The 56,196-nt window shown below is 71.5% G+C and carries 43 protein-coding genes and 1 pseudogene; 33 read left to right on the forward strand and 11 right to left on the reverse strand.

The window, feature by feature from the left end; genetic code table 11:
- Positions 1 to 121 precede the first annotated feature (121 nt).
- On the reverse strand, positions 122 to 910 hold the full coding sequence (locus tag ABZT17_RS30125; protein ID WP_356353306.1) for a phosphatase: 789 nt from the start codon (positions 908 to 910) through the stop codon (positions 122 to 124).
- 150 nt (positions 911 to 1,060) lie between these two features.
- Here ABZT17_RS30125 and ABZT17_RS30130 point away from each other — a divergent pair, with 150 nt between their 5' ends.
- Positions 1,061 to 1,648 (forward strand): hypothetical protein, encoded by a 588-nt coding sequence (locus tag ABZT17_RS30130; RefSeq protein WP_356353308.1) that lies wholly within the window; start codon positions 1,061 to 1,063, stop codon positions 1,646 to 1,648.
- 8 nt (positions 1,649 to 1,656) lie between these two features.
- Here ABZT17_RS30130 and ABZT17_RS30135 read toward each other — a convergent pair whose 3' ends face one another.
- Positions 1,657 to 3,270 carry a PucR family transcriptional regulator gene (locus ABZT17_RS30135; RefSeq protein ID WP_356353310.1) on the reverse strand — a complete coding sequence of 538 codons (1,614 nt, stop codon included), beginning with the start codon at positions 3,268 to 3,270 and terminating at the stop codon, positions 1,657 to 1,659.
- Positions 3,271 to 3,412: 142 nt separating this feature from the next.
- On the opposite strand from ABZT17_RS30135, the pseudogene ABZT17_RS30140 reads away from it, so the two are divergent.
- Positions 3,413 to 4,063: pseudogene (locus ABZT17_RS30140) on the forward strand (sodium:solute symporter); the annotation flags it as partial.
- A gap of 29 nt (positions 4,064 to 4,092) precedes the next feature.
- On the opposite strand, the gene ABZT17_RS30145 reads toward ABZT17_RS30140, so the two are convergent.
- The 5 genes from ABZT17_RS30145 to ABZT17_RS30165 form a co-directional block, all read right to left on the reverse strand.
- Positions 4,093 to 9,969, reverse strand: a complete 5,877-nt coding sequence (locus tag ABZT17_RS30145; protein WP_356353312.1) for an amino acid adenylation domain-containing protein — start codon at positions 9,967 to 9,969, stop codon at positions 4,093 to 4,095.
- On the reverse strand, positions 9,966 to 11,396 hold the full coding sequence (gene glyA / locus ABZT17_RS30150) for a serine hydroxymethyltransferase (protein WP_356353313.1): 1,431 nt from the start codon (positions 11,394 to 11,396) through the stop codon (positions 9,966 to 9,968). The genes ABZT17_RS30145 and glyA overlap by 4 nt, the downstream gene beginning before the upstream one ends.
- 117 nt (positions 11,397 to 11,513) lie before the next feature.
- The gene (locus ABZT17_RS30155) at positions 11,514 to 12,305 is read right to left on the reverse strand and encodes an ABC transporter permease (RefSeq protein ID WP_356353315.1); all 792 of its coding nucleotides are present in this window, start codon (positions 12,303 to 12,305) and stop codon (positions 11,514 to 11,516) included.
- Positions 12,302 to 13,309 carry an ATP-binding cassette domain-containing protein gene (locus ABZT17_RS30160; protein WP_356353318.1) on the reverse strand — a complete coding sequence of 336 codons (1,008 nt, stop codon included), beginning with the start codon at positions 13,307 to 13,309 and terminating at the stop codon, positions 12,302 to 12,304. The genes ABZT17_RS30155 and ABZT17_RS30160 overlap by 4 nt, the downstream gene beginning before the upstream one ends.
- Positions 13,310 to 13,493: 184 nt before the next feature.
- Positions 13,494 to 14,150, reverse strand: coding sequence for an FMN-binding negative transcriptional regulator (locus tag ABZT17_RS30165; protein ID WP_356353320.1), 657 nt, complete (start codon positions 14,148 to 14,150; stop codon positions 13,494 to 13,496).
- Positions 14,151 to 14,474: 324 nt separating this feature from the next.
- Here ABZT17_RS30165 and ABZT17_RS30170 point away from each other — a divergent pair, with 324 nt between their 5' ends.
- The 6 genes from ABZT17_RS30170 (at position 14,475) to ABZT17_RS30195 (ending at position 19,492) form a co-directional block, all read left to right on the forward strand.
- Positions 14,475 to 15,710, forward strand: a complete 1,236-nt coding sequence (locus ABZT17_RS30170; RefSeq protein WP_356353322.1) for an arginine deiminase — start codon at positions 14,475 to 14,477, stop codon at positions 15,708 to 15,710.
- Between the two features lie 86 nt (positions 15,711 to 15,796).
- Positions 15,797 to 16,639 carry a dimethylargininase gene (gene ddaH, locus ABZT17_RS30175; RefSeq protein WP_356353324.1) on the forward strand — a complete coding sequence of 281 codons (843 nt, stop codon included), beginning with the start codon at positions 15,797 to 15,799 and terminating at the stop codon, positions 16,637 to 16,639.
- A gap of 14 nt (positions 16,640 to 16,653) precedes the next feature.
- The gene (locus ABZT17_RS30180) at positions 16,654 to 17,979 is read left to right on the forward strand and encodes a SidA/IucD/PvdA family monooxygenase (protein ID WP_356353326.1); all 1,326 of its coding nucleotides are present in this window, start codon (positions 16,654 to 16,656) and stop codon (positions 17,977 to 17,979) included.
- 213 nt (positions 17,980 to 18,192) lie between these two features.
- Positions 18,193 to 18,411, forward strand: coding sequence for a hypothetical protein (locus ABZT17_RS30185; protein WP_266957259.1), 219 nt, complete (start codon positions 18,193 to 18,195; stop codon positions 18,409 to 18,411).
- Positions 18,412 to 18,484: 73 nt separating this feature from the next.
- A complete protein-coding gene (locus tag ABZT17_RS30190) occupies positions 18,485 to 18,739 on the forward strand; it encodes an acyl carrier protein (protein ID WP_356353328.1) in 255 nt (84 codons plus the stop codon).
- A 6-nt stretch (positions 18,740 to 18,745) separates the two neighbouring features.
- On the forward strand, positions 18,746 to 19,492 hold the full coding sequence (locus ABZT17_RS30195; RefSeq protein ID WP_356353331.1) for a response regulator transcription factor: 747 nt from the start codon (positions 18,746 to 18,748) through the stop codon (positions 19,490 to 19,492).
- Positions 19,493 to 19,505: 13 nt separating this feature from the next.
- On the opposite strand, the gene ABZT17_RS30200 is transcribed toward ABZT17_RS30195, so the two are convergent.
- Both ABZT17_RS30200 and ABZT17_RS30205 read right to left on the reverse strand, forming a co-directional pair.
- On the reverse strand, positions 19,506 to 19,787 hold the full coding sequence (locus ABZT17_RS30200; RefSeq protein WP_356353333.1) for a PqqD family protein: 282 nt from the start codon (positions 19,785 to 19,787) through the stop codon (positions 19,506 to 19,508).
- Positions 19,784 to 20,569: a hypothetical protein gene (locus ABZT17_RS30205; protein WP_356353335.1), complete on the reverse strand. Its 786-nt coding sequence runs from the start codon at positions 20,567 to 20,569 to the stop codon at positions 19,784 to 19,786. Before ABZT17_RS30205 ends, ABZT17_RS30200 begins: the two co-directional genes overlap by 4 nt.
- A gap of 298 nt (positions 20,570 to 20,867) precedes the next feature.
- Here ABZT17_RS30205 and asnB point away from each other — a divergent pair, with 298 nt between their 5' ends.
- From asnB to ABZT17_RS30220, 3 genes are read left to right on the forward strand one after another with little or no spacing between them, the layout of a single operon-like run.
- The gene (asnB, locus tag ABZT17_RS30210; RefSeq protein ID WP_356353337.1) at positions 20,868 to 23,033 is read left to right on the forward strand and encodes an asparagine synthase (glutamine-hydrolyzing); all 2,166 of its coding nucleotides are present in this window, start codon (positions 20,868 to 20,870) and stop codon (positions 23,031 to 23,033) included.
- Positions 23,030 to 24,130, forward strand: a complete 1,101-nt coding sequence (locus ABZT17_RS30215; protein ID WP_356353339.1) for a diiron oxygenase — start codon at positions 23,030 to 23,032, stop codon at positions 24,128 to 24,130. The genes asnB and ABZT17_RS30215 overlap by 4 nt, the downstream gene beginning before the upstream one ends.
- Positions 24,127 to 25,395 (forward strand): MFS transporter, encoded by a 1,269-nt coding sequence (locus ABZT17_RS30220; RefSeq protein WP_356353341.1) that lies wholly within the window; start codon positions 24,127 to 24,129, stop codon positions 25,393 to 25,395. Before ABZT17_RS30215 ends, ABZT17_RS30220 begins: the two co-directional genes overlap by 4 nt.
- Here ABZT17_RS30220 and ABZT17_RS30225 read toward each other — a convergent pair.
- Complete coding sequence (locus ABZT17_RS30225; protein WP_356353343.1) at positions 25,385 to 25,912, reverse strand: GNAT family N-acetyltransferase; 528 nt, start codon at positions 25,910 to 25,912, stop codon at positions 25,385 to 25,387. The two genes, ABZT17_RS30220 and ABZT17_RS30225, sit on opposite strands and share 11 nt — an antisense overlap.
- Before the next feature lie 154 nt (positions 25,913 to 26,066).
- Here ABZT17_RS30225 and ABZT17_RS30230 point away from each other — a divergent pair, with 154 nt between their 5' ends.
- A complete protein-coding gene (locus tag ABZT17_RS30230; protein ID WP_356353345.1) occupies positions 26,067 to 26,699 on the forward strand; it encodes an O-methyltransferase in 633 nt (210 codons plus the stop codon).
- Positions 26,700 to 26,745: 46 nt separating this feature from the next.
- On the opposite strand, the gene ABZT17_RS30235 is transcribed toward ABZT17_RS30230, so the two are convergent.
- A complete protein-coding gene (locus ABZT17_RS30235) occupies positions 26,746 to 28,512 on the reverse strand; it encodes an FAD-dependent monooxygenase (protein WP_356353347.1) in 1,767 nt (588 codons plus the stop codon).
- A 427-nt stretch (positions 28,513 to 28,939) separates the two neighbouring features.
- Between ABZT17_RS30235 and ABZT17_RS30240 the strand changes: the two genes are divergently transcribed.
- The 21 genes from ABZT17_RS30240 (at position 28,940) to ABZT17_RS30340 (ending at position 56,045) form a co-directional block, all read left to right on the forward strand.
- A complete protein-coding gene (locus ABZT17_RS30240) occupies positions 28,940 to 30,328 on the forward strand; it encodes an FAD-binding oxidoreductase (protein WP_356353349.1) in 1,389 nt (462 codons plus the stop codon).
- Positions 30,312 to 31,304 (forward strand): hypothetical protein, encoded by a 993-nt coding sequence (locus ABZT17_RS30245; RefSeq protein WP_356353351.1) that lies wholly within the window; start codon positions 30,312 to 30,314, stop codon positions 31,302 to 31,304. Before ABZT17_RS30240 ends, ABZT17_RS30245 begins: the two co-directional genes overlap by 17 nt.
- A gap of 83 nt (positions 31,305 to 31,387) precedes the next feature.
- Positions 31,388 to 32,548, forward strand: coding sequence for an acyl-CoA dehydrogenase family protein (locus ABZT17_RS30250; RefSeq protein WP_356353353.1), 1,161 nt, complete (start codon positions 31,388 to 31,390; stop codon positions 32,546 to 32,548).
- A 41-nt stretch (positions 32,549 to 32,589) separates the two neighbouring features.
- On the forward strand, positions 32,590 to 33,630 hold the full coding sequence (locus ABZT17_RS30255; protein ID WP_356353355.1) for a phosphotransferase: 1,041 nt from the start codon (positions 32,590 to 32,592) through the stop codon (positions 33,628 to 33,630).
- Positions 33,631 to 33,930: 300 nt separating this feature from the next.
- Positions 33,931 to 34,758 (forward strand): hypothetical protein, encoded by an 828-nt coding sequence (locus ABZT17_RS30260; protein WP_356353357.1) that lies wholly within the window; start codon positions 33,931 to 33,933, stop codon positions 34,756 to 34,758.
- A gap of 8 nt (positions 34,759 to 34,766) precedes the next feature.
- On the forward strand, positions 34,767 to 35,045 hold the full coding sequence (locus ABZT17_RS30265; protein WP_266957230.1) for a hypothetical protein: 279 nt from the start codon (positions 34,767 to 34,769) through the stop codon (positions 35,043 to 35,045).
- Positions 35,046 to 35,069: 24 nt separating this feature from the next.
- Positions 35,070 to 36,713, forward strand: coding sequence for a carbamoyltransferase N-terminal domain-containing protein (locus ABZT17_RS30270; RefSeq protein ID WP_356353359.1), 1,644 nt, complete (start codon positions 35,070 to 35,072; stop codon positions 36,711 to 36,713).
- A 21-nt stretch (positions 36,714 to 36,734) separates the two neighbouring features.
- Positions 36,735 to 37,793 (forward strand): pyruvate kinase, encoded by a 1,059-nt coding sequence (locus tag ABZT17_RS30275; protein WP_356353361.1) that lies wholly within the window; start codon positions 36,735 to 36,737, stop codon positions 37,791 to 37,793.
- A 23-nt stretch (positions 37,794 to 37,816) separates the two neighbouring features.
- Positions 37,817 to 38,890: a pyruvate kinase gene (locus tag ABZT17_RS30280; RefSeq protein WP_356353363.1), complete on the forward strand. Its 1,074-nt coding sequence runs from the start codon at positions 37,817 to 37,819 to the stop codon at positions 38,888 to 38,890.
- 2 nt (positions 38,891 to 38,892) lie between these two features.
- Positions 38,893 to 39,570 (forward strand): NUDIX hydrolase, encoded by a 678-nt coding sequence (locus ABZT17_RS30285; RefSeq protein ID WP_356353365.1) that lies wholly within the window; start codon positions 38,893 to 38,895, stop codon positions 39,568 to 39,570.
- The gene (locus tag ABZT17_RS30290) at positions 39,540 to 40,259 is read left to right on the forward strand and encodes a hypothetical protein (protein WP_356353367.1); all 720 of its coding nucleotides are present in this window, start codon (positions 39,540 to 39,542) and stop codon (positions 40,257 to 40,259) included. The genes ABZT17_RS30285 and ABZT17_RS30290 overlap by 31 nt, the downstream gene beginning before the upstream one ends.
- Positions 40,256 to 41,644: an NAD(P)-binding domain-containing protein gene (locus ABZT17_RS30295; protein ID WP_356353369.1), complete on the forward strand. Its 1,389-nt coding sequence runs from the start codon at positions 40,256 to 40,258 to the stop codon at positions 41,642 to 41,644. Before ABZT17_RS30290 ends, ABZT17_RS30295 begins: the two co-directional genes overlap by 4 nt.
- On the forward strand, positions 41,641 to 42,330 hold the full coding sequence (locus tag ABZT17_RS30300; RefSeq protein WP_356353371.1) for a hypothetical protein: 690 nt from the start codon (positions 41,641 to 41,643) through the stop codon (positions 42,328 to 42,330). Before ABZT17_RS30295 ends, ABZT17_RS30300 begins: the two co-directional genes overlap by 4 nt.
- Entirely contained in the window at positions 42,327 to 43,127 is an 801-nt protein-coding gene (locus ABZT17_RS30305) for an aldo/keto reductase (protein WP_356353373.1), read from the forward strand. The genes ABZT17_RS30300 and ABZT17_RS30305 overlap by 4 nt, the downstream gene beginning before the upstream one ends.
- Before the next feature lie 130 nt (positions 43,128 to 43,257).
- Positions 43,258 to 45,108: an ABC transporter ATP-binding protein gene (locus tag ABZT17_RS30310; protein ID WP_356353387.1), complete on the forward strand. Its 1,851-nt coding sequence runs from the start codon at positions 43,258 to 43,260 to the stop codon at positions 45,106 to 45,108.
- Between the two features lie 438 nt (positions 45,109 to 45,546).
- A complete protein-coding gene (locus tag ABZT17_RS30315; RefSeq protein WP_356353375.1) occupies positions 45,547 to 48,453 on the forward strand; it encodes a BTAD domain-containing putative transcriptional regulator in 2,907 nt (968 codons plus the stop codon).
- Between the two features lie 339 nt (positions 48,454 to 48,792).
- Positions 48,793 to 51,930, forward strand: a complete 3,138-nt coding sequence (locus tag ABZT17_RS30320) for a BTAD domain-containing putative transcriptional regulator (RefSeq protein ID WP_356353377.1) — start codon at positions 48,793 to 48,795, stop codon at positions 51,928 to 51,930.
- A 237-nt stretch (positions 51,931 to 52,167) separates the two neighbouring features.
- Entirely contained in the window at positions 52,168 to 52,749 is a 582-nt protein-coding gene (locus ABZT17_RS30325) for a hypothetical protein (RefSeq protein WP_356353379.1), read from the forward strand.
- 73 nt (positions 52,750 to 52,822) lie between these two features.
- A complete protein-coding gene (locus tag ABZT17_RS30330; protein ID WP_356353381.1) occupies positions 52,823 to 53,452 on the forward strand; it encodes a response regulator transcription factor in 630 nt (209 codons plus the stop codon).
- The gene (locus ABZT17_RS30335; protein WP_356353383.1) at positions 53,449 to 54,084 is read left to right on the forward strand and encodes a DUF4255 domain-containing protein; all 636 of its coding nucleotides are present in this window, start codon (positions 53,449 to 53,451) and stop codon (positions 54,082 to 54,084) included. The genes ABZT17_RS30330 and ABZT17_RS30335 overlap by 4 nt, the downstream gene beginning before the upstream one ends.
- Positions 54,081 to 56,045, forward strand: coding sequence for an ATP-binding protein (locus ABZT17_RS30340; protein ID WP_356353385.1), 1,965 nt, complete (start codon positions 54,081 to 54,083; stop codon positions 56,043 to 56,045). Before ABZT17_RS30335 ends, ABZT17_RS30340 begins: the two co-directional genes overlap by 4 nt.
- The last annotated feature ends 151 nt before the right edge of the window (positions 56,046 to 56,196 follow it).

Here is a 56,196-nt window from a genome sequence, read left to right on the forward strand (position 1 = left end):
TCGTCCGCCGCCCCAGCCTCCGCCCGCCGGTCCGAGCCTCCGCCCGCCGGTCCGAGCCTCCGCCCGCCGGTCCGAGCCTCCGCCCGCCGGCCCCAGCCTCCGGTCGGCGGGTCGCCGTCCGCTAGATCAGCCCCGCCTCCGTCAGCAGGTACGCCGTCATCGGGTCGTAGTACCGGGGGCTGACCACATGGTCGTCGAGCGGGACCGTCACCTGTACGGTCCCCTCGGCCTCGGCGAGGAACAGTGCCGGGTCGTTGGAGTCGGCGTATCCCACCGAGTCGACCCCGTGCTGTCCCGCGTAGCCGGCCCATCCGTGGTCGGCGACCACCAGGTCCGGCAGGGGACGGCCCTCGCGCTCCAGTCCGGTCAGGATGGCCTTCATCGGGTCTCCGGAGTGGGTGTGCCACAGGGAGGCGCCGTGCTCCAGGACGGCCACGTCCGCGAACTGCATGACATAGCCCTCCTCCGTCTGCAGCCCCTCCGGGATCACCACGATCTCGCAGCCGGCGGCCCGCAGCGCGACGGCCGTGGAGTGGTGCACCTCCAGCAGGCCGCCCGGGTGACCGGTCGCGAACAGCACTCGCTGCTGCCCCTCGGCGGCCTTGCGCAGCCGCCCGGCGAGCCGGTCCAGGGCGGCGACGGTCAGCTCCGGGTCGATGGTGTCCTGGCCGTAGCGGTACTCGGGATCGTCGTTGACACCCACCCGCTCCGCCATCACCGCGAGGACGTCCTGCTCGTCGCTCCAGCGGTCGCCGAGCTCCAGGCCGAGCCAGTAGTGGCGGTTGCCGTTCGCGAGCTGGCGGTAGTGCGAGAGGTTGTTCTCCCGCGGGGTGGCGACCTCGCCCGCGATGCGGGTCCGCACAAGGTGGTCGACGAGCTCGGTGCGGCTGGGAGTCCCGGGTATCGGCATGCGTCCCATTGTGAGGCAGACGACTGTGCGAATCCCTGGCGTCGCGCGCGCTGGGACGTGGGTCACGTACTCAGGTCCGTTGAGCAGCCGTACCCATTGCCGGGCGGCCGTCGCGTAATTCCCGGCGCGGCCGGTCGTCCGTGCCGGAAGATGCCGGATGTGGCAGACACGGAATCCAGCGAGGAACAGACGCCGGACGGGCTGCTGGGCTGGTGCCTGGTGGCCAACGTGGCGCGGGAGACCGCGCGCGGCGAGGGCGGTCTCGACATCCAGCGCGGTACGAAGCACTTCCCGGTGGGCGCCCTGCTGTGGATCCCGCCCATGCGCTGGGACCCCGGCTGGGGCCGCTGGCACGCGGTCGGGCGGCACAGGGGCAACGGGCGCCGGTACGTCAACATGGTCGTGCGCGCGGACGACCTGGAGAACTTCCGGGTCAAGGGGATCTACAGCGAGGCCCTCGTCCGCAGCCTGAACGGCCACGACCACGACCCGACCGCCCCGCGGACCCTGCGGAACCCGTGGACGCGCGAGCGGGCCCAGAGCTGGGCGGACGCCCGCAACGACCTCCGGGAGGGCATCGTCGTCGACGGCCGGCGTGTCCCGCGGGTCCACGTCCCGAACCCTCCGCCGGCCGAGCTCCAGGTGGGCGGCGAGATCCTGCACCTCGCCCACTACGGCCCCAGGGGACCCCACTACAGCCGTATGCCCCCGCCCGTGGAATGGGTCCCCGGGACCTGAGCGCGCCGCTATCGCCGCCGCAGCGCGAACCACAGCTCCATGCGTACGTCCGGGTCGTCGAGGTCGGTCTCCAGCAGCGCCGCGCACCGGGCGATCCGCTGCCGCACGGTGTTGCGGTGGACCGACAGGGCGACGGCCGTCCGGTCCCAACTGCCGTGCAGGGAGAGCCAGGTGCGCAGGGTCTCGGTGAGGGCCGGGGCGTCGGCGATCGGCGCGAGGACGGCACGGGCATGAGCCTCGGCCTCCTGCGTCGGCACCAGCTCCGCGAGCCCGCCCCGCTCCCCGTGCCGCACGAGCGCGACCCGCGTGGCCCGGGCCCGGGCCAGGGCGCGCGCGGCCTGGGTGTCCGCGGAGGACCAGGCGTCCGGCGACACCGGAGCACTCACCCCCAGCGTCCACCCCGCCTGCGGCCCCGGCTCACGACCGGCGGGCACCAGCACACGCACGACGTCCCCACCCAGATCGACCAGCGACGACCCCAGAACACCACCGAGCGCGAAACCGGCGACGGGGTCGACGACGGAGACGGAGGCCGACGCCGACCGACCGGCTCGCGCGGGTGAGGTGACCGGTGCGCCGGGGACGGAACGCGACTCGGCCGTCCCAGGACCCGCCCCGGTTCCGCCACCGTCCTCCTCGGTGCCCGCGCCCTCCGGGCCGTCCGGTCGCGCGTGTACCACCAGCCAGTGGTCGTCGTCGGCTCGTCCGGGCTCGGTGAGCAGGGCGGCCACCTCCACGGGTGCCGCGCCCAGCAGCAGGCGTACGAGCGCCGAGGATCTTGCCGCTCCCGTGCGGCTCTGGTGTTCGGCGGTGAGGAGGGAGAGGAGGACCGCGGCGACGGAGGCGATCGTGTGGTCGCCGGGTTCGCGGTGCGGGGAGGCGACGGCGAGGGTGAAGCCGCGGCCGGTGCCGAGGGCGTAGGCGGCGAGGTGGGTGCCGGCGGTGGTGTCCGTGGCGGAGGTGGGGGTGCCCGGGCCGGAGGGGCGCACGACCTCCGCGAGTTCGGACAGGGCCGAGCGGACACCGGGGGCCACAGGCTGTCCCGCGCCGGCGATCTCCGCGCCCTCCGGCCCGTACAGCGCGGCCCAGCCGCCCACCCGCTGCGCCAGCCGGCGCAGCACCGAGGGCACCGGATCCGGTCGTGAGGCCGCCGCCGCGAGGCTCTGCTGCGCCTCCGTCACCCGGCGCAGTTCCGCCATCCTGGCCTGCGCCATCAGCTGCCACAGCGCACGCGCCACGGCCGTGAAAGGGGTCTTCGGCGGCACCTCGACCAGCGGGAGCTCGTACGCGTCGCAGGCCGCCACCAGGGCCCGCGGGACCGTGTCGTGCACCGGCGCGAGACCGAAGCCGAGGGCCACCCCGCCCGCCGCCACGACCCGGGACACGTAGTCGTCGAAGTACGTCCCCGAACCGGCCGCCTCCGGGATGTGCACCCCCGCCGTCATCAGCAGCTCGCCGCCCTGCAGATACGGATACGGGTCGGACATCTCGGAGGCGTGCGCCCAGTGGACGACGAGACCGGGGTCGACCGGCCCGGCGATCTGCCGCAGGCCCAGGTCCTCACGGGCCAGGAGAGCCGCGAGGGGCACGGGAGGGGTGGGGGGAACCGCGGGGTCCGGCATGGTGTGCGTTCCCTCCATCACGTACGGCCCAAGTGGATGAAACGTACACTTCGCAGTCGCTTTCCGGCCACCTAGTGTCGGTGTCCGTCACCCGCCGGCGACTGTCGAGTGTCCCCGTGAAGTCCAGTGAAGGAGGCCTTCCATGGCCGTCGACTACACAGTGATCGTCGTCTATCTGGCCGGCATGCTCGCCATGGGCTGGTGGGGCATGCGCCGCGCCCGGTCGAAGAGCGACTTCCTGGTGGCCGGGCGCCGCCTCGGCCCCGTGATGTACTCCGGCACCATGGCCGCGATCGTCCTCGGCGGCGCGTCCACCATCGGCGGTGTCGGCCTGGGCTACCAGTACGGCCTCTCCGGCGCCTGGATGGTCTTCACCATCGGCCTGGGCCTGCTCGCCCTGTCCGTCTTCTTCTCCGCCCGTATCGCCCGCCTCAAGGTCTACACCGTCTCCGAGATGCTGGATCTGCGCTACGGCGGCCGGGCGGGAGTCATCTCGGGCGTCGTCATGTGGGCGTACACCCTCATGCTCGCGGTCACCTCGACCATCGCCTACGCCACCATCTTCGACGTCCTCTTCGACCTGAACCGGACCGTCGCGATCGTCCTCGGCGGCTCGATCGTCGTGGCGTACTCGACGCTCGGCGGCATGTGGTCGATCACCCTCACGGACATGGTGCAGTTCGTCGTCAAGACGATCGGTGTGCTGCTTCTGCTCCTGCCGATCGCCGTGGTGAAGGCGGGCGGCTTCTCCGAGATGAAGGCGAAGCTGCCGACCGGGTACTTCGACCCGCTGGCCGGGGCCGTGGGCCGGGCTGCGGGGGATCAGCCGGCCTTCTCGGAGACCTCCCGAAGGAGGGGGCGCAGGGAGTCGGCGGACGCCGCGAGGATCTCCTGGACCTGGTCGAGCTGTTCCCCGGTGAGGGAGCGGCCCCGGGCGGAGTCCTGGACCTGCTCGGCGAAGCGCTCCAGCATCCGCTTCAGCAGCCGCCCGGTCTCCTTGGCGTCCTTGTCCTTCGACCCGCCGCCCAGGTAACCGGTGCTCCGGCGCACGGACTTACGGATCCGCTCGTCGATGTCGGCCTGCACCGCGGCCTCCAGACCCTCGCCGGTCCACTGTTCCAGGGCCGCCGTGGTGAGCTCCTCCTTGAGCTGCGCCTTGATGTCCTTGGCCTGTTCTTTCGCCTGCTTGCGCATGAGGGGTACCTGCTCCTTCAGTTCGGTACGGATCTGACGGCCGAGAGTGGGACGTTTTCCGGCGGCCACGGGGGTGAGGTGCTCGGACAGCGCGGCGACGGTCGGGTGCTGGAACAGCGTGCGGATCGTGGTCTGAAGACCCAGCGTCCGGCGCATCCGGCCGAGGATGCGGGTGGCCTTGAGCGAGTTGCAGCCCAGGGCGAAGAGGTTGTCGTCGATGCCGACCTCGGCGACGCCGAGGACTTCCGCGATCACGTCGCAGACGGCCCGCTCCTGCTCGGTACGCGCCCCGCGGCGGCCGTCGTGGGACGGATCGGCGGCCGGCTCGGGCAGCGCGTCCCGGTCGATGGTGCCGTCCGCCGCGAGGGGCAGCTCGTCGAGCGCGGTGAACACGGCGGGGGCCAGATGGTCCGGCAGGTGCCGTGCCAGGAACTCGCCCAGCTCGGCGGGCCGTAGATCGCCGCCGCGCGCCGGCACGACGTAGGCGGCCAGTGAGGCCTCGCCGTCGGCCTCGCGCACGAGGGCCGTCGCCTGTGAGACGTCCGGGTGGGCCGCCAGCACGGCGGCGACCTCACCGGGAGCCACCCGGCGCCCTCGCACCCGCGGCAGGCGGGATTCCGGGTCGACGTACTCCAGTGTTCCGTCGGCGCACCAGCGCACCAGGTCCCCGGTGCGGTACAGCCGGCCGCCGAACGGGCCGCAGGGGTCAGCCACGAACCGCTCGGCCGTCAGGCCGGCCCGGCCGTGGTAGCCGCGCGCCACCTCGCCGGCGACGTACAACTCGCCCGTGACGCCGGTCGGTACGGGCCGCAGGGCGGAGTCCAGCACGCGGACCCGTACGCCCCCGAGCGGGGAGCCGAGCGGCCGCCGTGCACAGGTCGCGTCCGTCTCCCGCGGTGCGGTGAACGCGGTGGCGTGCACCGCCTCGGCCGGGCCGTGGGTGCCGACCACCCGCACGCCCGGTATCGCCTCGCGCAGCCGTCGTACGACCGAGCCGGGCAGTGTGTCCCCGGTGAGGACGACGCTGCCGACGTAGATCACGCCCGGGGAGCGGTCCAGCACCCGGCCGAGGAACGGGGCGACGGAGCTGATCACGTCACCGGTCCAGCCCCAGTCCCGTCCCAGGGAGCCGAGGTCGGTCGGGATCCTGACCGACGCGCCGGAGCACAGCCCGCCCAGGATCTCCAGGACCATCGCGTCGTCGTGCGGTGACGCCGCGAGCAGTCGCGTCCCGTCGGACAACTCCGCCTCGGCCGCGAAGCGCAGCGCCGCGTGGGCCAGCGCGTGGTGGCCGAGGGCCACGAGCGGGCCGTCGTCGCGCGCCGGACGGCGCAGCCAGGCGAGGTCGCGCGGGTCCAGGGGCCCGGCACGGTCCTCGTCGGTCGGGTCGGCCTCGTCCGCCGGCGCCGCGGGTCCGGTGCCGAGTGTGTCGACGTCGGCCCGCGTGACGACCTCGGCCGTCTCGGCGGGGACGGGCCCGCCCGGCTCGGCCAGGACGAACGCGGCGCCGGACTTCAGGGTCCCCAGCAGCGCGACCGCCAGCTGGACCGAGCGCGGCACGGCGAGGCCGACCACGGTCTCGGGGCCGACGCCCCGCCGGATGAGCCGGTGCGCGACGCGGTTGGCCCAGGTGTTGAGCTCCCGGTAGGTCAGGGGCACCCCGTTCGCGCACACCGCCTCCGCGTCCGGTGTCGCGGCGGCCTGCCGTTCGACCAGCACCGACAGGGCGGCGGCGGTCCGGCCGAGAGCGGTCCGCTCGCGCTCGGGCGCGATCAGCACGTCGACCGTGCCGACGGTCCGACCGGGGTCGTCCGTCAGCTGGCGCAGCACGGCGTGCAGTCGGGCGGCGATGGTCCGCACGGCGTCGGCGGTGAGGACGTTGCGGTGGTACTGCAGGGTCAGGGACAACTCGCCGTCGGTGTGGACGATCAGTGCCAGCGGGTAGTTGGCGGCGCCCTCGGCGTGCGTCCCGGTGACCTCGATGCCCGCCGCGGCGCCGGCGTCGGCGAGGCCGGCGCGGTCGGACGGGTACGACTGGAACGCCACCAGTGTGTCGAACAGGGCGTCCACGCCCAGATCCTGGTGGATCTCGGCGAGCCCGTAGTGGTGGTGGTCCAGCAGCTCGAACTGCCGTTCCTGCAGGCGGATCAGCAGGTCGGCGATTCCTTCGCCGGGCGTGAGGCGGACCCGTACCGGGAGGGTGTTGATGAACAGCCCCACCATCGACTCCACGCCGGGCAGGGTCGCCGGGCGGCCGGAGACGGTCGCGCCGAACACCACGTCCGTGCGTCCGGTGAGCGCGCCGAGCAGCACCGCCCAGGCCCCCTGCACCAGCGTGTTGACCGTGACGCCCAGCTCCGCCGCGCGCCGCAGCAGCCGGCGTGTCTCGTCGTCGGACAGGCTGACGTGTTCCTCGGCGGCGCCCAGGACCTCGCCGCGAGGAGCGCGCGGCGCGAGGAGTGTCGGCTCGTCGACACCGGCGAGCTCCTCCTTCCAAGCCCGCGCCGCCCCCTCGCGGTCCTGCCGTGACAGCCAGGACAGGAAGTCGCGGAAGTCGCGGACCGCGGGCAGTGAGGTGGCGTCGCCCCCGGAGGCGTACAGGCGCAGCAGGTCCTGCAGCAGGATCGGCTCGGACCAGCCGTCGAGCAGCACATGATGGGTGGTCAGGACCAGCTCGTGGTGGCCCGGTCCGCACCGCAGCAGGGTCAGGCGCAGCAGGGGCGGACGGGCGAGGTCGAAGTGCGTGGCGTAGTCCTCGGCGAGGAACCGCCGGCGCGCCTCCTCGCGCCCGGTCTCGGAGAGCGTGCTCAAGTCCATCTCCCGCCAGGGCAGTTCGACGTCGTCGACGACGAGCTGCAGCAGGTTGTCGTCGCCGTCCTCGACGAAGGCCACGCGCAGGTTGGCGTACCGGTCGAGCAGGGCCTGCCCGGCCGCTCGCATCCGGGCGGCGTCGACCTCGCCGGCCAGGCGGATCACGGTCTGCATCTGGTAGGCGTCGTACCCGTCGGCGCTGAGCGTCGACTCGAAGAGGATGCCGGACTGCAGGGAGGTCAGCGGCCACACGTCCGAGAGCGTCGGGTAGCGCTCCCGGAACTCCCCGAACCGTGCGGAGCCGGCGTCGGTCAGCGGAGCGGAGGCGGCGGTGTCCGCGGTGTGCTCCCGGTCTGTCGCGACCAGGGCGAGTGCGGCCACGGTGCGGCACTGCAGGATCTGCCGCGGAGTCACCTCCAGACCGCGGGCGCGGGCCCGGGTGGCGACCTTGATCGCCTTGGTGCTGTCGCCGCCCTCGCGCAGGAAGTCGTCGTCGACACCGGTCCGATGCACACCGAGCACCTCGGCGAAGGCGCCGGCCAGGATCTCCTCCCGCGGCGAGGACGGTGCCCGGTAGGGGGCGGAGGCGAAGACAGGCTCCGGCAGGTGCAGACGGTCCAGCTTGCCGTTCGGGGTGAGCGGCAGCCGGTCGAGGAACACCACGGCGGCGGGCACCATGTACGCGGGCAGCCGGTCGGCCGCGAGGGCCAGCAGGGGATCGGTGCCGACGGCGTTCTCGGCCACCACATAGGCGATCAGACGGTCGGAGCGGGCGACGACCACGCACTGCCGTACGTCCGGGTGGGAGCGCAACACGGCCTCGATCTCGCCGAGTTCGACCCGCAGGCCGTGGATCTTGACCTGGAAGTCCTTGCGGCCGATCAGCTCGATCATGCCGTCGGGGCCGAACCGTGCGACGTCGCCCGTGCGGTACAGGCGCTCGTCCGTCACCACACCCTCGTAACTCCAGTCGAGGAACCGCTCGGCGGTGCGCTGCGGCTGGTCCAGATAGCCGCGGGCCAGACCCGTGCCCGCCAGGTACAGCTCGCCCGGCACTCCCTGCGGCACCGGCTGCAGGGCGTCGTCGAGGATGTACGTGCGCTGGTTCGCCATGGGGCGGCCGTACGGGATGCTGGTCCACTCCGGGTCGGTCTTCTCCACCTCGTACAGGGTCGAGTGGATGGAGGACTCGGTGGCCCCGCCCATCACGACGAACCGCAGTCCGGGCGCGAGGGCCTGGATCCGGTCGGGCAGTGTGACCGGGACCCAGTCGCCGCCGAGCAGCGCCAGGCGCAGCCGCGGCAGTGGCTCGGCGCCGGTCTGCTCCAGGTGGTCGGCGAGCAGGTTCAGCAGCGCCGGTGCCGAGTTCCACACGGTGACGTCCTCGGCGACCAGGAGGCGGGCCCAGTGCTCGGGGTCCTTCGCGCGTGCGGCGTCGGGCACGACCACGGTGCCGCCGGCGATGGTCAGGCCCAGGAACTCGTACACCGACATGTCGAAGCTGGGCGAGGACAGCGCGAGCACCGAGTCGCCCGGGCCCACGCCGTAGCGGGTGTTGAGGTCGGCGATGTTGTTCAGGACGCCCCGGTGGCGCAGCGCGATCGGCTTGGGCGCACCCGTCGAACCCGAGGTGTGGATGATGTAGCAGAGGTGGTCGGGGGTGGCGACGCGGCCCGGGTTGTGGGCGGGCCGCCGGTCCAGGGCGTCGGCGTCCTGGTCGAGCAGGACCAGCGGCGGGCCCTGTTCGCCGCTCGCGGGCAGGTTTCCGGCCAGCTCCGTGCGGCTGATCATGACGGTGCAGGACGTGCCCGCCACCATGGCCGCGATGCGCTGCGCCGGGTAGTCCGGGTCGAGCGGCACATAGGCGCCGCCCGCCTTGAGCACGGCCAGTTCCGCGATCAGCAGCTGCGCCGAGCGGTCCAGGCACAGGCCGACCCGCGCGTCCGGGCCCACGCCCAGGGAGCGCAGATGGTGGGCGAGGCGGTTGGCCGCCGCATTGACCTGGCTGTACGTCAGTTTCGTGGCCCCCTGGACGACGGCGACCGCGTCGGGCTCGGCGTCCGTACGGGACTCGAAGGCCTCGTGCAGGCAGCCCTGGGCCGGCAGCTCCGTCTCGGTGCGGTTCCACTCCACGAGGGTGCGGTGCAGCTCCTCGTCGGTGAGCAGCCGCAGCCGGCCCACGGTGTGTTCGGGGTGGCGCAGTCCGTCCACCAGAAGCGTGCGGTAGTGGCCGAGCAGCCGCAGTGCGGTGGAGCGCTCGAACAGCTCGGCGTCGTAGTGGAGTTCCGCCTTCCGGTCGTGTACGACCAGGTGGAGCTCGAAGGGGGCGCCCTCCAGGGCCGGGGCCGCCCCGGCCGTGAAGCCGGTGGGGCGCTCTCCGGTCGCAGCCGCGGTGGTGCCGTGCGCGGCCAGGTCCCGCAGCGTCGACTCGCCGGTGACCTGGAAGCGGAGCTCGGCGCCCGTGGTGGCGAGGGCGATCCGGTCCTGGCCGGTGTAGCGGTGGAGCACCGCCGCGAAGGCGGCGGCCAGGACGGGTTCCCGCACCGACCGGGAGTCGAGGTCGGTGCTCTCCACGGCCGAGCACCGGGGGGCCGTGCTGGGGCGGCGCGGCCGGTCCGTCGGCACGAGCGCCGGGGGCCAGGGCGGAGTGCCCGGCGTGTGCCGGGTCTCGGAGACAGGGCGGTGGTCGGTCATGTTCCGACTCCGATCAGGGAAACCGGGACACGGCCGGCGGTGTCGGTGGGCAGGGGATGACGGGAGCACAGCCACTGGACCTCGGCACGGACCTGGGCGACCAGCGCCGGGTCGATCCGGTACTCGGTGTCCGACTGCGCGGTGGTCCCGGCGAGGACGGTGTGCAGCAGCTGGGCGCAGACGCGCATCTGAGCGGGGTCCATCCCGCGCTGCGCCAGGATGTTGGTGCCCAGCCGCAGACCGCTGGTGACCAGGGGCGGCTTGGTGTCGCCGGGGATGCGGTTGCGGTTGGCGAGGATGCCGCACTCCTCGAGGGCGCGCTCGGCGACCACACCGCTCAGGCCGAAGTCCGTGACGTCGATGAGGACCATGTGGTTGTCGGTGCCGCCGGTCAGGATCCGGTGGCCGAGGACGGAGAGCTCCTGGGCCAGGGCACGGGCGTTGTGCACGATCAGCCGCGCCGTCTCCTGGAAGGCGGGCTCGGCGGCCGCGGCGAAGGCGCGGGCCTTGGCGGCGATGGACGCCGGGCTGGGCGTGCCCTGCGACTGCGGGAAGACCGCGCGCTGCATGAGCCGGTCCAGCGGGGTGCGGCCGTCGGGACCGGGCGTCTTGTACTCGCGCCCGCTGAGGATCAGTCCGCCGCGGGGACCGCCCAGTTGCTTGTACGTGCTGGTGGTCGTGATGTGTGCGACATCCACGGGGCTGGGGTGCCGGCCCGCGGCCACCAGGCCGGCGATGTGCGAGATGTCCGCGAGCAGATAGGCCCCGGCGATGTCGGCGATGGCCCGGAACCGGGCGAAGTCGATCAGCCGGGGGTAGGCGCTGGCTCCCGCGATCAGTACCCGCGGCCGGTGCTCCAGGACCAGATCCGTCAGTCGCGCGTAGTCGATGCGGCCGCTCTCGTCGAGGCCGTAGGAGACCGCGTGGTAGTGGCGCCCGGTCACCGAGGCGGGAGAGCCGTGGGTGAGGTGGCCGCCGGCGTCCAGGTCGAGGCCGAGCAGGGTGTCACCCGGGCGCATCAGCGCCGCGAGGACCGCGAGGTTGGCCGAGGAGCAGGAGTGCGGCTGCACATTGGCGTACCGGGCGCCGAACAGGCGCTTGGCCCGTTCCACCGCCAGGTTCTCGACCGCGTCGAACTGCTGGGACCCCGGATGGTACCGGGCGCCCGGATAGCCCTCGGCGGTCACGTTGGAGAGTGCGGATCCGCCGACGGCGAGGACGGACGGATCCGCGATGCTCGCCGACGCGATCATGGCGAGCGTCGAGTTCTGCTGGGTGACCTCGGCGTCGAGGAGCCCGGCGAGCTCGGGATCCGTGTGGTGCAGGGAGACCATGCCGGCCCGGAGCAGCTCTGCCTGCTCGCCGGTCCGGGAGAGGCCGCCCCGCAGCGTCGTGGGTGCCTGGGCAGCAACGGACTGCCGTGTCATCGCATTACCTCATCTCGTGCTCATGCCTCGGAGAATGGGAGTGCACGGTGCTTCAGGTCTGTGGGGGGCGGGAGCGATCCGGAAGCCGGGGGAAGGGGAGTGCCCTCGCGAGGGGCTTCAGTGGGTGCGGTCCTTGTTGAAGTGCTTCAGGGACCAGGTGAAGCCGAGGACGGTGACGCCGGCGCACCAGGCGGCGGCGATGTACCCGCTGTCGCCGATCGCGGTGCCGAACAGCAGACCGCGGAGGGTCTCGATCACCGGCGTGAAGGGCTGGTACTCGGCGAAGTACCGCAGACCGGTCGGCATGGTGTCGGTGGGGACGATGCCGGAGCCCACGAAGGGGAGCAGGATCAGGGGAAACGGGGCGTTGGAGGCGGCGTCGAGGGTCTTGGAGGCCAGGCCGACGCCGACGCCGAGCCAGGTCAGGGCGAAGCTGAGGGCGGTGAGCAGCCCGAGGGCGGCGAGCCATTCGAGCGCGGTGGCGTTCGCACGGAAGCCCATGAGGAAGCCGACGGCGAGGACGGCGGCCATGGAGGCCAGGGTCTGGGCGACGCTGGAGCCGGCGCGGGCGATGAGGATGGCCGGACGGAAGATGGCCATCGTCTTGAACCGGGCGATGATGCCCTCGGTCATGTCGATGCTGGTGGAGACGGCGGTGCCGATCATGCCGGTGGCGGCGGTCATGACGATCAGCCCGGGCAGGACGTAGTCGACGTAGTCGTCGTTGCCGCTCGGCAGGGCGGCGACGCCCTTGCCCAGCACGTTGCCGAACACCTCGACGAACAGCAGCAGGAACAGCACGGGGATGCCGATGACGGAGAGCGTGGTGGTCGGGTAGCGCAGCTGGTTCCTGAGGTTGCGCCGCAGCAGGGTGACGGAGTCGGTGACCGCGTAGCCGACGGTGCTCATGCCAGGACCTTCTTCCGGTCGGCGGGGAGGGGCCCGGCGGAGGTCGTGTCCCGGCCGGTGAGGGCGAGGAAGACGTCGTCCAGATCGGGCGTCCTCAGGGCCAGCTCGTCCACGGTGGCCACGTCCAGGCGGTCCAGGACGAGCTGTACGGAGGCGGCGCTGCCGTCGTTGGGCACGCGCAGGGTGAGGGCGTCGTCGTCACGGGTGAGCGGGAGGCCGGCCAGCGCGCGCTCGGCGGCGGCCAGGGTGTGCTCGGTGGTGAACCGCAGGTCGATGCTGCTGCCGGGGACGCGCCGCTTGAGCTCCTCGGGGGTGCCCTGGGCGACCAGGCGGCCGCCGTCGAGGACGGCGATCCGGTCGGCGAGCTGGTCGGCCTCCTCCAGGTACTGCGTGGTCAGGAGGATGGTGACGCCGTCGGCGACCAGGTCCCGGATCAGGTCCCACATGGCGCGGCGCACCCGGGGGTCCAGGCCGGTGGTGGGCTCGTCCAGGAAGATCACCCGGGGGGCGCCGACCAGGGTCATCGCCAGATCCAGGCGTCGCTTCATACCGCCCGAGAAGGTGACCACCGGCTTCCGGCCGGCCCCGGCCAGGTCGAACTGTTCCAGCAGCCGCTCGCACCGCTCCCGCGCGACCTTGCGGTCCAGGTGCCACAGGCGGCCCATCAGCGCCAGGTTCTCGGCCGCGTTCAGGAACGGGTCGACCGCCGAGAACTGCCCGGTCACCCCGATGCTCGCCCGCACCCCGTCGGGATCCGCGGCCAGGTCGTGCCCCAGGACCGTCACCTCTCCGGAATCCGCCTGGGTCAGGGTGGACAGGATCTTCACCGTGGTGGTCTTGCCCGCCCCGTTGGGACCGAGCAGCGAGAACACCGAACCCTCGGGGATGAACAGATCCACCCCGTCGAGCACTTGATGCTCCCCGTACGCCTTGCGCAGTCCCCTGGCCGTGATGGCCGCGCCCGTCCTGGGGCCCTGGGACGTCCTGGCCCGGCCAGCCGTCATAACTTCCTCCTGGAAATGAGGGTCTTCTGTCAGCTCGTATTGCGAAGGGAAGTCGTGACCGGCCGCCTGGGCGGCGGAGTTCCTGTTCGCGAAATGCGGCGCACTGCCTTGCGCAGCGCTATCGAAAGGTATTTGGCGGTGACCCGGGAGAATTCACGGACCGCCAGGTCCAGATGAACGGGAATCATGGCAACTGCTCCATCAGGTCGGCGGTCGCGCGGTGGCGGCCGCATGCGCTTTCACGGAAGGACCGTCGGACCCGGTCCCGGATGTCCGGGGTCTTCTCCTGGCTGAGCTTGAACATCGCGTCGGCACTGGAGACGGTGAACCGGAAGGCGCCGACGGCCGGCATGATCTCGCGGAAGTAACCGATGGACTCGGTCATGCCCCAGCCCGTGCCGAACCGGTCCTCGAAGGCCCGCACGGTGGAGGTCACCACCCGCAACGTGTCCTCGTCCGGGATGCCCTCGTCGAGCTTCTCGATCGTGCCGTGTGCGTGCACCGCGGTGAAGTTCCAGGTCGGCGCCGCCGGCGAGACCTCGTACAGCGTCGGCGACACATAGGCGTGCGGCCCGGTGAAGGCCAGCAGCACGGTGGCACCGGGCTTGAGCGCGGCCCAGTGCGGGTTCGCCCTGTTTATGTGCCCGAGCAGCGTGGTGCCCGCCAGCCCGGCGGCCGGCTCGCCGGCCGTCCGCGACGGATCCGGAATCACGGGCAGGTGTGTGGCGAACGGGCCCTCGGCCTCCGTGCCGTTGCTCACCATCATCGCCAGCGGATTGCGGCGGATCAGTTCGAGCATCCAGGAGGCGTCTGGTTCGCGGTACAGCGGAGGAACGAACATCGGGTACCGCCCTTTCGGCTTCGGCGTGGGTGTGTTTCTCGGTGGGTGAGTCCTGTTCGGTGTGCCGAGAAAACTAGCCACGCGTTCTTTCGAAGCGTTATCGATCGGGCTTCGGCAGACGGATGTGCGGGGTGTCCCATCTGCGGGTCGTCCGGAACCGGACGTGCGATATGTGCGTGGCCGATACTCGGCGGCGCCCGGCACCATGAGCCGGAAACCGGCCGCGGGCTCTGGCTGAAAAAGGTTCGATAACGAAAGGGAAACCCGCGCGAATAACGTCGTTCGCCGAGTGGTCACTGCCCCGGATCGAGGTCAGGAGAGAGCATGTTCCATGTGAATTCTGAGGTCGGCGAGCTGAAACAGGTCATTCTGCACGAGCCCGGACTGGACCTCGATCGGCTGACTCCGAGCAACAAGGACGCGCTGCTCTTCGACGACGTCGTCTGGACCTCCCGGGCGCAGGACGAGCACCGCCTCTTCCAGCAGCTCTTCCGTGACCGGGGAGTGACGGTCCATCTGCTGCACAGCCTGCTCGCCGAGACGGTCAAGCACGAGGAGGCCGTGGCCTTCGTACTCGACCGCGTCCTGGACGAACGGCAGCCCCATCTGGGCGCCACGCTGGCCGATACGACCCGCCGGCTGCTCGCCGCGATGGGGCCGGAGGACCTGGCCACTCACCTGCTCGGCGGACTGACCAAGCGCGAGCTGACCGTGGCGCTGGGGGAGGGCCGCACCGGCGCCCGGTCCCTCGGACTCGACCTGCTGGCCGACGGCGACTTCGTCCTTGCGCCGCTGCCCAACTCGCTGTTCACCCGCGACACGAGCTGCTGGGTGTACGACGGCGTCTCGGTCAACCCGATGCGCAAGGCCGGCCGCAGGCGCGAGACGGTCAACTATGAGGCGATCTACCGGTTCCACCCGATGTTCGCGGACAGCGGCGCCAAGCGCTGGATCGACGGCGAAGCCATGGCACCCGCCGCGATCGAGGGAGGCGACGTGGAGGTCATCGGCAACGGCACCGTCCTGGTCGGCCTGGGCGAGCGCACCACCCCGGCCGCCGTGGAGATCCTGGCCCGTCGGCTGTTCGACGCGGGTTCCGCCCGGCAGGTGATCGCCGTGCAGCTGCCCAAGGCCCGCGCCTTCATGCATCTGGACACCGTGATGACCATGGTGGACAGGGATGCCTTCACCCTCTTCAGCGGCCTCGACCGCCGCACGTTGAGGTCCTGGACGCTCAGGCCCGCGGTCCATCAGGAGCTCGTCGTCACCGAGAACGACGACTTCTTCGCCGAGATCGGTGTCGCGCTCGGCCTGGACGCGGTGCGGGTCCTGCAGAGCGAACAGGACACCAGCGCGGCCGAGCGCGAGCAGTGGAACGACGGCTGCAACCTCCTGGCCGTCGCCCCCGGCACGGTCATCGCCTACGAGGTCAACGAGAACAGCAACCGGATGCTCGAGGAGAACGGCGTCGAAGTGCTGCGCATCAGGGGCGACCAGCTCGGCCGGGGCCGCGGAGGCCCGCGATGCATGAGCTGCCCCATCGAGCGCGCCGCCGCCTGACCCGGCGACCGACCCATCCGTCCACCGGTCCATCCGTCCACCGGTCCACCCGACCGCCTGCTTCACAGACAGAGAGGGATCCTCCGTTGTTCACCACCGCGCTGCCGGCCGTACGCCAGGCCACCCGTCGGCACTACCTCATGTGCCGTCCCACCCACTTCGACGTCACGTACGAGATCAACCCCTGGATGAACGCCGGAAAGCCCGTCGACACCGACCTGGCGATCGAGCAGTGGGACGGCCTGAGAAGGCTGTACCTGGAGTACGGCCACGCCGTCGACCTCATCGAGCCCGTCGAGGGCCTCCCGGACATGGTCTTCTCCGCCAACGGGGCGACCGTTGTCGACGACCGCGTGCTGGTGGCCAGGTTCCGCCATGCCGAACGGGCCGCCGAGGCGGCCGCCCACCGGGAGTGGTTCGCCTCCCGCGGCTACCGCGACATCCACACCGCCACCCATGTCAACGAGGCGGAGGGCGACTACATGGTGGTGGGCCGCACCGTCCTGGCCGGGACGGGGTTCCGCACCGACCCGAGGGCCCACGCCGAGCTGCGGGAGGCCCTCGGCTGCGAGGTGGTCACCCTCACCCTGACCGACCCGCGCTTCTACCACCTGGACACGGCGCTCGCCGTGCTCTCCGACACCGAGGTCGTGTACTACCCGGGAGCCTTCTCCGCGGACAGCCTCGCCACGCTGCGCGAGCTATACCCCGACGCGGTCGTCGCGGAGGAGGCCGACGCGCTGGCGTTCGGGCTCAACGCGGTCTCCGACGGGCTGCATGTGTTCCTGCCCGACACCGCCACCGGACTCGCCGCGCAGCTGCGCCGGCGCGGGTTCGAGCCGATCGGCGTCGATCTGTCCGAACTGCTCAAGGCGGGCGGCAGCGTGAAGTGCTGCACGTTGGAGATCCGCCACCAAGCCCGACACTGACGGGGAGACCAACCATGAGTACTCGCGAAAGTCACACCTACGATGTGGTTGGCGTCGGATTCGGCCCGTCCAATCTGTCGCTCGCCATCTCCCTGGAGGAGCATCACGCCAATGTGCTGACCGACCCGGTCACCTCCGCCTTCTTCGAACGCCAGCCGAAATTCGGCTGGCACCGGAACATGCTGCTGCCGTCCGCGACCATGCAGATCTCCTTCCTGAAGGACCTGGTCACCTTCCGGAATCCGGCCTCGCGGTTCAGCTTCGTCTCGTTCCTGCACGCGCAGAACCGGCTCGCGCAGTTCGTCAACCGCAAGAACTTCTTCCCGACGCGCCAGGAGTTCCACCAGTACCTGGAGTGGGCGGAGTCGCATCTGACCAACCAGGTCAGCTACAACTCGGCCGTGCTCGCCGTACGCCGGCCGCCGGGGGCCGCGCCCGGTGCCGTCGACCACGTACAGCTCGAGATCGGCGACACCGTGCGCGGCACCACCCGCACGGTGAACGCCCGCAACATCGTCGTCTCGACGGGCCTGCGACCACGCATGCCCGACGGCGTGGCGCGCGACGAACGGGTCTGGCACAGCTCGGAGTTCCTGACCAGGTACGGCCTGGCGAACCCCGCACAGCTGAAGAGCGTGGCCGTGGTCGGCGCCGGCCAGAGCGCGGTGGAGATCACCAAGTTCCTCCACGCGCGGCTGCCGCACGCCCAGGTGCACGCGGTCTTCCCGTCGTACGGATACTCCGTCGCGGACGACACGGCCTTCGCGAACCAGATCTTCGACGCCGAGGCGGTCGACGACTACTACTTCGGCGAGGACGACACGCGCGAGGCGTTCTGGCGCTACCACCGCAACACCAACTACGGGGTGGTGGACGCCGACGACATCGGGGAGCTCTACCAGATCGCCTACGACGAGGAGGTGTCCGGCGCCCGGCGGATGCACTTCCACAACCTGACAAAGGTGACCTCCGTGACGAGGGACGGGCACCTCGCACGCATACAGCTGCGCCGGCTGGACGGTGCGGAGCGGGAACTCGGCGTCGACGCGGTCGTCTTCGCCACCGGCTACGACCCGATGGACCCGACGGACCTGCTCGGTGACCTGGACCGGCACTGCCTGCGCGACGAGTCGGGCCGGCACCGCGTGACCCGCGACTACCGGCTGATCACCACACCGGAGCTGTCCTGCGGCATCTACCTCCAGGGCGCCACCGAGCACACGCACGGTCTGACGTCGTCGCTCCTGTCGAACATCGCGGTGCGCAGCGGTGAAATAGTCGACGCCATCATCAAGGAACGCGCGGAACGCAGAATGGTGAACGCCGCTGCCGCGGCCTAATCACCGGCACACCCCGACCCGTGAGCCCCTGGGATTCGTCCCCGGGGCCCCCGGGCGTGCTCGGAACAGGAAATGCGAGCCGAATGCGGGAGGAAGGCGGCGAGCCGAACACGGAGGTTTTCCTCCATGGTGCGCCCGTCCGCAGCCGCGTAACTTCATTGGCACCGTGCATATTTCGAAAGGGCCGGCAGGGCCCAGAGGGAGGGCGGCACAATGGAATCCACGGCAGACGCGATGGTCGCCGGCGCGGTGATGCTGAGCGCGACGGCGCTGCTCGCCACGGGACTCGTGTGGGTCTCGGCGAACTGGACCCGGGAACGCGGCGCCGCCGAGCGTGCCGCAGCGCAGCGGCAGCGGGAGCTGCACTCCGAAGTGGCCGAGCTGGGCCGCCGGGTGGGGGCGCTGCAGCGGCTTCTGGAGGGCGTGGACTGACGCACCGATACTCCTTCGATAAGACCGTTCTCTAGCGTCGTGCCCACAGGACATTCCAGTGGAGGCGACGCACATGACCGGTGGCGTGGAGTACGGGTACGAGCGGAAGCTGGCGGCCCTGTGGGCCGACGCGCTCGGCGTTCCGGTCGAGCGGATCCGACGAGGCGACAACTTCTTCGAGATCGGCGGGACTTCACGGGCCGCGGCCCGGCTGGTGGTGGCGCTGGAGCGCCGCCTGTCCGTCGCCGAGTTCGCCCGCACCCCCACCCTGGCCCAGATGGCCGACCTCCTTGAGCGGCGTGGCCCGGACGCCGGGAAGAGGAAGTGATCCGCCATGCGTCTCGTCATCGCCGAGGGCTCCGCGATCCTCAGGGCCGGGCTGGCACACGTGCTCGGCGCCCAGGGCCACAAACTCGCCGCGGCCGTGCACGACGTCCGGGTGCTGCCGGCGCTGGTGGCCATGCACCGCCCGGACGTGCTGATCACCAATGTCCGACTCGCGCCCACCTGGAGCGACGAGGGCGTGGACGCCGCCCTGGACATGCGGCGCCGGCAGCCGGGAACCGGCGTCCTGCTCTTCTCGGCGGCCCCCGAACCCGAGCATGCCGCCCGTCTGTTCGCGGGTGACGGGGCGGGTCTCGCGTATCTGCTCCAGGACCGCATGACCGACTCCGACGAGTTGCTGGACACGCTCACCCGGATCGCGGAGGGCGGCACGGTCGTCGACCCCCGGATGGTCCGGGCGCTCGCGGTGGGTACGACCCGCACGAGCCGCGAGGAGCGGAACGCCAGGCGCGGGGGAGGGCTCGACGTGCTCAGCGAACGGGAGTCCGAAGTCCTGGCGCTGATGGCGCAGGGCCGCACCAACAGCGCCATAGCCGAGCAACTCGTCGTCTCCCGGGGCACCGTGGAGAAACGGGTCGCGGCGGTCTTCGACAAGCTCGACATCCCGGGCAGCCCGAGCGACAACCGACGGGTGCTCGCCGTGCTGCGCTACCTCTCGGACCGTCAGGCGCCCGTGCCCGTCCCCGGAGTCGGGCAACCGGAGCCCAGGCGACGCCATTTGACGAGCGTGGCCTGAGACCCCGTACCGGCTACCACTCGATGACGTTCCTGGCGGTCAGGTCGGCCAGGAACGCCGTCACATCGGCGAGGGCCTCCTCCTCGTCGATGCCGTACTCGTCGACCAGCACCCGAGCGACGTCACCGACGCTGCGGGTGCCGTCGGCGTTCGCGTAGACGAGTGCCGCCGAACCGTCGAGCAGCAGGGCCTGGTCGGCGAAGCCGAGCAGCAGGTCCTCGCCCGAACGCCGGACACGGATGCCGAGCACACGACGGGGCACGTCGCCGGCGGCGATGGTCGGGGCGTCGGTCACGGCGTCTCCACTCGCAGGGAGATGTCCTGGCACAGGCCGAGGACCTCCCTGATCCAGGGTTTGGGGTCGGCGGCGTCGTAGCTCCGCATGGTCTCCAGGGACCAGTACCGCTCGAAGGTGAGGAACTCGGGCGCCACCGCACGCAGTCGGGTGGGCCGCCACTTGGGCATGTGACTGCCGAACTCGCCGTGGCTCTCCAGCAGTGCGTCGACGGCGTGGCCGAGGGCCCGGCGCGCGGAGATGGTCGCGCTCTCCTGATTCCCGTCCTCCAGCTGCCCCAGCGCGTCCTCGACGGCGTCGTCCGCGAGATTCAGCGACCGCATGACGAGGAAGGACTTGAAGGCGGAGTCCGCGAGGCGCTTCCCGCAGACCTCCACCCAGTCCTCTCCCAGCAGCGTCAGACAGTTGGCCATGCGCCCCAGCGAGACCTCCTCGCGGGGCGTCAGCGCCTCTCCGGCCAGATCGCGCTCGTACGCCTCCCAGGAGACCTTGGCGAGCAGTTGGTCGATCTGGCTGTCGAGCCAGTACGTCACCTCCCAGCGCCGGCCGTCCTCGTGGAACGTCTCGCTCTGCACGCCGGGCGGATCCAGGGGCATCGGGATCGGCCTGCTGGTGGGGGTGTCCCGGGCGCGGGTGGAGATGACGTACACGTCGTTGTCACTGCGCGCGTTGTTCCATCCCCGGGCGGCCGATCCCACGACCAGTGCCGCCAGACAGTCCTGAGGTATCAATTCCCTTCGGCGCAGTGGCTCAAGCCATTCCTCGGTGCTGATCTGCTGCATTTTCGGCCTCTCCCGATTCGTCAATGAGGGGCGCAGTCGGCGAAGTCCGATCGATAACGGATCGAAAAGTCGGGGGACTAGTTTTATCAACACAACCGGTGCTCACCGGAAGGCCCACCAAGCGGAGGAGTTCCCCATGAAGAAGTACATCAAGCCGTCTGCGGAGAGCGTCAAGCAGAGCTCGGTCCTGAAGAGGATGACCTGATTCTACCTGTGGGTGGGCGATTCCTTCGAGGGATCGCCCACCCACATTTTTTTTCGGCGTTCCCCGAACGCGCCGACAGGCTGAGGAGATTCGATGTGCGGCATTGCGTGCGTAGCCCGGCTCGACGGCCGGGAGCTGGGGCCGGAGACGGACTCCGTGCTCCATGAGATGGCGGAGATCCTGGACCACCGAGGCCCCGACGACCGGGAGCTGATGCGTGACGGGCCCGTCGGCATGGCTTTCACCCGGCTTTCCCTCGTGGACCCGGCGGGCGGCGGCCAGCCGCTGGTCAGCGACGACGGCTCCCTGGTGCTCATCGCCAACGGCGAGGTGTACAACCACAGGGAACTGGCCGCCGCCCTGCCGAGCGGTGTCCGTCTCCGGACGGGATCGGACTGCGAGGTGCTGCTCCACCTCTACCGGCAGCGCGGACTGGACTTCCTGCGTGACGTGCGCGGCATGTTCGGTGTCATTCTGTGGGACCGGGCCAACGGTCAACTGATCCTCGCCCGGGACCGATTCGGTGTCAAACCCCTCTACTACCAGCGCGACGGCCGGCGCATCGTGCTGTCCTCGGAGATCAAGGGCCTGTTCGCCGACCCGGCCACTCCCCGGGGCTTCGACTGGGCGCGCTCCCTGTCGGTGGCCGTGCTGCCGGCCTCGCCGCGTTTCGCGGAGCCCGACATGTGCACGTGGTTCGAGGGCGTCGAGAGCGTCCCGGCCGCCACGGTCCTGCGCATCGACCTGCGCGACGGCCGGACCACCGAGCACCACTACTGGGAGCTCCCCGCCGAACAGGACGAGGACGCCGACGCGGAGACCCTGACCGGCCGCTACGGTGAACTGCTCGAGGCCTCGGTGGCGGAATGCGCCACCGCCGACACGGAACTCGGACTGTTCCTGTCCGGCGGGATCGACTCCGGCGCGGTCCTGGCGCTCGCGGCTCCGCGCCTCGACCCCCTGCACACCTTCACCGCCCTGACCGGCGGTACCCACGACAACGGCGACGCCGAGAACGCCCAGTGGATCGCGCGCGAGCTCGGTGTGCCCAACCACCAGGTGGTGTTCCCGCGCGACCACGCGCCGTCGCCCGAGGAATGGCTGCGGCTGCTGTGGCTCACCGAGACACCGCTGTGCGGCCCCGAGGCCTACTACAAGCACGAGTTGCACCGGTTCGCGCGACGGGAGCGGCCGGAACTGCGCGGGATGCTGCTGGGCGCGGCCAGTGACGAGTTCAACGGCGGCTACTCGCGCGACCTTCTCGGCCAGGGCGACTGGCAGTCCTTCCTGGACGGACTGGCCTACCTCGACCGCGAGACCCGGCTGGAGCGCAATCCCGGGCTGGCCCGCTGGTGGACCGGCGGCGAGTCGCTGCTCGCGCTGTCCGCGCTGCACGGGGGGAGCGAGCGCCGGGGCGAGGACGTGTACCGGGCGTATGTCGAGTCCGAGTACCGCAAGGTGCAGCAGTACAACGTGTGGCACGAGGACCGGACGGCCGCCGGGAGCGGCATCGAGGCCCGGGTGCCCTTCCTCGACCACCGGCTGGTCGAACTCGTCGCGAGCGTTCCGGACCGGCTGCGGTCACGTCTGCTGTGGGACAAGCGCATCCTGCGCGACGCCATGACCTCGCGCATGCCCGAAAGGATCGCCCAGCGGCCCAAGGGCCCCTTCTTCTACGGCGTGGGTACGCGGCACGCGTACCGCATGCTCGTCCGTCTGCTGCGCGCGGACGACCACCATCTCGTGGAACGCGCGCTCTCGGCCCCGGGTGCGGACGTCTTCCTCGACGCGGACGCCGTACGGCGGCAGTTGGCCGCCCTGGGCGACGGCGACACGGACTCCCCGCAGGTCGAGATCCTGCTGCGGGTCGTCAACACGGGGCTGCTGGCCGAGATGGCGGCGAAACCGCCCCGGCTCGACGACCTCTCGACGGGGCCGGCCCTGTCCTCGCTGGGCGGCCCGGTGGCGGAGGCCGGCGAACTGTTCGCCCTGCGAACCGACTTCGACCCCGACGGTGTCCTGCGGCTCTCCGACGACGCCGACCTGCTCACCGACGACGCCGGCACCTGGTTCCTGCTGCGGGAAGGGCAGATCGAGTACGTCTTCGAGGGCGATTCGCCCATCCTGCGGATCCTGCGCGGGCTTCGCGGAGCACCCTCGCTGGAGGGCGCCCTCCGCACCGCCGATGCCGAACTGGACGAGGTCCGCGCCGAGTTGGACGAGCTGCTGGGCCAGGGACTGCTCGGGTGGGCGTCATGAGCGGGGCGAGCCGCGCGGCACAGCCGGCCCGGGGCGCGAACGTGTCGCGGCTGCCGGCCGCGCCGGGCGGCCCGTACCAGCGACTGGCCCGCGAACAACTGGTGCCGGGCACGGCCGCGGCCAGGCCGGTGCTGAGCACCTACGCCAGCCGCTTCGGCCGCTGGGACGACCTGGCCGGGGTGCGCCGCAAGCCGCAGCGCCGTCCGGTGGACCCGGCCGACCTGTACTTCCCGCCCGAGCTGCATCCCGTGGTGTCCCATCCCCTCGTCGTCGCGCGGGGGCCGGCCACCGTGCGCACCCTGCTCCTGCACCGCTTGTACGACTACCTCGACTTCACCACCGAACTGGAGAACCTCGCGGTCATCCCGGTGGCGGCGAAGATCGCCCGGGGCGCCTCCGGTCTCCTCCTGCCACGGCAGATGCAGGCCGACGCCTTCAAGATCGTCACCGACGAGGCATGGCACGCGCAGTTCTCCTACGACTTCACGCAGGAGCTCGAACGCGTCACCGGTGTGCCCGGGGGAGGCGGCGGCGTTCCCGCGTTCGTACGGCGTCTGGACGAGATCGCCGCCCAACTGCCCCAGGAAATCGCGGGGTTGGAGGCCCTGGTCTTCTCGATCGTCAGCGAGACCCTGATCTCCGGCATCCTGTCGGAGCTCCCGCGGGACGAGCGGCTGCCCCGCCCCGTACGGGACCTGGTCCGCGACCACGCCGAGGACGAGGGGCGCCATCATGTCTACTTCCGGTCGGTGCTCAGGCATCTGTGGCCGGCGCTGACCCTCCGCGAGCGGCGCGCCGTCGGACCGCATGTGCCGGCGATCATCCAGGCGTTCCTCACCCCTGACCACACGCAGGTGGCGAACCGGCTCGCGGCCGTCGGACTCTCGGACGAGGAGATCGTCCAGGTCGTCACCGAGTCCTGGCCGGAGCCCGAACTGACGGCCGCCATCGCGCAGTCGGCGGCTCCCGCCGTCCGGTACTTCACCGAGGTGGGGGCCCTCGACGACGGCCGCACGCACTACGCCTTCACGGAAGCCGGGCTGCTCGCGGGTGACGCGGAGCCGGGCACCGACCCCATGGGAGGGACACGGTTGTGACTGCTGTGATCACCGGGCGGCCGACGCCGTCGTCCACCTCGTTCTGGCGTTACTGGACGGCGACGACCGTGAGCGGGTTCGGCTCGGCCGTCACCCTGGTCGCCCTGCCGCTGGTGGCCGTGACCGTGCTCCACGCGTCGGCCGCCCAGGTCGGCCTGCTCGCCGCCGCCGGGCAGGCCGGGTGGCTGATCCTCGGGCTGCCCGCGGGCGTCATCGTCCAGCGCTTTCCCCTGCGCGCGCTCCAGGTGGCCACCGACCTCATACGTCTTCTCGCGCTGGCCTCCATCCCCCTCGCATGGTGGCTGGGACACCTGGCCTACGCGCACCTCGTGGTGGCGGCCCTGACCGTCGGGCTCGCGACGGTCGTCTTCGACGTCGGCAACGCCACCTTCCTGCCGGCCGTCGTCGACAAGAAGGACCTGATCGCCCGCAACGGTCTGATGTCGGGCACCCTCGCCGTGACCCAGACGGGCGGCCCCTCCCTCGGGGGCCTGCTGGTCCAGCTGTCGGGGCCGGTGGGAGCTCTGTGCGTCGACGCCGTGAGCTATCTCGTGTCGGCTCTGACCCTGCGCACCCTGCCCGAGTCGCCACGTCCCACCAGGGCCTCGCCCGCCCGGGCGGGGTTCGCCCGGCAGATCCGCGACGGGTGGGAGTTCGTCGTCCGGCACCCCGTGCTGAGGCCGTGCATGTGGTGGGCGACCGCCACGAACTTCGTGTGCGGCGCTCTGGTGGCGCTCACGCCCACCTATCTGGTCCGCGAGGCGCACCTGACGCCCTTCACGGTGGGGCTTCTGATCGCCGCCGACGGGATCGGCGCACTGGCCGGCTCCTTCGCCGCGGCACGGCTGGCGGCCCGGTTCGGCACCGCGCGCGTCCTGGTCCTCGCCTCCCTGACCGGCGCCGTGCTGGCCCTGGCCATGCCGCTGACGGTGGGGCTCGGCAGCGCCTTCTTCTTCGTGGTCGGCAACGCCGGTTTCAACGGCGGTGTCGTGATCGGAAGCATCGTGACCCGGACGCATCGTCAGACGGAGTCACCGCCCCGGCTGCTGGCCCGGGTGATGGCGACCGTGCGCTTCGTCTCGTGGGGGGCGTCCCCCGTGGGCGCGGTCACCGGCAGCCTCGTGGCGGCGACCGCGGGACTGCGTCCGGCGCTCTGGCTGGTGTGCGCGTGCGCCTTCGTCGGGCCGGCCGTTCTCCTGACGAGCCGGGTCGGCGAGCGAAGGGATCTGACTCGGGAAACGGCCGTCGGAAGTCTCAAAGCGTGATCCAGTAACGGCGTTTCACACCGATCGGGGTGGTGCGGACGTCCTCCAGAACGCCTCCGTTCGCCTCTATCGTGCGGGCGGAGGCGGTGTTGCCGTCGTCGCAGGTCAACAGGACCCGCTCCAGGCCCTGTCGGCGCGCCTCGGGCAGGATCGCGCCGAGGGCCCAGGTGGCGTGGCCCCGCCGGCGGGCCGAAGGGCGGACGCTGTAGCCGATGTTGCCGCCGCCCTCCAGCAGGAAGGCGTTCAGATAGTGCCGTACGTCGATCGCGCCCAGGTAGGTGGCGTCCTCGACGATCCACAGGTGCGTCGCGTGCACGCTGCCCTCCGGCATGGGCAGCGACCGGTCCGACTGCGCCCGCAGGCGCTCGACCCACTCCTCGAAGCCCGACGCGGTGTCGAGATCCGGTCCCGCCAGCCGCAGTCCGGAGCCGTCCTGATGAGCGTCCGGGCCCCACTCCTGGCGGGCCTGGGTCCAGGAGGTCCTCAAACGCGTGGTGGGCTCTATGAGTTGGAGCATGCCGGGAGATTAACATTCGGTTTCTGTCGGCAAGAAGGCCGCTTTTCCTGCGAACTCTTGATCTGGTCCCGCGGAATATGACATGACTGTGTCGTCGCGACGCCCGAAATCAATTCGAGAGAGGCCCACAGCCATGAGGCAAAGCACTCTTCTGATGCCGGCAGAGCTTCACGCGTACATGATGGCGCACAGCACCGCACCCGACGCGATCCAGGAGCGCCTGGCCGAGCGGACCAAGGAGTTCGCGGACGTCGCCCACTGGCAGACCGCTCCGGAACAGAGCCCTTTCCTGACGCTGTTGGTCCAGACGCTGGGCGTGCAGAACGCGGTCGAGGTCGGCACGTTCACCGGTATGTCGGCGCTTGCGATAGCCCGTGGCCTGCGGCCCGGCGGCAGGCTGCTGGCCTGCGACGTCGACGACACCTGGACCCCCCTCGCCCGGGAGGCGTGGCAGGCCGCCGGGGTCGAGGACCGAATCGAACTGCGTATCGCGCCGGCGATCGAGACGTTGCGCTCCCTGCCGAACACCGATCGGATCGATTTCTCTTTCGTGGACGCGGAGAAGACCGGGTACTGGGACTACTTCAGTGAACTCGTCGTCCGTACCCGGCCCGGCGGCCTCCTGGTATTCGACAACGTCTTCCGCAAGGGGCGGGTACTCAGTCCCTCCAGCGAGGTCGACGACGCCATCGTCGATTTCAACGACAGGCTCGCCAAGGACGACCGCGTCGATGTCGTCATGCTGCCGATCGCCGACGGAATGACCATCGCGCGCCGCAGGCCGTGACGCCCTGCCGCCCGGCCCCGCCCTCCCGGCGCGGGGCCGGACGACGTCATCGGTGCAGTACCGCCCCGAGCGCCTCGCGGAGACCGGCGATCGCCTCGGCGGCATCGTCCACGGGTGCCGACCGGCGCCAGGCGATGACGCAGTCGGGGCGGACCAGCAGACAACCGAGCTCGTCGAGGCCCTCGGCCACCCGCTGCCAGGAGCCGTAGACGTCACGGGCGCCGTCCTCGTCGATCCGGACCACCTTCAACGGGATGCCGAACTCGGCCGCGCACACCCGCGCGGCCTCGGACCAGAGCTGTCCGGCCAGTCCCGTCACCACGGTGAAGCCCCCGCCGCCGACCAGGTCCAGGGTGGAGAGACGATGCCCCCCGGTGTCGACGAGCCAGGCGTGGGGGAGTTTGGCCCCCGGCCGGGTGGACGGCTGCGCGTACAGGTCGCGGTCGCGGCGCCATTCCTCGGCGGGGCCTTCGTCGGGCACCACCGCCGATGAGACGTAACGCTGGTTCATCTCCACGCCGTGGGCGCTGAACTCGAAGTGTTTGAGCTGTACGGCCTCGGCCAGTTCCCGTCTGCGCCGGGCGCCCTCGGCGGTCGGCAGCCGGCTGCGGCGCACACCGGCCGCGGCGTCGCCGGCCAGCAGGCCGTCGCCGAGCCCCAGCGCCTCGAAGAGGGGGACGAACTCGCCCGTGCTGCGATTGGCCCGGGTGACGACCTGCTCCCCGACCGGGGCCCGTTCGGCGCTGTAGGTCTCCAGGAGCGCCGGACCGGCCTGGCCGCGCAGGACGTGGGCGAGTTTCCACGCCAGGTTGTAGGAGTCCTGGACCGAGGTGTTCGAGCCGAGGCCGTTGGACGGCGGGTGCCGGTGCACCGCGTCACCGGCGCAGAAGACCCGGCCGGCCGAATAGGCCTTCGCGTACATGTCGTTGACGGTCCACAGCGAGGTCGACTCGATCCGGACGTCGATGTCCCGGTCGCCGAGGAGACCGGTCACGACGCGCCTGGCCTCCGCGTGGTCGAGGACGGGTTCCGGGCCGTCGATGTCGTATCCCCACACCGCCATCCACTTGTTCCACGGCCTGACCATGCGCAGGGCGCCCATGCCGATGCCGCCGATTCCCTCGCCGGGGCGGACCACCCAGTACAGGACGCCGGGCCGGTGCTGCACATAGCGGGTGAGGTCGGCCTCGAAGACGATGTTCATGCTGCCCCCCTTGCCCTCCTCGCCGACGAAGGGGAGGCCGATCTGATCCGCGACCCGGCTGCGTCCGCCGTCCGCGCCGATCAGGTAGCGGGCGCGCAGGGTGAACTCGTCCCCGCGCAGCCGGTCGCGCAGCAGCGCGGTGACGCCCTCGGAGTCCTGCTCCAGGGCGAGGAACTCGGTGTCGAAGCGGACCGTCGCGCCGCGCCGGGCGGCGTTGCCGATCAGCACGGGCTCCAGGTAGGGCTGCGGCAGATCGAGCATCGGGCACGGGCTCGCCCCGGCGTACTCCGTCAGCCGCTCGTCCTCCGTGCCCCAGGTGCGGATGCGGGCTATCTCCTCACCGGCGAGGCTGGTGCAGAAGACGTTCTCACCCATCAGGCGTTGCGGGGTGCCCACCGACAGCGCCTCGTCCTCGACGCCGAGGTCCCGCAGCACCTCCATGGTCCGCTGATTGGTGATGTGGGCGCGGGGACTGTCGGCCACCCAGCCGTGCTTGCCGATGACCACGGTGCGTACGCCGTAGGTGGCCAGCGCCAGCGCGGCGGCGCCGCCGGCCGGGCCGCCGCCCACGACCAGGACGTCCGTGTCGAAATCGCCCTCACTTCGCATGCGCTACTCCCGTCGAAACATCGAAATTTCGAAACATCGCAAAACAGCGTCGGCGTCATTCCCCGCACATGTATTTCCGCGTGTACGACCCCGGAAATGGTCGAGCTCTCGGCGCGGGCCCAGCGTGGCAGCGGGCGCCGGGAGCAGGCAACCTGCCAGGAGCGGGGGCTCGCCGGTGTCCCGTCGACAGGACATTCAGTTCCGCATTCACCTGCCAGCCGCTATGTTCGAGAGCGGTCGGAACTCGCTGCAGAAATACAGAAGGACGTTCCCATGCCACTTTTCATACCTCGGAATGGACGCTGAGATCATGCGCGTTCACTCCTCACTCATTCCGCGCGGATTGAACGAAGATGTTCTGGCGAGATGCCTGTCTGCGGCCGGGCCGGACCGGTGCCGTGTGGTCACCCCGCGGCAGCGCGACAAAATGGCGGGCAGCGGTGCATTCCGTGACCGAGGCGCCCATGCCGTCCTTTCACCCACTTCCGTCGAAGAGGTCCGCTCGCTGCTCCGGGACCTCGCCGCGGACGACCGCGGGCCGGGCGCCCTCCGGGTGCAGCCCTGCAGCACAGGGCTCAACTGGGGCTTCGGCGCGGACCAGCCGGTCGAGGACGGTGCCGTCCTGATGGAACTGCGGGGCCTCGCGGCCATCCGCGAACTGGACCTGGACAACGGCATCGCGGTCGTCGAACCCGGCGTCAGCCAGGGCATGCTGGCCGAGCGGCTCAAGGGCAGCCCCTACCTGCTCAACGTCACCGCCTCGTCCTCCCACACCAGCGTCGTGGGCAACGCGCTGGACCGCGGTGTCGGGCTGCACCGGCAGCGCACCGACGACATCCTGGGGCTCGAAGTGGTCCTGGCCGACGGCACAGTGGTGCACGTCGGCCGCTGGCCCGGGCCCCGCCTCGCACCGGCCCCCTACGCCCATCAGGTCGGTCCCGGCCTCGCGGAACTGTTCGTCCAGTCGGGCCTGGGAGTGGTCACCGCGGCGGCCGTACGCCTGATGCCCCGCCCCGAGACCTTCCGCGTGGTGCGGCTGGCCTTCGCCGCCACCGCCCTCCCGGAGGCGGTCCGGTTCCTCGCCGGGGCGCGGGCGGACCGGCTGGCGTCCGGAGTGATCAAGGTCTTCAGCTCGCAGGCGGCCGTCGCCTACGGCGGGACGTCCGACGCCGGCTACTTCGCCTACCTGTACATCGGCGGCGCCGCGCGCACGGTCGACTGCGCGGTCGACGTCCTCACCGAACGGGCCGCCCGCGCCGGGGTGTTCGCACCGCCCCGCGTCCACGGCCCCGACGACCACGGGGCGACGATCGCCGAACACGCCACCCTGCGCGCCTACGCCGGTGATCCGACCGCCAACGACGCCATGGTCGAGGACATCTTCCGGGTTCCCGTCCGGGAGACCGAACTGAGGGGAACGGCGGGCTGGCTGTTCTTCACCCCCGTTCTCCCGCTGAACGGCGCGGCGCCGGCCAGGGCGGCCGAGCTGCTGACCTCGGCGGTCGGGCAGCTGGGCGCCGGGATGGTCGTCGGCCACACCTTCAACGTGATGCCCGGGGGCTGGGTCGACATGGTCGTCTCCATCCGTTTCCCCCGGGACACCGCCACCTCACGGCGTGCCCAGGCGCTCCTGGACGTACTCCACGACCGGTTCGCGGGAGCCGGTTTCCTGCCGTACCGCCTCGACATCGACCACGCGGACGCAGCCGCCAAGCTGCGTGACGAACCGGAGTTGGAGGACCTGCTCGCCCGGCTCAAGGACCTCCTCGACCCCCACCACCTGATATCCGGGGGACGCTATGCAGCTCACCGATGACTTCCCCCGTCACCTCGTCACCACCGCCGACCTGTCCACCACGCACGTCGAGCGACTGCTCGCCGAGGCCGCACGGCTGCGCGAGACGCCCCCGAAGCGCGCGCAGACCCTCCTGGACGGCGCGATCGTCGCCACCCTGTTCTTCCAGCCCAGCACCCGTACCAGGCTCGGTTTCGAGGCGGCGGCGCTGCGCCTGGGCGCCCGAGTGACGGGCTTCGCCGACCCGAGCACCTCGCGTTCCGTCGACTACATCGGCGAGAGCCTCGAAGACACGGCGAGGGTCGTCTCCGAACTCAGCGACGCCCTGGTGCTGCGTCACTACGTCACCGGAGCCGCCCACAGGGCCGCGCAGGCCGCCGTCTGCCCCGTCGTCAACGGCGGTGACGGCTCCAACGAACATCCCACGCAGGCGCTCAGCGACATCTGGACCATGACGCGCCGGCTGGGCGGTCTGGACGGGGCCGTCGTCGGCCTCGTCGGTGACCCCGGCACCCGGGTGCTGCGCTCGCTGGTGCACCTGCTCACGCGCGTTCCGGTGAAGCTGCTGCTGTTCCTGGTTCCGCCCGCGGCACCCCTGATCATGGCGGGCATCGACGCCGTCACGCACACCACCCTGCCGGCCGACCTGGTGGCGGTCCTGGAGGAGTCCGGCACGGCGTACGAGTTCCGCTCCGACGTCACCGAACTGCTCGCCGAGGCCGACGTCGTCGAGATGATGCCGATCGACGTCCCGTCCCTGGAGACCCGGCCGTCCGCGCTGAGTTCACACGTGTACGTGACCCCGGAGCCCTACCGCATCACCGCTGCCAAGATCCGGGCGGTCGGATCCAGGGCGCTGATCCTGCACCCGGGGCCGCGCAAGGACGAACTCCACCCGGATGTGGAGGGAACGCCGGGCGGCCTGTACTTCGAACAGGTCAAGGACTCCCTGTACCTGCGGATGGCCGTACTCACACAGTTGGTGACGCGCAGGTGAGAACTTCGAGGACGGATGTGACCGGTCCCGCGCCGGCCCGAGCAGCCGTAGAACCAGAAGCAGCCGTAGAACCAGAAGCAGCCGTGGACGCCGGGACGATCGGCTTCGACGAGATCCTGCGCCGGGTGCGGGCCCTGGCGCCGCGGATCACCGCGCGCTCCGAGGAGATCGAGAACGCCCGCCGGCTGCCCCGCGACCTGGTGGAGGATCTCCGCCGGTGCGGCGTCTTCCGGGCGACGATGCCCGGTGCGTGGGGCGGGCCCGAGCTGACGTCGATGGAGCAGATCGAACTCATCGAGGCGGTGTCGGCCGCCGACGCCGCCGTCGGCTGGTGCGTCATGATCGGAATGGACTCGGGCATCTACGCCGGGCACCTGACCCCCGACGCGGCCGCGGAACTCTACCCCCGGCTCGACCTCGTCACCGCCGGGTGGATCGCCCCGGCCGGAGCGGCCCACGAGACGACCGGCGGCTACCTCGTGGACGGGCACTGGCGGTTCGGCAGCGGTTGCACCCACGCGGACGTCATCGCGGGCGGCTGCACCGTCCACCGCGACGGCAGGCCGCTGCTGGACCGGGCCGGGAAACCGGTCACCAGGATCGTGCTGGCGCCGTCCGCCTCCTACGCCGTCGAGGACACCTGGCACACCACCGGCCTCGCGGGTACGGGCAGTTGTGACTACCGGGCCGGGCAGCTCTTCGTCCCCGCCGAGCACACGTTCTCCTTCGACGAGCCCAGGCGTGACGAACCGATGTACCGGCGCTCGGACACCGTCGTCAGGAAGATGCCGGGTGTTCCGCTCGGTCTGGCCCGCTCCGCCATCGACCACGTCCACGGCCTCGTCGACAGTCGATTCGAGGGACCCGGCGTGCCGTGGCGGTCCTCCCGCCATGTCCAGGCCGTCCTGGCCGAGTGCGAGATGCGGCTCACCGTGGCCCGCTCCGCCGTCCACGCGAGTGTCGAAGCCGTGTGGGAGCGCCTCGTCGCCGGCGGACAACCGACGCGGAAGGAGCGAGCCGACGCCGCCCTGGCCCGCTACCACGCCTTCCGTAGCGCCCGCACCATCGCCCACACGCTCTACGACCTCGTGGGCGGAGACGCCACGCACCGTTCGAGGACGCCCCTGGACCGCGCGGTCCGGGACAGCACCACGGCGTGCCAGCACGTCGTGGGCCAGCACCGCGTCCTCGAATGGAGCGGCCGGCTCCTCCTCGGCGACGAACCAGGAGTTGCGTTCGTCTGAACCGCAGCCGACCTCACGCGCCTCACGAACGGAGGAAACCCGTGTCCCAGGACCGCAGACTGGCAGCGATCGGGCACGTCCTGCACCCAGGCGTGCCACCCCTCGTCGAGCCCTTCCCCGAAACACCCACGGCGTGGGCCCAGGCCCATGCCTTGAGCTGGCCGGACCTCCCGGACCGCTGCGTGGTGCGGCTCATCGACGCCGGCGCCTTCGAAGGCGCGGCGGTGCGCACCGAGTTCCGTGCCGCCCGGCTGCTCGGCGAGGAGGGCATAGGCCCGGCCGTCCGGCACGCCGACGCCGAGCTGGGCGTGCTGGTGATGGACCCGGTGGACGGCCACCCGGTGCGTCCGGCCGCCCGGTGGCAGGCGCTGTCCGTGGCGGACCTGCTGGCCCGGCTGCACTCCCTCGACTGGGACGACCCCGCCAAGCTGTACGCCGACAAGCGCCGGGCCGCCAACGACAGCGTGCTGCGGTCAACGGAACGATTCCCCACGCTCGCCCTCTTCGGTGAGGCACTACGCGCCTTCGACGCGCTCCGCGCCGGCCTGCGCGGCCTCGCCGTCCCGAAGGCCCTGTGCCACAACGACCTCAATCCCGGCAACATGCTCTTCGACGGACGGCGCGGCTGGCTGATCGACTTCGACCACGTCGGCCTCGGCGACCCCCTCTTCGACGTGGCCACGGCCATCGACTCGCTCGGCCTCGGGCCGAAGGAGACCGACGCCTTCCTGGTGCGCTACTTCGGCCGTCCGGTCACCAGGGACGAGGCGGCACGGCTCGAACTGCTGGGCTGTCTGGCCCTGTTGCGCTACGGACTGAGCGCGCTCTCCCTCGTCCCGGAGGAACTCCTGCCCGGCCTCGTGTCGTGGACCCCCGACGACGTCGGCAGGGCGTGGGTGTTCGAGCGGTCCGCACACGAGCCTCTGGGACGATCCGTCTTCCGCCTCGGCCTGGGCTTCGCCACGGCCGGGCTCGCCCGGCTGCGCAGGGAACCGGCCGCCCGCGCCCTGCGCACGCTCGGCATCGGGACGGATGTCACGGCGCGGCGTGAGCCGGCGCGGGTGGGGGGTGGCCATGCGTAGCGGTGATCGCAGGGCGTCGGCCCGGTATGTCGTTGCGGTGGGGTCGTCTCGGTTGCGGACGGCGTCGGCGGCCCGCGCCCTGCGCGCGCTCGGCTTCGGGACGGATGTCACGGCGTGGCGTGAGCCGGCACGGGTGGGGGGTGGCCATGCGTAACGGTGATCGCAGGGCGTCGGCCCGGTATGTCGTTGCGGAGGGGTCGTCTCGGTTGCGGACGGCGTCGGCGGCCCGCGCCCTGCGCGCGCTCGGCTTCGGGACGGATGTCACGGCGCGGCGTGAGCCGGCACGGGTGGGGGGTGGCCATGCGTAACGATGACCCCAAGACGCTCGCCCGGCACATCGTTCCCCTGGTGCGGCCCTCGGACGTGCTGTTCGCGGTCGGCCCCGCCTTCGACGGACGCGATCCCTGGGCGGCGCCCCAACTGCTGCTCATCGGTCCGGGGCAGCCCCCGCGGGGTGTGACGGCCACGGTCGGCGCCATGCGGTGGGGCACCTACAGCGTCGCCGGAAGCGACCCGGTCAGGCTGGGGTTCTGGACCAGCCAGGAACTCTCCGCGATCGCCGAGACCGTCGAGCACCTCGCCCTGGCCGCCCGGGTGCCCGCCGTACGGGCGCACTTCCCCCGCCTCGACACCGGCACCCGCAAGCTGCTGCACGACCTGCGCCGGGGAGAGGTGCTGGCCGGCGCCTCGGAGGCCGCCCTCTGGCGGGAGCGGCTGGGACTCGACCAACTGCACGTGTACGTCGCCGCGATCCATCTGCGGCGCTTCGCCGCCCGACGCCGTCAGGCCGAGGGCCTGCTGGACGACGGGGACGTCGAGGACGCCGGGTGGATGCTGAGCGAGTGCGGGGCCGAGCTCCTCGCCGCCCTGCTCGCCACGACCGGCGAGACCAATCCGCGGCGCCACTGGCATCCGCGGCTGCTGCGCCTGCACGAGAAGACCGTCGGCGCGGACGAGGCGGCGTGCGTCCTGCGCCTGCTGAGGCACGGGCCGTGCGGCCGGGACGGCGCCGACGCGATCCGGGCGGCCCTGTGGGACGCGGACCGGCTCCACGCCCAGATCCTGCGCCGCTGCCCGTCGCTGCCGGATTCGTCCGCCCGCTCCGCCACCGTGGCCCGAAACCCCTAGGAGACGCCATGCCCGCCATCGAGTTCATCGGCTACAGCCGTGAAGAGGCAGTCGAACGGATGGAGCGTTACATTCCGCTCTTCGCCCACCTGGACTGGGCCGACGACTTCATCTTCCAGATCGAACCGGACAACAAGGTCATCGGTCTCAACCGCGTCGAACAGCCGCTGGTGCGGGTGCGCTCACGGTTTCCCGAACGTATCGAAATCACCCGGGACATCCTCCGGGACCACGAGGACGTCGAGAGCTTCGTCATCGACTTCCGAGCCCGCCGTGTGCAGGACTGACCAGGAAACGGAAGGAGACGACCGATGCTGATCTGCGGCGTCAAGACGACGCACGACGGTGGCGTCGCCCTCGTGGAGGACGGCCGCCTCGTCTTCTCCACGGAGATGGAGAAGCTCGGCAACAACCAGCGCTACGCGAAGATCAAGGACTTCTCCACGGTCTTCGAACTGCTGGCAGAACACGGTTACCGACCCGAGGACATCGACCACTTCGTCCTGGACGGCTGGTACAAGACCCACAAGATCCAGTCGTGGCACGGCCAGGAGTTCGAGGCCGTCCTCGCCCCCTACCGGCGCGGCCTGCTCGACGACGATCTGCTGCGCGCCTACCCGAACTCCGTCCAGGACCTCCCCTACCTGAGCTTCACCCACTACGCCGGCCATGTCGCCTCCGGCTACTGCGCCAGTCCGTTCGCCCGCGAGGGACGGGGTTCCTACGTCCTCGCCTGGGACGGCTGGATGTTCCCCTTCCTCTACTACGTCGACGGCCGGACCCGGAAGGTGACCAGCCGCGGCCCGCTCATGCCGGTGATCGGCGACTCCTACCTCCAACTGGGCCAGCTCTTCCCGCCGTTCGACGAACCGGTCGAGTACCCGCACATCCTGGGCCTCGCGGGCAAGATCATGGCCTACATCGCCCTGGGGGAGGTCAGGCCCGAAGCCGTCGAGCACATCGACCGGACCATCGACACCGCCTTCCGCGAGGTACTGGGCGACCGGCCGGACGACGACCGGTTCTACCAGGTGGGCAACGGCATCGAGATCCTGAAGAGGATCAAGAAGAACGTGGCCCTGCCCGGGACGGAGCCCGCGGACATGCTCGCCTCCATCCACCACGCCCTGAGCCGGAGACTGGTCGAGGGTGTCCGGGAGAAGGCCGCCACGGCGGACTTCCCCGACCGCAACCTCGTGGTCGTCGGCGGCTGCGGACTCAACATCAAGTGGAACAGCGCCCTGCGGGACAGCGGAGTCTTCGACACCGTGTGGGTGCCGCCCTTCCCCAACGACTCCGGCAGCGCCATCGGAACCGCCTGCGCCGCCATGCTCACCCGGACCGAACAGGTCGCGCTGGACTGGGACGTGTACTCGGGGCCGGCCCTGAAGGACTCCGCCCCGCTGCCCGGCTGGCGCGAGGAGGCCTGCGACCTGCGTGACCTCGCCCGGCTGATGCACGAGAACGACGAGCCCGTGGTCTTCCTCAACGGGCGGGCCGAGATCGGTCCGAGGGCGCTGGGAAACCGCAGCATCCTCGCCCCCGCGGGCTCGGCGAAGATGAAGGACCTGCTGAACGAGGTCAAGGACCGCGAGTTCTACCGGCCCGTCGCCCCGATCTGCCTGGAGGAGGCCGCGCCCGAGATCTTCTCCCCCGGAACCCCGGACCCGTACATGCTCTTCGACCACGTGGTGCGCGACTCCTGGAAGGACCGGGTCCCGGCGGTGTGCCACCTCGACGGCACCGCCCGCCTGCAGACCGTGAGCCGCTCCGAGAACGAGGCCGTCCACGACCTCCTCACGCACTACCGCGAGCTGAGCGGAATCCCGCTGCTGTGCAACACCAGTGCGAACCTCAAGGGCTCCGGATTCTTCCCCGACGTCCGCTCGGCCATGGAGTGGGGCCGCGTCCGCCTCATCTGGTCCGACGGAAAACTCTTCACGCGTGCCGACTGACGACCCGGCAAGGACGAACACATGACGAGTCTGATCGCCACCATGGGCCCTGCCCTTCTCTCCCCGCGGACCCTGCGCGCAGCGGTCGCCCGGGGAGTGTCGGCCCTCCGCTTCTCGGCCTCGAAGTTCTCGGCGGACGAGCTGGCCGCACAGGCGAGGCGGACGGCCGAGACCGGGGCCGCGCTCGGCCGCCCCCTCGACCTGCTCCTCGACCTGCCGGGCGCCAAGACCCGGCTGACCAACGAGGACTGGTTCCCGCTGGCCGGTGTGGAACGCCTGCGCGTCCTGTTCTCTCCCGCCCCCGCCCGGCGGGACCTGCCCGTCCCGGAGATCGGCACGACGGGCATGGCGATCGCGCCGTACATCGAGCCCGGTGACGTCCTGGTGCTGGGCGACGGGGAGAACGCGCTGCGCGTCGAGTCGTGCACCGCCGACGGCTGCCTGACCCGCCCGCTCACCCAGGGGGACGTGGGACGGCAGAAGGGAATCAGTCCGCACGGCAAGCCCCAGGCGTACCAGGCGCTGGGCGACGTCGAGACCACCGCCCTGAAGGGCCTGGGCGACAGCGTCTTCTCCGGCGTCATCATCTCCTTCGTCGAGGGTCCGGACGTGGTGGAGGAGGTGCGGTCCCTGGTCGGAGAGGCACCGGCCGGCGGGCGTCCGGCCCCCGCGGTCATCGCGAAGATCGAGACCCGGGCCGGCGCCGAGCGGGCCGCCGAGGTGGCGCGCTCGGCGGACGGTGTGCTGCTGGGCCGTGGCGACCTGCTGCTCGACGCGGGCGAACTGGACTTCTACGACCTCGGCAAGAAGGTCATGAAGGAGACCCAGAAGGCCGGGCGTCCGATCATCGTCGGTACCCAGCTCATTCCGAGCCTGTCCGACGGCTGGCTGCCCAACCGGTCCGAACTGGCCTACCTCTCGCACCTGGTCGAGAAGGAGGTGGACGGTCTGATGCTGGCGACCGAGACCACGGTGGGCAGCGCGCCGCTGCGCACCGTCGAACTGGTCACCGCCCTGATCGAGCGCTACGGATCGGGCGCCGCGCCGGCACCGCTCTTCCCGAGCCGTGTCCCTCAGTGAGCCTCAGTGAGCAGGAAGGCCCCATGTCCAGAATCGTCGTCACCCTCGGTCCCGCGACCGAGGACCCCGTGATCCTCGAACAGGTCGTCAAGGCGGGGGCGGACTCCTTCCGGTTCCCGGCGTCGAAGGCGTCGGTCGCCTCCCTGGCCGAACTGGCGGCCGGTGTCTCCTCGGTCGCCGCCGGCCTCGGCCGTACCCCCGACCTGCTGCTCGACCTGCCGGGTGCCAAGACCCGCTTCACCAACGACGACCAGTTCTCCCTGAAGGGGATCTCGCGGGTACGGGTGCACTTCGCGCCCGTGGCCTCCGACGTCCATCGCGAGGTGCCCGTCCTGGGGCTCACCGGCGCGGACATCTCCGGGCGGGTCGACCCCGGTGACATCATCCTCATCGGCGACGGCGAGGACGCCCTCCGGGTGGAGCGGGTCGAACCCGACCACTGTGTCACCGTCCCCCTGACCGACGGGTTCCTCGGCAGACGCCGTGGGGTGGCCCTGCCGGGCAGGAGCGTCCCGGCGTCCGGGCTCACCGACCAGGACCGGGCCGCGCTTCGGACGCTCCCCGGATCGATCTTCAGCGCCGTGATCATCTCCTTCGTGGAGTCGGCGGACGACGTGCGCGAGGCTCGCGACATCATGACGGCCTCCGCCGCCGGCCACGACGTCCCGCCGCTGATCGCCAAGGTCGAGACGCGGGCCGGGGCGGCCGCCGTGCGGGAGATCGCCGAGTGCGCCGACGCGGTCCTGCTGGGCCGGGGCGACCTGCTGCTCGACTCCGGCCCGCTCGAGTTCTTCGACCTCTGCGAGACCGTTCGTACCGGCACGGCCGAGGCGGGCTGTCCACTCATCGTCGGCACCCAACTGCTGACCAGCCTGTCCGCCGGCTGGCTGCCGCACCGGTCCGAACTCGCTTACGTCAGCGGGCTGCTCAGGGCCGGCACGGCCGGACTGATGCTCGCCGACGAGACGGCCGCCGGGACGGCCCCGGTGCGCACCGTCGAGCTGCTGCGCGAACTCCGCGAGCGGTACACCGGAACCGGCGAGGTCCCGCCGCTGTTCCCCGCCCGCGCGGCCGCCGCGCCCGCCGGAGGGGAGTGACCGTGCGCCACCACATCCGACTCCCCCGGGTGGTTCCGCACCTGGCCGCCGCCGCCATGTCCGCGCAGCGGGATCCGTACGGTGCCCGCGGCCTGCTGGCCTGTGCCGCGAGCGGCGGTCCGGGACCCGACCGCGACGTGATCGTCGCCGGCTGGGTCTTCTCCCACGACTTCCGGCGGACGCTGCTCGTCGACCACCCCCGGTTCGGCTGGCTGAGCCCCGGGGGACGCCTGGAGGCGGGGGAGCTCCCGCCGGACGGCGCCCTGCGCGAAGTGGTGGAGGAGACCGGAACCGATCCGCGCCCACTGCTGCCCGACCCGGTGGCGGTACTTGGCAACCGGGAGAGCCCCGAACGGGTCTACGGCCTGGCCTACGCCTTCGTGACCGACCCCGCGGCCCCCCTGACCCCGGAGGCCGGACAGCCCGCGTCCTGGTTCACCATCGCGGACATGCCCCCCTGCCCGGCGTTCCCACTCGACCACGAGGCCCTGGCGGCAACGGCCCGCGCCCTGGCCGGTGAGCTGCGCGGGGCGAGCGAAGTCCGCTCCGGTTCGGCCGCGCCCCTCCAAGGGGCGCGGAGCTGTGACATATGCGGCTCCGCCGCGTGGGCGCGACCAGCCACGACGAAGCCGCAGACGACGGAGAAGACATGGACAAACGGCCCGTGCCCGGCATCCTGATAGAGGGCCACGAGTACAGCGGCAAAACCACTTTGGCCCGCGGCGTAGCCGACGCCCTGATGCACCGCGGACTCAAGGTGCGCACCGCGCACGGAACCATGACCCATGACCCCCTCGTACGGTCGCTGCTGGACGAGGCACTGACGGTCTTCGCGGGCACCGACCACCACGGTTTCCGCCACCCGGAGACCTGGCGCCGCTTCAACAGCCGCCGCTCGGCCCAACTACTCCTGGACACCGAGCTGTTCTGGCAGTCGGAGCCCCGCCCCGGCGAGATCCTCGTCCAGGACCGCTACTGGCTTCCGCAGTACGCCTTCAACCACTACTTCACGCCCGCCGAGAGCTACCTCAGCGAGGCATGGATCGCCTCCCGCGTGCCGAAGTTCACCGTGCAGGTCTATCTGACCTGCGACACCGCGACCCGGCGCCGCCGGGCCGCCGCACGCGACGGTGACGGCGCCCTCGCCAAGCACCCGCTGAACGCCTTCCTGCGGCGGCACCTCGACGAGATGGCCGGGCTTGACCGGTTCACCACCGGGCTCGTCGAGGACAGCCCCGAGTGGCTGGTGCTGCGCTCCGACCGGCTCTCGCCGCAGGAGCTGACCGACGCGGTCCTCGGGCGGTTCGACGCCCGCCCCGCGGAGCCGGTGGCGGCCGGTGCCGGGGCGGATCGGCGGTCGGCGGGGTGAGGTCGGAGCAGACCGCGCCCGCGGGCCACGAGGACCGCACCGACCGCTGGTGCGTCATCGGAGCCGGCCCCGCCGGCCTGGCCACCGCGAAGAACTTCCGCGACGCGGGCCTGCCCTTCGAGATCGTGGAGCGCGAGGACAGCCTGGGCGGGATCTGGCGCTACGGCGAGCAGGGCGGCGTGGTGTACCGGTCCACCTGCATGATCTCCTCGAAGCGGCTCAGCGCGTTCCGCGGATTCCCGATGCCGGCGGCGGCGCAGGACTTCCTGGGGCACCGTGAGGCGCTCGCCTACCTCACCGACTACGCGCACGCCAACGGCCTGCCCGAACACATTCGTCACGGGCTCGCGGTGAGCCGGGTCAGACGGGCGGGCGAGGCCTGGTCGGTGACGTTCGAGGACGGCAGCGCCTGCCTCTACCGGGGTGTCGTCGTCGCCTCCGGACACCACTGGGACCCGAGGCCGGCCCGGTTTCCCGGTCGCTTCGACGGCCGGGTCCTGCACTCCAGCGAGTACCGGACTCCCGGCGTACTCCAGGGTCGGCGCGTGCTGATCGTCGGAAGCGGAAACTCCGGGACCGACATAGCGGTGGAGTCGTCACGAGTCGCCGCCCGCACCCTGAACTCGGTCCGGCAGGGCTGCCACTACCTGCCCAAGTACTTTCTGGGGCGGCCGATGGACGAGGTCATGGAGTGGTTCGTGCGCGTGCGGGCCCCGCGCTTCGTCCACCGGTGGGTGCGGCGCGTCGCGATCTGGTGCGTCTTCGGCGATCCCTCCAGATTCGGGCTGCCGCGGCCGTCCCGGCGCGTCATGGACGGGCGCCTCATCCTCAACTCGGAACTCGTGCACCACGTCGCCCACGGGGCCGTCGTGTCGAAGCCCGACGTGGCCGAACTCCGGGGCGACCGGGTCCGCTTCACCGACGGCTCCGAGGAGGAGGTCGACGTCATCGTCCACGCCACGGGCTTCAACGCCTCCCTGCCCTTCCTCTCGCCCGACGACCTGCCCCTGAACGGGTCCGGCCGGTACCCGGACCTGGCACTGCACCTCTTCCATCCCGTTCACGACGGCCTGTTCGTCGTCGGCATGATCCAGCCCGACAGCGGCGCCTGGTGGCTCTTCGACGACCAGGCCGCGACGGTGGCCGCCTACATCGGTGCCACGGAGGGGGGCGGGGCCGCGGCCGAGCGCGCCCGCGGCCTCGTCGGCGACCACGCGGCCCGCAGGTACCAACCGCCGGGAACGCCCGGCCCCCACGCGTCGCTGCGGGTCGAGCACGACCGTTACGCCAGGGTTCTGCGACGGCTTCGCCGGGACCTGGTCTCGACCGCCGGGAAAGCCCGGGGAGAGAAAGCCCGAGGAGAGAAAGCCCGAGGAGCGCGATGAACAGTTCGAGCGGGACGATGCTGAGGGGCGTGCTCCTCGAAGGGCTCAACTTCGCCGGCAAGTCGACGACGGCGGCCCGGCTCACCACCCTGTTACGGGCCCGGGGCACCGAGGTCCACTCGCGGCACTGCCATGTCTGCGACACCGACGGCACGCGGGCCCTGCAACTGCGGGCGAAGTCGTCCGTCGGCGGGAGCACCGGCCGCCCGTTCCCCGATCCGGACCTGCTTCGCCCGTTCAACGTGCTGAAGTCCGCCCAGATGCTCATCGACAGCGAACTCGCCATGGACTCCGGCTACGCGGCGGGGGCGGCCGGCCCGGTCCTCGTACAGGACCGACACTGGTTCACGCAGTACTGCAACAACCAGTACTTCAACCCCGGCGAGGGCTACCTCAGTGACGCGTGGGTGGCCGCCTGCGCGCCGCGATTCACCGTCCAGGCGTACCTGACCTGCTCCCCGGCCGAACGGGAACGCCGGGCCGGCCGACGGGACGGCGATGCCCACGGACTGAACTCCTATCTGCGGGCCAACCCGGAAGGCATCGCGGCGCTCGACGCGTTCTGTGTCGAGCAGATCGCCGACGACCCCTCCTGGCTGGTTCTGACCACCGACGAGCTCTCCCAGGACGAGATCGCCGCACTTCTCCTCGGCCTCTTCCAGGCGCGGGACGGCACCGCCGGATGATCTCCCGGGACGCGCCAGGACAGGGCCAGCCCGGTGGATCGCTCCGGCTGGCGGGCAAGACCGTCTCCCGCCTCGGCCTGGGCACGATGGGGCTGACCGGCCCGGGCAACTGGGGGGCGCCCCCCGACCCCGCCGAAGCCGTCCGGCTCCTGCGCACAGCCGTCGGCGAGTACGGCGTGACGCACATCGACACCGCCGACGCGTACGGCCCCCACACCGTCGAAGAGCTGATCCGCCGGGCGCTGCACCCGTACCGGGACGAACTGCTGGTGGCCACGAAGGTCGGACTGGTCCGTCCCGGCCCCGGCGTGTACGAGCCACTGGGCCGTCCGGCGTACCTGCGCCATGCCGTCGAGGCGTCGCTGCGCCGACTGGGGTGTGAGTGCCTGCCCCTGTGCTACTTGCACCGGGTGGACGGGACAGTGCCTCTCCCCGACCAGCTGGGCACCCTCACCGAGCTGCGGGACGAGGGGAAGATCGGCGGCATCGGCCTGTCCCGTGTCACGGCCGACGAGCTCGACCGGGCCCGCGCCCTCGCCCCGATCGCCGCGGTCCAGAACCCGATGAACCCCGCGCGGGGCCACGACGCGGCCCTGGACCGCTGTCGCGACCTGGGCCTGCCCTACGTCGCCTACCGCCCGCTGGGGAAGGGGCGGCTCGTGGGCCAGGGGCCGGGCCCCGTCCTCGGCCGGCTGCTGAGCCTCGGCCCCCATGTCGCCGTCATCCCCGGCACGACCCGCGTCGACCACCTCCGGCAACTGGTGGAGGCCGCACGAGCGGCCGGCGGCAGCGGCTGACGGCCGGGCCGCGTCCCCAACTCCCCGAAGCGACAAGGGATCTGTCCGCTATCTGTTCGTCCGCCCCCTCGCCGGCGCTTTCAGTGCTTCATTCGACGTCGTGACCACCACAGCGAAACCGGAGAAGGACATGGCGCGCGGCGACGCCAAGAACGCCAAGAACGCCAAGTACGAAGAGGCGAGACGGGCGGCGGAGGCGGCGAAGGCCGAGCGGCTGCCCGCGGGGGAGACCCGGCGAGCCCTGTATCGCTGCTTCCGGCCGCACCGCGGCGCCATCGCCCTGGCCGGCCTGCTCACGCTGCTGGGCTCGGTGTCCGGCCTCCTCCAGCCGCTGGCGGCAAAGGCGCTCGTGGACCGGCTCGGCGGCCATGGCTCCATCGCCGGGATGCTGGTGCTGCTCACCGCACTGGTGGTACTCGGCTCCGCGATGCAGTCCGTGGGCGCCTACGTCCTGGAGCGCACCGCCGAGTCCGTCGTGCTCGCGGCCCGGCGCACCCTGGTCGGACGGCTGCTGCGGCTGCGCCTGTCGGAGGTGGAGCGCGCCCAGCCGGGGGACCTGATGTCCCGGATCACCTCGGACACCACCCTGCTGAAGGCGGTGACGACCCAGGCGGTGGTCTCCGCCGTCACCGGCGGTCTGACCTTCCTCGCGACCGTCGTGCTGATGGGCGTGATGGACCTGGTGCTGCTCGGCGTCACGCTCGGCGTCATCGTGCTCGTCAGTATCGCCATGGGCCTGGTCATGCCGAGGATCTCGCAGGCCACGCAGCGCTCCCAGGAGGCCGTCGGCGTCATGTCCACCGCGCTGGAGAGGGTCTTCGGCGCCTACCGCACCGTCAAGGCCTCGGGCGCGGAGGCGCGCGAGACGGTCAAGCTGGACGATGCGGCACAGGAGGCTTGGCGGCACGGCGTGAAGTCGGCCAAGTGGCAGGCGTTGACGTGGAGTTCGATCGGACTCGCGGTGCAGATCTCGTTCCTGGCGGTGCTCGGCATCGGTGGCGCGCGGGTCGCCTCGGGCGCGATCCCGGTCTCCACGCTCGTCGCCTTCCTCCTTTTCCTCTTCTACTTGTTCGACCCGATCGGCAGGATCGTCGAGGCGGGCCAGCAGTACCAGGTGGGGGCGGCGGCGATCGCCCGTATCACCCGGGCCGAGCTGCTGGAGACCGAGGACACCGACGCGGCGGGGGAGCCGGCCGTGCGCACGGGCTCGGCCCCGGCCACGGTGGCCTTCGAGGACGTGACCTTCCGCTACGGTGACGACCTGCCCCCCGTCCACCAGGGCGTGACCTTCGAGGTGCCCGGGCCCGGCATGACGGCGTTCGTGGGCCCCTCGGGCGCGGGCAAGACCACGGTGTTCGCCCTGATCGAACGGTTCTACGAGGCCAGCGGCGGCCGCATCCTGGTGGACGGCCGGGACGTGCGCGAGTGGCCGCTGGCCGAACTGCGCGCCGCCATCGGATACGTCGAGCAGGACGCGCCCGTCCTGTCGGGCACGCTGCGCGAGAACCTCGTGTTCGCGGCGCCGGACGCCACCGAGGAGGAGATCCACGACGCCGTCGTCCGCGCCCGGCTCGAAGTCCTCGTGGCGGGGCTGCCGCAGGGACTGGAGACACCCGTCGGTCACCGTGGCTCGAAACTCTCCGGTGGGGAGCGCCAGCGTGTGTCGATCGCCCGAGCACTGCTGCGCAAGCCCAGGCTGCTCCTGCTCGACGAGGCGACCTCGCAACTGGACGCCGTCAACGAACTGGCCCTGCGCGACGTGGTCGCCGAGGTCTCCCAGGAGGTGACGGTCCTCGTGGTGGCGCACCGCCTGTCCACGGTGACCATGGCCGACCGCATCGTGGTCATGGACGCGGGCCTGGTCCGCGCGGTCGGCTCCCACGCCGAACTGGTGGCCGAAGACCCCCTGTACGCGGAACTGGCCGCGACCCAGCTCCTCGCCACAGCGGCCCCTCACGAGACTCCGTCGGGCCTGCGTTAGCCGGTGCCGGCGGACGCGCCGCTCAGGGCCCGTTCCCTCAGCACTCGATGATGTTCACCGCGAGTCCGCCCCGCGCCGTCTCCGTGTACTTCACGGCCATGTCGGCCGCTTTGACCAGGGCGCCGAAGCCGGAGGTGTATCGGGTACGAGGTCCTGGGCGCGTCCGGTCGGGAGCCGGTGTCCAGCGACACGGCGATGGCCTCGGCCTGGTCGGACGTGAGGTCCCGCCCCCCTTACCGCTCGCCTCCCTCCAGGCCGTCAAGCCTGGCGTTCATGCACCCGGCCTCTGCAGAGGCATTCGAGGCCGCGATCACCACCTTCCTCAGGGGCAACACCGGGCCGGGTGAGTGGCTTAAACTCCGGGTGATTCTCGTGGCCCGCTCACAAGGCGGTCTCGCATGTCGCCTCCGGATGCGGGTCGGCCGAGGAGGAAGTCGGTTGGAAGCGCGGTTACGGTTCTCGGTGCTGGGCCCGGTCAGGGCGTGGCGGGGCGAGGACGAGATCGAACTCGGTGCGCCCCAGCAGCGGGCGGTGCTGGCCGCGCTGCTGCTGGCGGAGGGTTCGCAGGTGTCGGCGAGCGGGCTGATCGACGCGGTGTGGGGGGCGAGGGCGCCGGCCTCCGCGCCCGGCATCCTGCGGACGTACGTGCACCGGCTGCGGAGAGCGCTGGAGCCGGCCGGGAACACCTCGTCGTCCGTGCTTCGTTCCAAGGGCGACGGCTATCAACTTCGTGTCTCACCCGAAGAGTTGGACCTCGGCGCCTTCCGAGGGCTGGTCGCCCGAGCGGAGCGGGCACGACATGCGGGAGACACCAAGGGAGCCGTCGAGCACCTGCGGGACGCGCTCGGTCTGTGGCGGGGAACGGCGCTGGCCGGTGTCCGGGGTGACTACGCGCAGACCCAGCGTCAACGGCTCGGTGAGCTGCGCCTGTCCGCGGAAGCGGCCCGCATCACGGCCGAACTCGACGTCGGTGTCCCTACGGAGGCCGTCGCGGAACTGACCGGGCTGGTCACTGAGCACCCGTTGGACGAGCGGTTCCGGGAGTTGCTCATGCTCGCGCTGTACCGGTCGGGGCGGCAGGCGGCGGCCCTCGCCGCCTACCGCGAGGCGCGGACGCTGCTCGTGGGCGAGTTGGGAGTCGATCCGGGCCCGGCACTACAGGCGATGTACCAGCGCGTGCTGCGGGCCGACGCCACGCTCCTCGCTCCGCCGACCACGGTCGAGGCGGCAGCCGTGCCTGCCCGGACCCCCACGCCCGTACCTGCCCAGGGTCCTGGCGTCCCGTCCCAACTGCCCGCCGGCCTGGCGGTGTTCGTCGGCCGAGATGCCGAACTGGCCGAGGTGGCCGGACTGCCTTCGGGCGGCGCGGTGGTGGTCAGCGCCATCGCGGGCATGGCGGGCGTCGGCAAGACCACCTTCGCGGTGCGCTGGGCCCGAGAGGTCGCCGACCGCTTCCCGGACGGCCAGTTGTATCTGAATCTGCGGGGCTTCGACCCGGCCGGTCCGCCGGTCACGCCGGAACGCGCACTGCGCACGCTGCTGGAGTCGCTGGGCGCCGACGGGCGCGGTCTGCCGCAGGACGTGGACGCGCTCGCGGCACGGTACCGGACCCTGGTCACCGGCAAGCGCATGCTGGTGCTGCTGGACAACGCCCGCGATGCCGCGCAGGTGCGGCCGCTGCTGCCGGGGGCGCCCGGTTGCCTGGTCATCGTCACCAGCCGCGACCGGCTCGCCGGGCTGGTCGCCGTGGACGGCGCCCACCCCCTCCAACTCGACGTGCTCTCCGAGCCGGAAGCCCGCGCCCTGCTCATCCGGCGCCTCGGGCAGGGCCGGGTCGCCGCCGAACCGGACGCGGTCGCGGAGATCATCGCCCGGTGCGGACGACTGCCGCTGGCCCTGGCGGTCACCGCCGCCCGCGCGGCGATCCGGTCCGCCCTCCCCCTCTCGGCGATCGCCACCGAACTGCGCGACAGCGCCGACGGCCTCGACGCGTTCCACGACGGTGACGCCGCGGCCGACGTACGCGCCGTCTTCTCCTGGTCGTATCACGCCCTCACCACCGATGCCGCTCGCCTGTTCCGACTGCTCGGCCTGCACCCCGGCCCCGACGTCACCCTGCCCGCAGCAGCCAGTCTGGCCGGACTCACCATCCCGCACACCCGACGGCTGCTGGCCGAGCTCATCCAGGCCCATCTGATCGACGAACCCGTCCCAGGCCGTTACGCCGCGCACGACCTGCTGCGCGCCTACGCCACCGAACTGGCCGAGACCGTCGACCCGCCCCGGGAGGCGCGCGCGGCCCGGCACCGGATGTTCGACCACTACCTGCACACCGCCCGTGAGGCGCTCGCGTTGACCTCCCCTGACCGGCTACTGATCTCCCTGGCCCCCGCGGCCGAGGGGGTGCGCGCAGAGGATTTCGACGGTGACGTCGCGAAGGCGGTGGCCTGGTTCACCGCCGAGAAGGCGGTACTGCTCGCCGGCGTCGAACAGGCCGCCACCCACCGACACGACGCCCACGCCTGGCAACTCGCCTGGGCCGTGGCCAGCCATCTGCACCGGTTGGGTCTGTTGCGGGAGCACGAGGCCGTACACCTAACCGCCCTGGAGGCGGCGCGCCGGCTGGGCGACCGGGCAGCCGAGGCCCACGTCCTTCGCCTTCTCGCCTTCTCCACCGCGGACATGGGCCGCGTCGACGAGGCACGCGCTCATGTCGGACGAGCCATCGAACTGTTCACCGAATCGGGCGACATAAGAGCCTGCGCAGAGGGCTACTTCACGCTGACCTGGGTGGAGGAGCGGCAGGGCGATCCGGAAGCGGCGCTCGGCGCCGCGCGGCAACACCTCGCGCTCACCTTGGTTGATGACGGCCATGGTGGCGACGGCAACCGTGGGCGGACGACGACGGCGTCCGCCCTCAACGTGGTCGGCTGGTGCCAGTCATTGCTCGGGCAGCACCAGGAGGCCCTTGACCACTGCCATCAGGCGCTGGCCTTGTTCCAGGAACTCGGGGACGACGCCGGGGCGGCGGTCACCTGGGACAGCATCGGCCACGCCCACCACCACCTCGCTCAGTACGAGCAGGCCGTCACCGCCTATCGCAACGCCCTCGATCTCTACCGGTGGGTCGACTCCCCCTTGGTGACGGCAGGCACGCTCACGCGTCTCGGAGACACCCACCTGAGCGCCGCCGACCCGGAGGCGGCCCGTGCGGCGTGGGCCGAGGGGCTGGACATCCTGGATCGGATCGGCCACGCCGATGCCGAGCCCCTGCGCACCAGACTGCGTCAACTAGACGAGTCGGGTGATCCGGTGGAGGCGGACGTGGCGCCCACCGACTCGTAGTCGGCGCCCTGTTCGGAAGGCCGTGTCCCTTCCGGCCGGTATCGCGGGACACGCGTTGATGCGGAAGTCAACGATCCGTCAACGGACTGTAGACACCGTTCCGGTTGTCTTGATCGGACTGCGGGGCCTACGCGTTCGATCTGAACGACCAATGCCTTGGACGCGTTTGTGGAGCCGAGCCGCCGTTCATGGGAATCGGCGGCTCTCTCCGCACGCGGTGAAGAATCCGTATCGGTGCTTTCGGGGGCTATGAGCATGTCTGTTGAAATTCGTTCCATCCCATCCGTCGACGATCGGCGGAGACATGACGTCTCGCTGCGCCTGAGGATCCTCGGTCCGTTGGGGCTCTGGCACGCCGGTGTCGAACTGGACCCGGGTCCGCGTCAACAGGCTCACCTGCTCGCGCTGCTTCTCGCCCGCGCGGGCAGACCCGTCAGCACCGGCGAGCTGATCGGCCTGATGTGGGACGACGATGTCCCGGCCAGCGCCCTCAACATCATCCACAAGTACGTCGGCGCCCTACGACGTCTGCTCGAACCCGGACTCCCCGCCCGGGAAACCGGCACGTACCTCCACCGCCGCGGCAACGGCTACCTGTTCACCGCCGGCTCCGGGACGCTCGACCTGGTCGCCTTCCGCGAGCGGGTGGCGACGGCCCAGGCCGACTCGGCGCGGCAACGCCACGACGCCGCGCTCGACAACTACGTGGAGGCGCTCGGCCTTTGGCACGGTCCCGCAGGTGACGGCCTGACCCACGGGCCCACCGTGGTACCGATCTTCGCCGCCCTCGACGCCGAGTTCCACGACGCGTGCGTGGCGGCGACCGAACTCGCGGTGTCGCTGGCCCAGCCGGAGCGGGTACTCCCCGCGTTGTACCTGGCCGCGTCGATGGCGCCTCTGCACGAACCCGTCCAGGCCGCCCTCATCCGTGCCCTTGCCGCCGCCGGGCGGCAGGCGGAGGCGCTGTCGGTGTTCGGCACGGTCCGCGCCCGCCTCGCCGAAGACCTCGGTATCGACCCCGGTCCGGTGTTGCAGGACGCACACCGGCGCGTGCTGACGCAGACCGCGCCGTCGACGGCCACGACCGGGACGAACAGTAACTGCGGTTGTGCGCAGGAGAGTTCGCCCGACAGCATGGTCGGCCGGGCCGAGGAACTCTCGATGCTGCGGCGGACCATGGAACGGGCGTTCACCGACGGCACGGCCATCGGCGTCGTCGAAGGTGAGCCGGGGGTGGGCAAGACCCGCCTGTTGGAGGAGATCACCGCCGAGGCGGACCGGCGCGGGGCCCTCGTCGTCCGGGGCCGCTGTCTCGACGGTGATGGGACGCCCTCGATGTGTCCCTGGGTGCAGGCGATCGGCACGGTCCTCGACGGTCTGTCCTCCTCGGCCCGGGAGAAGTGGCTCGACGACGATCTCGGCCGCCTCGTCGAGCCGCGCGGTGACGTCCTCGCCGCACCGATGCTGCCGGACAACGGCTTCCGGTTCCGTCTGTTCGAGCGGGTCGTCGCCGTCCTGGGCCAGGCGTCGGCCCAGCGACCGGTGGTACTCGTGATCGATGATCTCCAGTGGGCGGACGGTACCTCGCTCCAGTTGTTCGAGCACGTGGCGGCCCGGCTGCCGGCCGGCACCGTGATCCTCGGCGCGCTGCGCGACCGTGCGCCGGCACCCGGCTCGGAGCTGTCCCGGATGCTCGCCGCGGTCAGCCGGGTGCCCGGCCATCGCCGCTTCCGGCTCGGCCCGCTCAACCGGGACGACGTGGCCGAACTGGTCCGCCGTGAAACCGGCCGGACCACCGGCCCCGGCGCTGCCGGCAGTATCTACGCCCGCACCGCCGGCAACCCCTTCTTCGTCCTGGAACTGACGCGACTGCTCGCCGCCGGCGGCGAACTCACCGACCCCGCCACGGCCAGGGCCGGGGTGCCGGCCACCGTGCGGGACGTCGTCCTCGACCGGATGGCCGGTCTCGACGGCGACGCCAGGGAACTGCTGCGGATCGCCGCACTCATCGGCCGCGACGTCGAAGTCGGCCTGCTCGCCCATGTTGCCGGCCTCGACATCGAGAGCTGCCTCGACCGCCTAGAGCCCGTGACAGCCCTCGGCATGCTTGAGTCCGGGCCGGACAATCCGTTCTCGTTCAGGTTCGCGCACGACCTGGTCCGGGAGGCGGTCTCCGCCACAACACCGCCGTCGTGGGCAATCCGAGTGCACCTGCGGGTCTCCGATGCCCTGGACAACACCGACCCCGACGGTGAGTCCGTCGCCGAGCGTCTCGCCCACCACCTGTGGGCCGCGGGCCCGCTCGCCGAGCCGGCCCGCACCGCGGCCGCGCTGGTGCGCGCGGGCGGGCGCGCGGCGGGCAAATCCGCGCTGGACAGCGCCGAGCGCCAACTGCGGTCGGCCGCGCGGGTGGCACGGACGGCGGATCTCACGGAACTGGAGCTGACCGCCCTCTCGCAGCTCACCGCGGTGGTCGGGATGCGGTCGATGTACGGCTTCTCGGCGCTCGATCTGCTGGAGCGCGCCGAGCACCTGGCCCGCCGCCTCGGCCGGGAGGCGGAGGCCACCGGTTTCCTCTACTCCCGCTGGGCCGCGCACGCCCAGGCCGCCGATCTCGACCGCAGCGGTCCGCTCGCGCGCCGTTTGCTGGACCAGGGTGAGGCGTCCTGCGACCCGTTCGTGCTCGCTTGTGGCCTGCACGCCTGGGGCATTCACGAGTGGCACGTCGGCAGAGTCGGCGAGGCATTCCGGTACCTCAGCCGGTCCAGGCCCATGGTCCTCGACCTCGCCCGGCGCGCGGAGGATCCGGTCCGCCACGACCTGCAGTTGCTCATGACCGGTCTGCTCGCGGAGATCACCGCGATGCACGGTGACGTCACGGCGGCGCGGGATCTGCTCGATGTGCTGCAGGACGCGGCGGGCGATGATCCGTACATGATCACGGTGTGGGCCACCATGGCGGCGAGGATCGCCTCCGTGGTCGGTGACCCCGTTCAGGCGCTGCACGGGGCGGAGCGGGGGATCGCCGTGGACCCGGGCTTCTCGTTCGTCTTCCTCGGCACCTACCAGCGGCTGGCCCGGTGCTGGGCGCAGGCCATGACCGGCAACGATCCGGCCGGTGCCGCGGCGGACGCGCGGCGGATCATCACGGCCAACCTCCTCGACCCGCCGCGTTCTTGCGTCGCCACCTGGTACGGGCTGCTCGGCGAGATGTGGTTGGCGGGCGGGGAGCTGGACGAGGCCGCCGCCGCCCTCGACCAGGCCGACCTGTTCCTCGACAGCCTTGGCCAGCGGTACCCGGAGGGCCTGCTCCTGCTGCTGCGGGCGCGGTTGCTACAGGCCCTCGGGGAACCCGTCGCGGTCGTCCGGACTGCCGCCGAGAAGGCTCGGGAGCTGTCCACGGAGCGGGGGGCGCACCTGTTCGCCGACCGTGCCGAAAGGTTCCTGAAAGAGCTTGAGGAGCCTGTCGGCCCATGACCGGGTCCCGCACCGACGACGCGGAATCCACAAGGAATCCAGTCGGCGATTCATCACTTTCCCACTGATCGTCAAGGGGATCTCCCTAACCTGGCACACGCCGTAACCGCCCGGCACGGCACGCCCGTGAGTGCCGTGCGTTCCCGCCCGGTGTCTCCGTGCGCGGGCAACCGCAGTGCGGCCTCCAAGGCGTGCGACACGCCCTCCAGCACATGAACCAACAACAGGGGAAAAGCAATGACGCGTTCTTACGCATCTCTCGGCATGGTGGCGGCGCTCGGCGGCGTCCTACTGCTCTCCGGGTGCGGCGGTTCCGACAGCCCGGCCGCGGCTCCGTCGGCCTCCCTGCCGGCCGCCGCCGCACCCAGCGGTGCCGCGAGCGGGTCGACCGCCGGGCAGGCGGCGGGGGCCGCGCAGCCCTCGCAGTCGACGAATCCGTCGGGCGGCTACTGGCCCGCCACCGTGCAGCTCGGCCACAACGACAAGCTGGGCAAGACCGTCGTGGACGGTGAGGGCTTCACGCTCTACCGGTTCGACCCGGACTCCGCCAACCCGTCCAAGGCGACCTGTGTGGACGCCTGCGCGGTGACCTGGCCGCCGGTCCTCGCCAACGACAAGATCGTGTTCCAGGGTCTGGACCGGGACAAGATCTCCACGGTCCAGCGGGCCGACGGCACCAACCAGGTGACCATCGGCGGCTGGCCCGTCTACCGGTTCTCCAAGGACACCGCGGCGGGCGAGACCAGCGGCGAGGGCGTAGGCGGCACCTGGTTCGCCGTGGCGCCCGACGGCTACAAGGCCAAGGACAGCAGCTACTGACGAGTCCGGCCGGGCCCGGGGCTCAGGCGAATGCCGAGTCCCGGGCCCGCGCCACACGGGGGGGGAGACAAACATGACGACGAAGCCGATCACCGTGACCGTGCACGCCGACGACCCGCTGTCGCGTGCCGGAGTCACCAGCTGCCTGCGGGGCCGCCCGGACATCGAGGTCGTGGAACGGTCCGTGGGGACCGCCGGCCACCGCTCCGTGGCGGTCGTGCTCGCCGACCGGGTCGACGCGCCGGGCGCCGCGGCCCTGCGCCGCCTGGTCCGCGGCGAGTCCCGACAGGTCGTACTGGTCGTGGACGGCCTGCGCGAACGGGAGTTGCTGACCGCGGTCGCCTGCGGAGTGCACACCTTCGTATGGCGGCACCAGGCCACCGGCGACCGGTTGGAGCAGGCCGTACGGTCCGCCGCGCGCGGCGACAGCGAGGTCCCGCCCGACCTGCTCAACCGGCTCCTCGTGCAACTCGGACGGCACGGCTCGGGCAGTCCCGTGGTGACCTCGGTCACCGGGCTCGCCGACCGCGAGGTGGAGGTACTGCGGTTCGTGGCCGAGGGGCTGGAGAACCGACAGATCGCGGGGAAGCTCGCCTACTCGGAGCGCACCGTGAAGAACATCCTGCACGGCCTGATGACCCGGATGCAGTTGCGCAACCGGGCCCACGCGGTGGCGTTCGCGCTGCGGGAGGGATACCTGTGATCCACGAGATCGACGAGGCCCTACGGCGGCTCCTCAGCGCCCAGGCGCTGCCTGGAGGCGTGGCGGAGGTCGTCTTCGACGCGCCCACCCGCGACTGGGCCGCCCGCCGCAACACGCCCACCGTGGACGCGTACCTCTACGACATCCGCGAGGAGGTGGCCCGCCGGGAGCGCGGTGCGATGGCACTGCGCGACGCGGACGGGGCGGTACGGGAACGCCGCCAGCCGCCGCGCTGGTTCCGGCTGTCGTACCTGGTCACGGCGTGGACCAAGCGCACGGAGGACGAACACCGGCTGCTGTCCGCCGTACTGGCCGGGCTGCTGCCCTACGAAGTCCTGCCCGCCGAACACCTGGAGGGCAGCACCCTGCTCGTGCTGGGTGCGGCGATTCCGCTCACGGTCGGGGTGCCGCCGGCGGAGTCCCGCTCCATCGCCGACATCTGGTCGGCGCTCGGCGGCGAGCTCAAGCCGTCGCTGGAGGTCGTGGTGGTCGCGCCGGTGCCGGTCTCACCGGACTACAAGGTGGCGCCGCCGGTACTGGAGCCGACGGTCGCCCAAGTGCGCGACATCGCGAACAGCCACGATCCCGGCGGCACTTCGCCGACGCCCGCACGGCGACGGGAGCACCGGTGAGCGACGCCCTGCTGAAGCGCCTCGCGCTGCTGCGGGAACGGGTGAGTGCCCTGGTCGAGGCGCGCAGTGGCGGGGATCCGTCGGCGGGGGATCCGCTGCGCGGGTTGTTCGTGTCCCCCGAGCGGGTGGAGCACCTGTTGGAGGGGCGCGAACGGATTCCCGTACGACTCGACGACGCGTACGGGGAAGCCGTGGCGGACGACGCTCTGGCGGAGACGGCCGCACGTTTCGGGCTCACGCGTCTCGACACCCACATCCTTCTCGCCGCCCTCGCGCCCGACGTGGACCGGGACTTCGAGCCGCTGTACGGCTACCTCAACGACGACGTCGGGCGCCGCCGCGCCAGCGTGGCCCTCGCCCTCGACCTGGCCGGGCTCGCACCGCACGACTGGGCCGCGCGGGCCCGGTTCCATCCGGGGGCACCACTGACGGCTTCCGGCCTGCTGGCCCTGGAGGATGCCGAACGGCCGCTGCCGGGGCGGGAGTTGCGTGTTCCGGAGCGAGTGATCGCGCATCTGCTGGGGGATGAGGGTCTGGATGGTGAACTGCTGGGCGCGGTCGAGCTGTTGACGGTGGGGGAGCCCACGGGACCGTTCGCGTCCCGGCTCGGGGCTCTGCTCGCCGCCCGGCCCGCCGTGGTCCACCTGAGGGGGCGCGGAGCGGAGTCCGGGACGGCGGTGGAGGTGCTGAGGGCGGCGGGCCTTCCGGTACTGCGGTACGACCCGGCGTTCGGGGACCGGCATCTGGTGCCCGTACTGCTGAGGGAGGCGCGGTTGCGCGGGGCGGGGGTCGTGGCAGGGCCGTTGCCGGAGGAGACGGAGAAGGCAGGTGCACTGGTACGGGCACTGGAGTCGTCCGGTGCCGTACCCGTGGTGCTGTTCGGCACACAACCCTTTGACCCCCGCTGGTCCGCCGCCGGTGACGTGCTCTGCCTCGACATGCCTCCCGGCGCGGCGGACACCGGGCCGCTCTGGGCGGCCCAACTGAGCGGAGAGGCCCCGGAGTTCGACCTCCCGGCAGCCGTGGCTCCGTACCGCCTCGCCCCGGAGCAGATCCGTCGCGCGGCCAGGACCGCCCGGACGCTCGCCGAGTTGGAGGGCGGGCCGCTGACCGCCGCCCACCTACAACGGGGCGCCCGGCAGCAGTCCGCGCCCGCCCTGGACCGGCACGCACGGCGGGTGACTCCCGCGGTCGGCTGGGCGGACCTGGTGCTGCCCGCGCGCCCGCGCGAGCAGTTGGAGGAACTGGTGGTCCGGGCCCGGCAGCGCGAGCGCGTGCTGGGGCAGTGGGGGCTGCGGACCGGCGGCGGACGCGGTCACGGGGTGGTCGCCCTGTTCGCCGGGGAGTCCGGTACCGGGAAGACGCTCGCGGCAGAGGTCGTCGCCGGAGAACTGGGCGTGGACCTGTACGTGGTGGACCTGTCCGCCGTCGTCGACAAGTACGTCGGCGAGACGGAGAAGAACCTGGAACGGATCTTCGCCGACGCGGACCGCACCGACGCCGTGCTCCTCTTCGACGAGGCCGACGCGGTGTTCGGCAAGCGCTCGGAGGTGAAGGAGGCGAGCGACCGCTACGCCAACCTGGAGAGCGCCTATCTGTTGCAGCGCCTGGAGTCCTTCGACGGGATCGCGGTGCTCACCACCAACCTCCGTGCGAACATCGACGACGCCTTCACCCGCCGCCTCGACCTGGTGGTCGACTTCCCCTTCCCCGACGTCGACCAGCGGCTCGCCCTGTGGCGGCAGAGCCTGGCGGGGGTGCCCTGCGCCGACGACGCCGATCCCGGCCCGTGCGCGCGGGACTTCGTGCTGGCCGGCGGCTCGATCCGGGGCGCGGTGATCACCGCCGCGTACGCCGCGGCGGGCCGGGGCGGTCGCGTCACGACGGACGACCTGCTGACCGGCGCGGTCCGGGAGTACCGGAAGGCGGGGCGGCTGGTGGTCGGCCGGGACGACCTGTAGGGACCAGGAGAAGGAACTGACGACCTGGAGAACCAGGAGCAGGATCCGACGTCCGGCGGGCCGGGCCGACACCATGTCGGCCCCGCCCCCCCCACCCGCCCACACCCCGACACCCTGCGGCGGGCCCGCCGGCGCTACACAGGGGATCGGC

Origin of the sequence: Streptomyces sp. NPDC005648, from assembly GCF_040605395.1 — a bacterium.
Lineage (GTDB): Bacteria > Actinomycetota > Actinomycetes > Streptomycetales > Streptomycetaceae > Streptomyces.

What these genes read in the sequence shown, in the direction of transcription:
- ABZT17_RS30125 (WP_356353306.1), bottom strand. Translation starts at nt 910, where the DNA reads ATGCCGATACCCGGGACTCCCAGCCGCACCGAGCTCGTCGACCACCTT.
- ABZT17_RS30130 (WP_356353308.1), top strand. Translation starts at nt 1,061, where the DNA reads ATGCCGGATGTGGCAGACACGGAATCCAGCGAGGAACAGACGCCGGAC.
- ABZT17_RS30135 (WP_356353310.1), bottom strand. Translation starts at nt 3,270, where the DNA reads ATGCCGGACCCCGCGGTTCCCCCCACCCCTCCCGTGCCCCTCGCGGCT.
- ABZT17_RS30145 (WP_356353312.1), bottom strand. Translation starts at nt 9,969, where the DNA reads ATGACCGACCACCGCCCTGTCTCCGAGACCCGGCACACGCCGGGCACT.
- glyA (WP_356353313.1), bottom strand. Translation starts at nt 11,396, where the DNA reads ATGACACGGCAGTCCGTTGCTGCCCAGGCACCCACGACGCTGCGGGGC.
- ABZT17_RS30155 (WP_356353315.1), bottom strand. Translation starts at nt 12,305, where the DNA reads ATGAGCACCGTCGGCTACGCGGTCACCGACTCCGTCACCCTGCTGCGG.
- ABZT17_RS30160 (WP_356353318.1), bottom strand. Translation starts at nt 13,309, where the DNA reads ATGACGGCTGGCCGGGCCAGGACGTCCCAGGGCCCCAGGACGGGCGCG.
- ABZT17_RS30165 (WP_356353320.1), bottom strand. Translation starts at nt 14,150, where the DNA reads ATGTTCGTTCCTCCGCTGTACCGCGAACCAGACGCCTCCTGGATGCTC.
- ABZT17_RS30170 (WP_356353322.1), top strand. Translation starts at nt 14,475, where the DNA reads ATGTTCCATGTGAATTCTGAGGTCGGCGAGCTGAAACAGGTCATTCTG.
- ABZT17_RS30180 (WP_356353326.1), top strand. Translation starts at nt 16,654, where the DNA reads ATGAGTACTCGCGAAAGTCACACCTACGATGTGGTTGGCGTCGGATTC.
- ABZT17_RS30185 (WP_266957259.1), top strand. Translation starts at nt 18,193, where the DNA reads ATGGAATCCACGGCAGACGCGATGGTCGCCGGCGCGGTGATGCTGAGC.
- ABZT17_RS30190 (WP_356353328.1), top strand. Translation starts at nt 18,485, where the DNA reads ATGACCGGTGGCGTGGAGTACGGGTACGAGCGGAAGCTGGCGGCCCTG.
- ABZT17_RS30195 (WP_356353331.1), top strand. Translation starts at nt 18,746, where the DNA reads ATGCGTCTCGTCATCGCCGAGGGCTCCGCGATCCTCAGGGCCGGGCTG.
- ABZT17_RS30205 (WP_356353335.1), bottom strand. Translation starts at nt 20,569, where the DNA reads ATGCAGCAGATCAGCACCGAGGAATGGCTTGAGCCACTGCGCCGAAGG.
- asnB (WP_356353337.1), top strand. Translation starts at nt 20,868, where the DNA reads ATGTGCGGCATTGCGTGCGTAGCCCGGCTCGACGGCCGGGAGCTGGGG.
- ABZT17_RS30215 (WP_356353339.1), top strand. Translation starts at nt 23,030, where the DNA reads ATGAGCGGGGCGAGCCGCGCGGCACAGCCGGCCCGGGGCGCGAACGTG.
- ABZT17_RS30225 (WP_356353343.1), bottom strand. Translation starts at nt 25,912, where the DNA reads ATGCTCCAACTCATAGAGCCCACCACGCGTTTGAGGACCTCCTGGACC.
- ABZT17_RS30230 (WP_356353345.1), top strand. Translation starts at nt 26,067, where the DNA reads ATGCCGGCAGAGCTTCACGCGTACATGATGGCGCACAGCACCGCACCC.
- ABZT17_RS30235 (WP_356353347.1), bottom strand. Translation starts at nt 28,512, where the DNA reads ATGCGAAGTGAGGGCGATTTCGACACGGACGTCCTGGTCGTGGGCGGC.
- ABZT17_RS30240 (WP_356353349.1), top strand. Translation starts at nt 28,940, where the DNA reads ATGGCGGGCAGCGGTGCATTCCGTGACCGAGGCGCCCATGCCGTCCTT.
- ABZT17_RS30245 (WP_356353351.1), top strand. Translation starts at nt 30,312, where the DNA reads ATGCAGCTCACCGATGACTTCCCCCGTCACCTCGTCACCACCGCCGAC.
- ABZT17_RS30260 (WP_356353357.1), top strand. Translation starts at nt 33,931, where the DNA reads ATGCGTAACGATGACCCCAAGACGCTCGCCCGGCACATCGTTCCCCTG.
- ABZT17_RS30265 (WP_266957230.1), top strand. Translation starts at nt 34,767, where the DNA reads ATGCCCGCCATCGAGTTCATCGGCTACAGCCGTGAAGAGGCAGTCGAA.
- ABZT17_RS30270 (WP_356353359.1), top strand. Translation starts at nt 35,070, where the DNA reads ATGCTGATCTGCGGCGTCAAGACGACGCACGACGGTGGCGTCGCCCTC.
- ABZT17_RS30275 (WP_356353361.1), top strand. Translation starts at nt 36,735, where the DNA reads ATGACGAGTCTGATCGCCACCATGGGCCCTGCCCTTCTCTCCCCGCGG.
- ABZT17_RS30280 (WP_356353363.1), top strand. Translation starts at nt 37,817, where the DNA reads ATGTCCAGAATCGTCGTCACCCTCGGTCCCGCGACCGAGGACCCCGTG.
- ABZT17_RS30290 (WP_356353367.1), top strand. Translation starts at nt 39,540, where the DNA reads ATGGACAAACGGCCCGTGCCCGGCATCCTGATAGAGGGCCACGAGTAC.
- ABZT17_RS30300 (WP_356353371.1), top strand. Translation starts at nt 41,641, where the DNA reads ATGAACAGTTCGAGCGGGACGATGCTGAGGGGCGTGCTCCTCGAAGGG.
- ABZT17_RS30305 (WP_356353373.1), top strand. Translation starts at nt 42,327, where the DNA reads ATGATCTCCCGGGACGCGCCAGGACAGGGCCAGCCCGGTGGATCGCTC.
- ABZT17_RS30310 (WP_356353387.1), top strand. Translation starts at nt 43,258, where the DNA reads ATGGCGCGCGGCGACGCCAAGAACGCCAAGAACGCCAAGTACGAAGAG.
- ABZT17_RS30325 (WP_356353379.1), top strand. Translation starts at nt 52,168, where the DNA reads ATGACGCGTTCTTACGCATCTCTCGGCATGGTGGCGGCGCTCGGCGGC.
- ABZT17_RS30330 (WP_356353381.1), top strand. Translation starts at nt 52,823, where the DNA reads ATGACGACGAAGCCGATCACCGTGACCGTGCACGCCGACGACCCGCTG.